Genomic DNA, 55,184 nt, shown 5'->3' with positions numbered 1-55,184 from the left:
TCCGGGCGGGCGGCCCGGCCACGCTCGACGGCGGTGCGGACCAGTGCGCCGACCCCGTCGACGTCGATGGTCTCGAACGGGGAGGCGGCGAATATGCCGAGGTCCTGGTAGCGGCCGAAGAACGCGCCCTCGACGTCGTCGCGGGAGAATCCCCAGGTCATCTGAGTCAGGTCGTTGGTGCCGAAGGAGAAGAACTCGGCGGCGCCGGCGATCTCGCCGGCGGTGAGCGCGGCCCTCGGCACCTCGATCATGGTGCCGATCCGGATCGGCGGCGCGCCCGGCACGGAAGCCAGGATCGACTCGGCTTCCGCCCGTACGGTCTCCAATTCCTGAACGGCGCCGACCAGCGGAACCATGATCTCCGGCCGCGGGTCGCCGCCGGCGGCGACCCGCGCGGCCGCGGCCTGCGCGACCGCCTTGACCTGCATCGCGAAAAGGCCGGGGATGACCAGGCCGAGGCGTACGCCGCGCAGGCCGAGCATCGGGTTCTGCTCGTGCATGCGCCGGACGGCGGCCAGCAGCACCCCGTCCCGTCCCGGCTCCTCGCCGAGCGCCTCGGCGCGCGCGACCCGTGCGGTCAGCTCCTCCAGCGGGGGCAGGAACTCGTGCAGCGGCGGATCGATCAGCCGCACCGTGACCGGCTGGCCGTCCATCGCCTGGAAGAGCTCCTCGAAGTCGGCCCGCTGCAGTGGCAGCAGGGCGTCGAGAGCCGCTGCCCGCTCGATGTCGCTGTCCGCGAGGATGAGCCGTTCGACCAGAACCCGGCGGTCGCCGAGGAACATGTGCTCGGTGCGGCACAGACCGATGCCGGTGGCACCGAAGCGGCGGGCCCGGGCAGCGTCGGGTGCGGTGTCGGCGTTCGCGTGCACGCCGAGACGGGCGGTGTGGTCGGCGTGGATCATCAGGCGTTCGACCGCGGAGAGCAGCGGGTCGCCGTGCGCGGTCAGGTCACCCTCGAAATAGCGAACCACCTTCGACGGGTGCACCGGAACGGCACCCGGGTAGACGTGGCCGGTGGTCCCGTCGATCGAGATGATGTCGCCGGCGTGCAGGCTGCGGCCCGCGACCACCACCTCGTTGTCGCGGATGTCCAGCTGCTCGGCGCCGCAGACACACGTCTTGCCCATGCCCCGGGCCACCACGGCGGCGTGCGAGGTCTTGCCCCCGCGTGCGGTCAGGATGCCCTGAGCGGCGATCATGCCGGGCAGGTCGTCCGGGTTGGTCTCGCGCCGGACCAGGATGACGGGCCCGGTGGCGGCTGCGGCCGAGGCGGAGTCGAAGACGATCCCGCCGACGGCGGCTCCGGGCGAGGCCGGTATGCCGGTGACCAGCGGCGGCGGAGCCGCGGACTTGTCGAAGCTGGGGAACATCAGCTGGGCGAGCTGTTCGCCGCTGACCCGCTGCAGGGCTTCGTCGAGAGTGATGGTGCCCTCGTCGACGAGCTGGGCGGCGATGACGAAGGCGGCGGCGGGGGTGCGCTTGCCGACCCGGGTCTGCAGCATCCACAGCTTGCCGTTCTCGATGGTGAACTCGATGTCGCACAGGTCGCGGTAGTGCTGCTCGAGACGCTGCATGATCGAAAGCAACTGAACGTAGCTCTGCGGATCGATGCCGGCCAGCTCGGCCAGGCTGACGGTGTTGCGGATGCCGGCGACCACGTCCTCGCCCTGAGCATTCTGCAGGTAGTCGCCGTAGACGCCGCGCCGGCCGGTGGCCGGGTCGCGGGTGAACGCCACGCCGGTGCCGGAATCGGCACCGCGGTTGCCGAACACCATCGCCATCACGTTGACGGCAGTCCCGAGATCCTGCGGGATGCGTTCCTGCCGGCGGTAGAGCACGGCCCGCGTGGCGTTCCACGACCGGAACACCGCGCCGATCGAAAGGTACAGCTGTTCATGGACGGCCTGCGGGAATTCCCGGCCGGTGTGCGCGTGAAAGACCTTCTTGTAGGACTCCACGAGATCCATCAGGTGGGCGGTGTCCAGTTCCGCGTCGCTCGTGACCCCGGCCGCCGTCCGGGCCATGGTCAGCTCCACCTCGAAGTCCTCGCCGGGCACGTCGAACACGGTCTTGCCGAGCATCTGGATCAGCCGGCGGTAGGAATCCCAGGCGAACCGGCCGTCGCCGCTCTGATGGGCCAGCCCGGCTACGGTCGTGTCGTTGAGGCCGATGTCGAGGATGGTCTCCATCATTCCGGGCATGGAGAACTTCGCGCCCGAGCGCACCGACAGCAGCAGCGGGTCATGCGGGTCGCCGAGATTCCGGCCCGCACTGGCCTGAAGCTGGCGGAGGTGATGCTCGACCTCGCCGAGCAGCCCGGTCGGCATCGCCCCGGTGTGCAGGTATTCCTTGCAGGCATCGGTGGTGATGGTGAAGCCCGGTGGAACCGGCAGGCCCATCCTGGTCATCTCGGCGAGGTTCGCACCCTTGCCACCGAGCAGATCCTTCAGGTCCTTGTTTCCGTCGATGAAGTCGTAGACGTACCTGGACATCCGAACCTCCTGCGTCGTCGCACCCTTTCGTCGTTCTGGTCCTCCCTTCTTGCTATGCCGCGGCGATCCGGCCGAGTAGTGCCGGAGGTCCCTGTCGGACGGGCCGAAGCGCGCTGCGTGCCACGCTCAGGGCGGTACGCCCCCGGAACCGGATGGGCGCCGGAAGGGCGATGCCGGCGGCCCCGGCCACCGGCATCGCGTCCGTTCGGTGCGCTCATGAAGCGACCGTTGCGGAGCGGCCGCCGTCCGGTTCCGGTTCCGGTTCCGGTTCCGGTTCGGATCCGCCCTGGTCGAGCCGGAACGGCGGGTAGCGTCCGGTGATGAGGGTCAGGTAGGCGGCGACCCGCAGGTTCCAGCGGGCGACGCCGACGAGCAGGTCGTGCAGGCCGGCCGGGTAGCGTCCGCTGAAGAGCAACGCCACCGCGGCCACCAGGACGGCGGCACCGACCAGGCTCAGCGGTGCGTCCGCACGGGCGTCGCCGTCGCCGAACGACCAGGTGGCACCGGTCAGAGCGCCCAGCAGAATCAGATGCGGCACGGCGAACAGCCACGCCACCAAGGGCAGCCACCGAGGCGGCGGCGGGCCCGGCTCGGCCTGGAACCGGGCCGGATAGTCCGGCACGGCAGCCAGCGTGAACGGTGGGTACCGGTCGGTGCCGAGCACCTGGTACCCGTAGTAGCCGACCCGCCAGGTCCAGCGCAGCACGCCGATGTTGTAGGCCCGGATCGACTCCGGGTAGCGGCCGGTGAACAGCAGGGCGACGTAGGCGACGAGGGTGAGCACCACCAGGCCGATCCACAGTACGGCCAGAACGATGTAGTGCGGGATGAGAATGATCCACTTGACGAGCCAGAGCCACCGGCTGAGTGACTCGTCGCGATGTCCCTCGACCCGCACGGGATAGCGATCCATGACACCTCCCCAGATTTTCTCCAGCACACCGCGGCCGTACCGGGGACGGTCAGGGCCGGAGTTCTTCGGATGCGGAGCAGACCGGCGCCATCCGGGGGCCGCACGAGGGACCAACGGCTCTGGAAGGTCACGGGCGCGCCGGGGTCTGGTAGAGGTAGCGCGGGAGTCCCGGAGGTGCGAAATGACCATGCTGCGAGTGATGGCGGGCTACGACGGCTCGATCGCCGCCGGTGAGGCCATCGGGGTGGCCGCACGGCTGCTGCCCCGGGCACACGCCTGGATCTCCTATCTGTGGGTGCCGCCGTTCGCCGATGAGGCGATGCGCCGCCGACTCTGGCACGGGACGAGCCGGGTCGACGAGTTCGTCGCAGCGGTGGAGCGGGAAGGCTCCGCCGAGGCCGCACGCATCGCCGGCATGGGAGCCGCTCTCGCCGGCGCGGCCGGGTGGGAGGCCGAAACGCTGGTCGAGCGCGGCTACGGCGGGGAGGGCGCACAACTGGCCGAACTCGCCGAGAAGCTCGAACCCGATCTGCTCGTGCTGGGTTCGCGCGGTCTCGGTGGCGCGCACGCCGTACTCGGCAGTGTCTCCGACATGGCCGTGCACTACGCGCCGAGGCCCGCCCTCGTAGTGCCGCACCCGTTGCTGGTCGACGAGCACGCGACCGTGGCGGACGGCCCCGTCCTGGTCGGCTGGGACGGCTCAGCCGGGGCGCGGCAGGCGCTGACCGTGGCGCAGTCGTTGTTCGACGGGCGGCGCATTCTGCTCGCCGCCGTCCACGACGGCGTGCCCACGGAGCCGCCACCCGCCGACTGCGAACTGCTCACCGTGGACCGGCCGGCCGGCCGCCCGGCCGGTCGGGGGGTAGCGGAGGCACTCGCCCGGCTGGCCGCCGACCAGCAAGCGGCCGTGGTCGTCGTCGGATCCCGGGGATGCTCGGCGATCAGGGAGATCCTGCTCGGCAGCGTCGCCATGGCCACCCTGCACCACGTTTCGCGTCCCGTCCTCGTGGTGCCGCATCACCTCCAGCCAGGTGCGCCCGGCGCCACCGATCGGATCGAGATCACCTTCGTGCCCGCGCAAGTGGTCGCCGGGATCCGGGAGCGGGTCGCTCCGGCCGACCTCGAAGCGTTCTTCGCCCGGACGATCCCGGTCGTCGCCGCCGCACTCACCCGGGTCGGCGCGGCACCGGCGGGGCCACCCACGGCCGTCTACTCGCACGAGGAGCGCCAGGCCTTCGACGTGACCGTCGGATTCCCGGTCGAGAGCGAGCCGCCGGACGCCGCCGGGCTGAGCATCGAGCACCTCCCGGCCGGCCGGGTGGTCCGTGCCGAGCACAACGGACCGTACTCGTCGCTGCCGGCCACCTATGCGGCCCTCGCCTCCTGGTTCGCCGGCCACGCCCGGACTCCACCCCGCGTCATGTGGGAGGAGTACCTCATCGGACCGCAGGAAGCCGAGGAGTCCCGATACCGCACCAGGATCGTCTACCCGCTCCTGTGATCGGGCGATGACGGACACCCTTGGTCGGCACAGGTCCGTTCGCCGGAGGTCTCCCGCCCGTTCCGGCGGCGACCGGCATGGAGTCACGCTGGAGGCATGACCGGCGGAATGGCAAAAAACGGAGCTTTCGAGATTGCGTACGAGGTGGAAGGCGCCCCGGAGGGCGAGCCACTGTTGCTGATCATGGGTCTCGGCCTGTCGATGGACTTCTGGCCGCCGGGATTCCGCCGCCTGCTCGTCGAGCGCGGCTTCCGGGTCGCCCGGCTGGACAATCGGGACGTGGGCCGGTCCACCCACCTGTCCGGCGTCGGCCCGCCGTCGATGCTGTCGCTTCTGGCCCGGCGCCGGTCCGGCTACCGCCTGTCGGACATGGCGGGCGACGCGGTCGCCGTGCTCGACGCGCTGGGCTGGGACAGCGCACACGTGGTCGGCGTCTCGCTGGGCGGCATGATCGCGCAGACGCTCGCCGGCGGTCACCCCGAGCGGGTACGCAGCCTGACATCGATCTCGTCATCCCCGTCGCCACGGATCGGCCGGCCCGCGCCGCAGACCCTGCCGGTGCTGCTGGCCGGGCGGGCCCGGGACCGGGCCACGGCGGGCGCCCAGATGGTCCGGGTCTTCCGGGTGATCGGCTCGCCGGGCTACCCGCATGACGAAGCGGAGATCCGCGAGGCCGCGGCCCGCCTGTTCGACGTCGCGCACGACCCGGACGGCCTTCGCCGGCAGCTGGCCGCGATCGTCTCCGCCGAGGACCGCCGGCCGATGCTGCGCCGGTTGCGCCTGCCCGCCCTGGTCGTGCACGGCGACGCCGATCCGCTTGTCCGGCCGTCCGGCGGTCGTGCCACGGCACGTGCCCTTGCCGGGTCGAAGCTGGTCATCTACCCCGGTATGGGCCATGACCTGCCCGCCGCGCTCCAGCCGGACCTGGCCGACGAGATCCTGGCGCTCGCCGGGCGGTGGTCGCCGGCCCGCTGAGCGTGGCACCATGCGGGTATGTCGAGGGTCAAGCGGATAGGCCTGGTCTTGGGCGCGGGTGGCACGCTCGGTGCGGCGTGGACCATCGGCGGTCTGTCCGCCGTGCAGGACCGGATCGGACGTCCGTTGAACGAGGTCGACGTGATCGTCGGCACGAGCGCGGGCAGCATCGTGGCGGCCGCGATCCGGCACGGGTTCACCCCGGAGGACCTGGTCGCCCACCAGCTCGGCGGGGGTGCCGACCACCTCCCGGGGGCGCACGAGTTCGAACACGACTCCGGCCGGTTGCCGCCCCCTCCGCGCCTGCGGGTCGGCTCGGTCCGGCTGCTGGCCACCGCGGCCCTCGCCCCGCACAGCGTGCATCCCGCCGTCTGGGCCAGCGCGCTGCTGCCGCAGGGTCGCTCCGAGCACCACACGCTGCGTAGATATGTTCAGACTCTGGTCCGCGACGATCCCGATCACTGGCCGGTGCGGGACACGTGGATCGTGGGCGTGGACTACGAATGCGGCCGCCGGACCGTGTTCGGCCGTCCCGGCAGCCCGCCCGCCTCCTTGCCGGACGCGGTGGTGGCATCCTGTTCCATCCCGGGCTGGCATCGGCCCACCCGGATCGGCGACCGCCGCTACGTCGACGGGGGAGTCCGCTCGTCGGCGTCCCTTGACCTGCTGCACGCCGGCGGGCTCGACGAGGTTTACGTTCTGGCGCCGATGGCGAGCCGGGAGAGCGACTGCCGGTGGCATCCGGCCTGGCATGCCGAGCGGGCGGCGCGCCAGGTCTTCAACGCGCAACTGGAGCGGGAGCGGCGCAAAGTGGAGCGCGGAGGCGCCCGGGTCACGCTGCTCACGCCCGGCCGGGCGGACCTGTCCGCGATCGGGATCAACCTGATGGACGGGCGCCGGCGGCGCGAGGTGCTGCAGACGGCGCAGGTCACGGTCGAGGCGGCGCTGCGCCGCGTCGCAACGCGGGCGGCCTGAGGTTGACCCCGGTCCTGCCGCCCGGCCTAGGTGAGATCATCCGCCGCCGGCGGGAACTGGCGGAGCTGCCGATCCGGCGGTTCGCGGCGATGGTCGGCATCTCCGGGCCGTACCTGTCGCAGATCGAGCGGGGCCTGCGAGCTCCGTCGGATCGGGTGTTGCGGGCGATCGCGGCCTCGCTCCGCACCACTGCCGACGCACTGCGCAGCGAGGCGGGCCCGCAGTGGGACCCGCCGCCGGCCGTGCTCGTCGCGATCGCCGCCGACCCGCGGCTGACCGCCCGGCAACGCCAGGCACTCACCGAGGTCTACCGGGCGTTCGTCGCCATGGACGCCGAAAACTAGGCGACCGGCACCGACCATTCCAAGCAGGTGCCCGAAGGCGTGCCGGCGCTGAGGGCGAAGGTGCCGCCGCGTCGTTCGGCACGGCGCCGGAGGTTGGCCGTGCCGCTGCTGCGGGCGGTTTCGCCGACACCGATGCCGTTGTCGCTCACCTTGACGGAGAGCAGGACGCCGTCCGGCCCGGCGTCGACGGCGACATCGACGTCGACCCGGGTGGCCCGAGCGTGCCGGGCGACATTGCTCAGGCCCTCACGCAGGGTTGCGGCGATGTCGTCGGCGAGAGCACCGGGGTCGGTGGAGTCGGCCATGAGGGTGTCGACAGGACCGCTGAATCGCAGCGCGGGCGTGAATCCGAGCGTCTGACCGGACTCGGTGACGAGGCCCAGGACGCGTGCGCGGAGTCCCTCCGGCGTCGGGGTCGTGGCCTGCTGGATGGCGAAGATGGTGGTCCGGATCTGAGCGATCGTGTCGTCGAGCTCATCTATCACGCCGGTGATGCGCGGGCCGGCCGGATGGTTGCCCATGCGGGCGGTCGCGCCCTGCAGCGCCAGCCCGGCGGCGAACAGGCGCTGGATGATGTGGTCGTGCAGGTCGGCAGCGATGCGGTCGCGTTCATCCATGATCGTGATGCGTTCGCGTTCCATGCGGGACTCGGACAGTTCGAGCGCGACCGAGGCGTGGTTGGCGAACGCGGCCGCCATCTGCAGGTCCTCCGGCATGAACGGCGGGCGCCCGGGGAGGCGGGCGACGGTCAGCACGCCGCCGGTCCGCTCCGACCCGGTCAGCGGGGCGACCAGGACGGGGCCGACGTCGATACTGTCTGCCAGGACGGTGGGCGGAAGCCCGGGCCGGCCGCTCGCATCGTCGAGGCGTACCGGCGTGCCGGTGCCGAAGACGTGACCGCACAGCGTGTCGCCGATCTGGCTGCGGGAACCGATCAGGCTCTTGGCGGCTTCCTCGGTGGCCGGTCCACCGACAGCGGTTTCGACGAGCAGTTGCTCGCGGCCGGGGCCGGTGGGCAGAAGGACGGCGACCAGGTCGGCGTCCGCCAGCCGGTAGGCGTGCGCGGCGATGGACTCCAGCACGGAGGACTCCGCGGCGGCGCTGAGCATGTCACGGGTGATCGCAGCGGTAGCGGCCAGCCAGTCGCCGCGCCGTCGGCTGGTCTCGTAGTGCCGAGCGTTGTTGATCACCACGGCGGCGGTCGCGGCCAGCGCGACGGCCAGCTCCTCGTCGTCGCTGCTGAAGCTGCCGTTGCAACTGTCGGTGAAATAGAGGTTGCCGAAGACCTCGTCCCGGATGCGGATGGGCACGCCCAGGAAGCTCTTCATGGGGGGATGCCCGGCCGGGAACCCGGCGGAACGGAGGTGTGTCGCGATGTCGTCGAGCCGGATCGGATGCGGATCGTCGGTGAGTGCGCCGAGAAGCCCCTTGCCCCGGGGCAACGGCCCGATGGCCTCGACCGAGCCGGCGGGCATGCCGGTGTGGATGAATTCGGCCAGCCCGCCTTGCCCGTCCAGGATTCCGAGCGCGGCATAGCGGGCGCCGACCAGCTCCCGGGCGGACATGGCGAGACGCTGCAGCAGCGGGCGTAGCTCAAGATCGGACAGCAGCGCCTGGTTGGCTCGGAGCAACCCGCGCAGCCGGCCTTGCGTGCTCATCACCTCGTGCGCACGCTCGACGAGCTGACCGAGGAGCTGATCGAGCTCCAGCCGGGGCAGATCGGGAAAGGTCAGCTCACCGTCGGAATCCATCACGCCTCGCAACGGGGGTTGCGTGCAATAGCCATTGCAGACTGCCATCAACGATGATGAGATCGCAAGACCCTCGCGGTCGCGATCTTGAGCGGTGGCCGGGATGCGGCCATCGGTCGGCCGGGCCGGCGACGAAAGGCCCTGCCCGATCGTGACCGCCCGGGCCGACGCTGGACGATATGACCGAGTCCCTCGACGGTCCCGCCGCAGTCGACGGGCGCCGCCCACCACAGCAGCTCTTCCGCGATCTGCGCACGTCGGCCGGCGGTCTCGGCGCCCGCGAGGCGGCGCGCCGGCTGACCGTTTACGGCCCCAACGAGTTGTCCCGGCGTCCGGGCAACTCCTGGCTCACCGAACTGCTCGCCCAGTTCACCCAGCCGCTCGCCGTGCTGCTCATGGTCGCCGCGGTGCTCGCCTGGCTCGGCGACGCGCCGCAGCTGGCGATCGCGGTCGTGGCGGTGATCCTGCTCAATGCGGGTTTCGCGTTCGTGCAGGAGCGGCAGGCCGAGCGTGCGGTCGAGGCGCTCGCCGCCTACCTGCCCGACACCGCACGAGCCCTGCGTGACGGAATGGCCTGTGAGGTCCCGGCTCGCGAGTTGGTCCCCGGCGACATCATCGAGATCACCGAGGGTGACCGGATCTGCGCCGACGCCCGGCTCATCGAGGGCGATCTGTCGGTGGATCTGTCCGCGCTCAACGGCGAGTCGGTGCCCGCCGGGCGCACCGCCGACGCCGACCTGGTGCCGGGACCGCTGATCGAGGCGCGCGAACTGGTCTTCAGCGGCACCGCCTGCGTCGCCGGGCAGGGCCGGGCCGTGGTGCTGCACACCGGGATGCACACCGAGATCGGTCGCATCGCCGCCCTGTCCCAGCGCGGGCGCACCGAGCCGAGCCCGCTCGAGCGGCAGGTACGCCGGGCCACGTGGGTCATTGCGATCGCCGCGGTGCTGGCCGGCGCGGCGTTCCTGCCGATCGGGGTGGTTGCCGGGCTCGGCTGGTCGGCGGCGATCAGCTTCACGATCGGTCTCATCGTCGCGAACGTGCCGGAAGGCCTGCTGCCCACGATCACCCTCGCCCTCGCGGTGGGCGTCCGGGAACTGGCGCGCCGGGGTGCCGTCGTCAAGCGGCTGTCCGCGGTGGAGACGCTCGGCTCCACGACGGTCATCTGCACCGACAAGACCGGCACCCTGACCGAGAACCGGATGCGGGTCACCCGGATGTGGCGGTCCGGGGCGGAGCTCGACGCCGGGGAGGCCGGTGGCCGGCCGCTGGCCCGGGCCGCAGCCTTGTGCACGACGGCGCGCGAGGACGGCCGCGGCGATCCCACCGAGATCGCGCTGTTGCGGCTGGCGGCCGATCTGGACGTGCCCGCCACCGGCCGCGACCGCGAGCGCGTGGCCCTGTACGCCTTCGACGCCCGGCTCAAGCGGATGTCCACCGTTGACGGCGATCGGGTGCATACCAAGGGCGCCCTCGAGTCGGTGCTGCCACTCTGCACCGGCGTTCTCGCCGCCGACGACACCGTCGGCGACGTGTCCGACGCGGTGCGGACCGAGCTGTCCGCCGCCATGGACCGGTACGCCGCGGCCGGTCTGCGGGTGCTGGCCGTGGCCGGCCGGGACGTTGCCGGACATCCCCCGGCCGACCGGGCCGACGCCGAGCGTGACCTGGTGCTGCTCGGCCTGATCGCGATGGTCGACCCGCCGCGGCCGGGTGTCGCCGAGGCGGTCGCCGCCGCCCACCACGCCGGGATCCGGATCCACGTGATCACCGGGGATTACGGGCCGACCGCCGCCGAGATCGCCCGTCAGGTCGGCATCGGCCGGGGCGGGCGGCGAATCGTCACCGGCGACCAGCTGGACCGGATGACCGAGTCGGAGCTCGACGAGCTGCTGGCCGGGCCCGGTGAGATCGTCTTCGCACGGTCCTCGCCGGAGGGGAAGCTGCGCATCTGCGAGGCGCTGCGGGCGGGCGGGCAGATCGTGGCGATGACCGGCGACGGCGTCAACGATGCCCCGGCGCTGCGGCACGCGGACATCGGCGTGGCGATGGGCCGATCGGGCACCGACGTGGCCCGGGAGGCAGCCACGATGGTGCTGACCGACGACAATTTCGTCACCGTCGTGCGGGCCGTCGAGGCGGGGCGCCGCGTCTTCGACAACGTCCGCAAGTTCGTGCTCTACATCTTCGCCCACGCCGTACCCGAGATCGTCCCGTTCTTGATCTTCGCGTTGTCCGGCGGTTCCGTGCCGTTGCCCCTGACCGTGCTCCAGATCCTCGCCATCGACCTGGGGACCGAGACCCTGCCCGCCCTTGCCCTTGGCCGGGAGGCCGCGGAGCCGGGCCTGATGGACCGGCCGCCGCGCTCGTCGCGGCAGGGCGTCATCGACCGGCGACTCCTGCTGCGGGCCTGGGGACTGCTCGGGACGGTCTCCGCGGCACTCGTCACGGCGGGCTACTTCTGGACGCTGTGGTGGGGTGGTGGTTCCCCTGCGCAGGCCGCCACGATGACCTTCGCGGGCATCGTGGCCTGCCAGATCGGCACCGCGTTCGCGGCCCGCACCGACCACGCCTCGCTGCGGTCGATCGGTGTGTTCAGCAACCGGTTGCTGCTGGCCGGCATCGCTTTCGAGCTGGTCGTCGCGGCCGTGATCATCTATCTGCCGCCGCTGCAGCCGATCTTCGGTACGGCCGCGCTGGGACCGGCCCAGCTGGCCTTCCTGCTGCCGTTTCCGGTGATCGTCTGGCTGGCGGACGAGATCTTCCGGTGGCACGGCAGATCGGCCCGGCCGGGTGGGACCTTCGACTCTCCTCCGGAGAGTGCCATGGGGAAACGCTGAAGGGAGAGGACGATATTCGGAGGCTCCCATGATCTACCGCATCGCTATCAACGGTTTCGGCCGGATCGGCCGGAACTACCTGCGCCGCCTGCTGGCCAAGGACATGGCCAACGCGGGACTTCAAGTGGTCGCCATCAATGACCTCTACGATGCCGAGACCCTTGCCCACCTGCTCCAGTACGACACCACGTTCGGCCGGCTCGAGGCCGAGGTAGGCGTGGACGGTGGCATGCTCAACGTCGGCTGGCACAGCATCCCGACCTTCTCCGAACGGTCACCGGACGCACTGCCGTGGGGTGCCATGGGCGTCGATCTGGTCATCGAGGCCACCGGCAAGCTACGTTCCCGCGACACCGCCGCCCTGCATCTCAAGGCGGGCGCCGGCCGGGTGCTCATCTCGGCGCCCGGCAAGGATGTCGACGCGACCCTGGTGCCGGGCGTCAACGCGGATTCGTACGACCCGGTGAAGCACCAGATCATCTCGGCGGCGTCGTGCACCACCAACTGTGTCGCGCCGCTGTTGAAGGTGCTGCACGAGGCGTTCGGCGTCGAGCACGGTTATCTGACCACCGTGCACGCCTACACCAACGACCAGAACGTGCTCGACGCGCCGCACAAGGATCCGCGCCGGGCCCGGGCGGCCGGGGTCAACATCATCCCGACCGGCACCGGCGCGGCGAAGGCCGTCGGTCTGGTGCTGCCCGAGCTGGCCGGCCGGCTCGACGGCGTGGCGTTGCGGGTGCCGGTGGTCGACGGCTCGATCAGCGACCTGACGCTCCAGCTTCACGACCCCTTCAACGTCACCGAGATCAACGCAGCCGTGGCGGCCGCGGTCGCCGCCGGCCAGCCGATGCACGGCATCATCCGGTACACCGACGCGCCGCTGGTCTCCACCGACATCATCGGCGATCCGGCCTCGTGCGTGTTCGACGCCCGCCTGACCCAGGCCTGCGGCCCGCTGGCGAAGGTGTTCGGCTGGTACGACAACGAGTGGGGCTACACCAACCGGCTCGTCGACCTGACCACACTGATGGCACGGAGGTGAAGTCATGCGCGTCAAGGACATCATGAGCAGCCCGGTGTACACCGTGCTGCAGACCGCCTCGGTGGAAAGCGCCGCGAAGGTGCTGACCGCCAGGTCGGTGACCGCACTGCCGGTCCTCGACACCACCGGCCGCCTGGTCGGCATGGTCGGCGAGGGCGACCTGCTGTGGCACCGGGTGCCCGCGGATCCGACCGCGCACATCCAGCGGCTGCTCGACACCGATCCGGAGAGCCGGCCCGGCATGGTCGTGGAGGTCATGTCGGCGTACCCGATCACGACTCGTCCGGAGGCCGATGTCGCCGACGTGGCGGGGGCGATGCTGGACAACGACATACGCAGCATCCCGGTGCTGGAGGACGGCACCGTGGTCGGCATCATCAGTCGCCGCGACATCCTGCGTGCCATGGTGCGCGGCGACGACGTGCTGACCGCCGAGGTGCAGCACCGGCTGGACGAGTACGGCGACGGCCACCGCTGGACGGTGATCGTCGAAGGCGGCGTCGCGCATGTCAGCGGCACCTTCGACGACGAGACCGAGCAGGGGATCGTCGTGGTGCTGGCGCGGACGGTGCCCGGCGTGGCGGCCGTTGACGTCGGCGCCGCCGGGCCGGTCGGCGGATGACATGTCCGCGCCTGTCCTCGCCGGCATTCTTGCCATGACCGGCGCCGGGGACGTGCTGCGCCTCGCGTTCGGCGAGGCGCAGCGCCGTCGTGTGGCGCTTCGCATCGTGGCCGCCGGAATGGTCGCCGACGATGAGCCGCTCCTCACCGATCTGGTCGAGCGCTGGGTGGAGAAGTTCCCGGAGGTGCCGGCCGGCATCGAGTTCCGCGACTCGCTCGACCCGGCGATAACCCTGACCGCGGCGACCCGCACGTGTTGTCTGGCCGTGCTGAACGCTCCGGACGACCCGCGAGACATCGCGGTGGTGCGCGCGGTGCAGCGGCGTGCCGCCTGTCCGCTCGCCGTCGTCTGAGGAACTCGCCGTCCTCTGAGGAACTCGCCGCCGTCTGAGGAATGAGAAGGCCCGGGGGACGCCCCCGGGCCTCATGATCTGTCAGGCAGCCGTGTCGTGCACGACCGCGATGCTGCACTCGGAGTTTCGGAGCAGGTGCTGGCTCACCGATCCGAGCAGCATTCCCTTCAGTGGCCCGCGGCCACGGGAACCGACCACCAGCAGTTGCGCCGTGCTGCCGGCCTTCGTCAGGGCGATCGCGGGGTGTTCCGCGACCGCCTCGGCGCGGAGGGCGAGCTGCGGGAACTTGGCCTGCCACCGAGCCGCCAGCTCCTCCAGCCGCCGGGAGTCCTCGACCTGCACCGCACCGGTGGCTCCGGCGGGCTTGAACGCCTGGACCACCCGCAGCGCGACGCCCCGGGCGGTGGCCTGCTCCGCGGCGAACGCCAGCGCCGCCTCGGCCGCCGGTGAGCCGTCGAAGCCGACGGCCACGGATGCGTCGGCGGCGGGCCGGCCGCGTACGACGACCACCGGGCAGTGGGCGTGCGCGGTGACCGCGACCCCGACATTGCCGAGCATGTTGAGGACGGCGCTGTGCCCGCGGCTGCCGAGCACGACGAGGCCGGCGTCGGCCGAGCGCTGGACGAGCATGAGGGCGGCGTTGCCGTCGGCGGTCTGCAGGGTGCACGGCACGGCCGGGTGGGTCCGCCGGATCTCGGCGAGGGCTTCCTGCAGGCCTTCTTGGATGACCCGCTCCGTCTCGCCGTCCGGCCAGACCGCACCGGCCGGGATGAACGGCGCGGACGGGGTCCACACCGGCCATTCGAAGGCGTAGAAGAGTTCGACCGGCGCGCCGGTGCGTTCGGCCTCGTCCAGTGCCCACCGCGCGGCGTTCATCGCGTCGGCGGAGCGGTCGTATCCGACGATGATTTTGCGGGTTGTCATGATGGCTCCTTTCCGGGCGGCTCGGCCGCGCTCAGGCGGCGGAGCAGGGAATCCGGCTCGGCGCCGACCGGCGCGAGCCGCAGTTTGGCGTCCACCGCGACGACCCCGTCCGGCCCGGCCAGGACCGGGTTGAGGTCGAGCTCGGCGATCTGCGGAAGATCTTCGGCGAGCCGGCCGAGCCGCAGCAGGAGGTCCTCGAGTGCCACGGTGTCGACGGGCGGTGCTCCGCGGTAGCCGGTCAGCAGCGGGGCCGCGCGCAGGCCACGCCACATCCGCCCGGCGTCGAGGTCGGTCATCGGCACCAGGCGCAGCACGCGGTCGCCGAGCAACTCGGTCCGCACGCCGCCGAGCCCGAGCAGGACCACGGAGCCGAACCGGGGGTCGTGAGCGATGCCGGCGACGAGTTCGACCGGCTCGGTCATCTGCTTCTGCACGAGCACGCCGCTGCCCGGCCGCCCGGCGGCGGCCACCGGTCGGTACGCGTGCCGGACGGCCGCCGGGCCGTTGAGATCGACGCGCACGCCGCCGCTGTCGGTCTTGTGCACCAGTTCCGGGTCGGCGGACTTGACGACCACCGGGTAGCCGAGCCGGTCGGCGGCGACGGCGGCCTCGGTGGCCGAGGTGGCGGTCACGGCGGGGAGGATGGTGATGCCGTACGCACCCAGGATCGCGGCCGTCCGGTCGTAGTCCTGCCAGCCGCACCCGACGGCCAGATCACGGGCCAGACCGGTGTCCACCCCGGGCAGATCGGCCCGGCCGCCGAGCGGCCGGCGGCGCCACTCGGCGTACTCGGCGGCGGCGGCCAGCGCGGTGACCGCCCGCTCCGGCAGGTCGTAGACGGGCACCCCGCGCGCGCCCAGCCGGGGGCCCGCCTCGGCGCCGACCAGCACCACCGCCGTCGCGAGGCCGGGATGCTCGTCCACCACGGACGCGAGCGCCGCGATGATCTCGGCGGCCCGGTTCGTACGGGTGGCGATCACGATCAGCAGCAGCATGTCCGTGCCGTCGCTTGCGGCGACCTCGGCGGCTGCGGCCGCGAGGTCGGCGGGCGAGACACCGGCTCCGAGGTCGAGCGGATTCCCGGCACCGCCGGGCGGCACGGTCAGCCCGGCCGCCTCGGCGGCGTCGGCTGCCAGCACACCCAGCCCGCCGGCATTGCCCACGATCGCGAGGCGCCGCCCGGTCGGCAGGGGCTGGTCGGTGAGCATGCGCGCCTCGTCGAGCAACTCCCCGAGGTTCTCCGGCCGGACGACGCCGGCCTGGGCGAACAGGGCGTCGACGGTGGCGGTGGGGGCGGCGGCCGCGGCCGTGTGCGAGGCGCCGGCCCGCTGCCCCGCGTCGGAGCGGCCGCTCTTGAGGGCGAGCACCGGCTTCCGGCGGGCGAGAGCGCGGACGGTGCGGGCGAACTTTCGCGGGTTGCCGAACGACTCGACGTACAAGGCCACCGCGCGGGTGGCCGGGTCGTCGTACCAGTAGGCGATGAGATCGTTGACGCTGACATCGGCCTTGTTGCCGAGCGACACGAAGGTGGAGATGCCGTGCCCGGCCCGCAGCGCGTCGTCGAGCAGGGCGATGCCGACCGCGCCGGACTGGGCCGCGACCGCGAGCCCGCCGGCCGGTGGCGGGGCGGACGGGGCGAACGAGGCGTCGAGGCGCACCGCGGGGTCGGTGTTGATCAGGCCGAGACAGTTCGGGCCGACCAGGCGGATTCCGTGGTCGCGGGCGAATCGGACCAGCTCGTACTGGCGCTGCCGGCCGCGCTCGCCGGCCTCGCCGAAGCCGGCGCTCAGGACGACCGCGGCGCGTACGCCCACCGCTGCACCGTCAGCCAGCACCCCGGCGACCTGGTCGGCGGGTACGGCGATCACCAACAGGTCGATCGGCGGTGGAAGCTGTCGTACCGATCGGTGGGCGGTCGTCCCGGCAACCGGCCGGCCGCTGTGGTTGACCGCGTACACCGTGCCGTGGTAGCCGTACTCGCGCAGGCCGCGGAGCGTTTCGTGGCCGACACCGCCCGGCCGGTGCCCGGCTCCGACGACCGCGACCGAGGCGGGCGAGAGCAGGGCGCGCAGCGAGGCCCGCTCGGCGGTCCGGTCCCGCAGGTCGACGGCGTCCTGCGCGTCCGGGTCGAGAGTGTCCAGGCCGACGTCGATGATGCCGTCGTCGAAGCGCGACCAGGAGTGACCGCCCAGGTCCCGCGCGGTCCGGAGCATCGCGATGTTGTCCGGCAGCACCTCACCCACGAGTTCGGCGATGCCGTAGCGGTGGGCGCGGGCGGCGAGGTGCTCCAGCAACAGCGTGCCGATCCCGCGTCCGCGGTCCCGCTCGGCGACGAAAAGGGACAGCTCTGCGCGGTGCCCGGTGTCGTCGGTGCGCTCGGCGGCGGCGACCCCGACGAGTCGCTCGCCCTCGACCGCGAGCACGGCGAGATGCGCTGCGGATTCCGGCCGGCAGAGCCGGCCCACCTCGGTGGCCAGCGCGGCGCTGCCCGGCCGGGTGAAGAAGCGCATCCGCAGACTGTCCGGCGTGGCATCCTCATACAGCCCGGCGAGCGCCCGCTGATCGGCCGGCCGGGTGGGGCGGATCGTGATGATTCCGCCGTCCAGGGCCAGGGCGTCGGCGCTGTCGTTGATGGTCATGGCTCTCCGATCACGGCGTCGGGTATTTGGCGAGGACCTGCCGCAGTTGATCGACCAGGCGCAGCGACTCGTCGTGCTCGCGCTGCCAGACGTTGCGTCCGAAGATCAGCCCGGTGGCACCGGCCGACATCGACTCCTGAGCCTTCTCGAGCATCACCTCGTCGCCGGCCCGGCCGCCACCCGAGATGAGCACCATCGTCCGGTTCGCCGCCCGGACCACCGCGTCGATGGCCTCCTGGCTGCTGAATTCCTCGGCGTACGCGGTGGGGACGGCGGTGCGCTTCTCGGGATGCGGGAAGTTCACCTTGACCACATCGGCACCGAGCTCACTGGCGACCCGGGCGGCGTAGTGCACCGCGTAGAACGAGTCCTTCCCCCCTTTGTGCTCGATCGCCTCACCGCGCGGGTAGGCCCACACGATCAGCGGCATGCCGAGTCGTTGGGCGTCCTGGCGGACGCTGCGGTACTGGGCGAAGTCGGCCTCCTGAGCCGGCGACCCGACGTACAGGGTGTAGCCGACCGCGTCCGCCCCGAGCCGCACCGCGTCCTCGACGGAGGCATGCAACGGCGACAGCGGACTGACGTCGCTCGGGATGTCGGTCTTGCCGTTCAGTTTCAGGATCAGGGGGACCTCGCCCGCGTAGTCCCAATAGAACTTCTCGGCCAGCCCGATCTGAATCGCGATGCCGTTGAACCCGCCTTCGAGGGCGAGCCGGATGATGTATTTCGGATCGGCCGCGATCGGATCGGCGAAGAAGTCCCGGGGGCCGTGCTCGAGACCTTGGTCGTACGGCAGGAACAGCGCGGTCCCGTTGCCCAGGCCGTGCTTGTACAGGATGCGGTGCAGGCGGGCCTTCTTACCGGCGCTCAGACCGCATTGTGCGAGTCGTAGCCGCGTACTCATGGCTGTCTCCTTTCCTTTCCTTTCCTCCTCACCGTGCGCACGAGCTCGCGGTACCGGTCAGAGGCACCGGACCGGTCAGGCCAGGACGTCCGGCACGTCGCGGCGCGGGGTGGGGTGCCCCGGGGTACCGAAGCCGAACCTGATGGCGATCTGCGGGAAACCGGCCCGGCGCAGCGAGCGGCGTAGCTGTTCGCGGGCGGCCGGCACCTCGATCGGCTGGCTGATCATCGAGGTGTCCAGGCCGGCCGCGGTCGCCGTGAGCAACACCTTCTGCATCGCCTGCCCGGCGGCGACCTGATCGGCGGGCCGGTCGCCCGAGACCCCGAGAATGCCGACGAGAGGCTCCGGCTCGTAGTCGTGCCACTGGCCGCGCCGGCGATCGTTGAACAACCGCTGAGGCAGCAGGTCGTGCGGCTCGGCGAGCGGCGCCCCGGCGCTGACGGGCACACCGTCGGGTGCCTGGTCCGCGTGTGACCAGGTCGCGATCTCGGCCTGATAGCGCGCGTCGCGCCGCAGGACCCGATCGGCGCTGTGGGCGATCTCGCTGAACCCGGCGATCGCGGTCGCGCCGACCAGCAGATCCAGCCAGGCCGCCTGGCTGCGCGCCGCATCGATGAGCCGCCGGCGGACATCGGCGGGGACCGGGGCCGGCCAGAACGGGCCGCGGTTGCTGTATCGGCGCGGAACAGCGGCGTACAGCTCCACCTCGGCGTACGTCGGCGGCCGCGGTGCTCCGGCCCGGAGCCGGGCCACCAGGCTGCGGTCGGTGAGAATCGGGTAGATGTCCGTCACGGCGGGCACACCCGCGCCGGCCAGTGCCAGCCGTGCGTTGTAGGTGGCGGCGCCGCAGGCGATCCTGGCCGCCCAGCCGGCCCGATCGGCGGCCAGGAGGCGCTCGGCGTCAACCCGGACTTCGATGGCACCGTCCCGCAGGCCGAATCTCCATGGCTGGCTGTTCACGAGCGACGGGGCCCGGATGCCCGCTTCGGCGGCGCGGCGCAGGTCGGCCTCTCCGTATGCGATGGCGGCGCCCGCCGGCGTCGGGTCGGGAGATGTCATGGCAGCAAACCTCCTCACCACCACGGTGATGGTGACCGGGCACACTCGGTCAGGGCAGAAAGACCTCGAACGGCCGTCGACCGGAACCTGTGGCCGTACCGGTGTGCCGATCCCGCATCTGTCCCGCCGAGTAGTGCCGGAAGTCCCTGTCCGGCGGGCCATACCGGGGCGAGCGTAGGGAGAGGGAATCGATCGAAGGGGAGGTCATCATGAAAGGACTCGTGTACGGCGGACCCGGCGCCAGATCATGGACCGAGATCCCCGATCCGGCGATCCGGGACCCGCGCGACGCGATCATCCGGGTCGACGCGGTCACTATCTGCGGCACCGACCTGCACATTCTCGCCGGTGACGTGCCCGAGGTGAAGCCGGGCCGGGTGCTCGGTCATGAGGCGGTCGGCACGGTCGTCGAGACCGGCAGCGGCGTCGGCGGGCTCACCACGGGCGATCGTGTGCTGGCCTCCTGCATCTCGGCGTGCGGGATCTGCCGTTTCTGCCGGGACGGTGCCTACGGACAGTGCCGGGGCGGCGGGGGCTGGATCCTGGGTCACCTCATCGATGGGGTTCAGTCCGAGTTCGCCCGGATCCCGTTCGCCGACCTGTCCACGTACAAACTGCCGGAACGGGTGAGCAACGAGGCGGCGGTTCTGCTGGCCGACATTCTGCCGACCTCGTACGAGGTCGGCGTGCTCAACGGCCGGGTGCGTCCCGGTGACACGGTGGTGATCGTCGGTGCCGGTCCGATCGGGCTGGCCGCCGTGGTCACCGCCCGGCTCTTCTCGCCGGCCCACATCGTGGTGATCGACAAGGCGGAGAACCGGCTGCAGGCGGCCAAGATGTTCGGCGCGGACACCACCGTGCTGGCCGGCACGGACGATCCGCTGAGCGCGGTCCGGTCGCTGACCGCCGATCTCGGTGCGGACGTGGTCATCGAAGCGGTCGGCACCCCGCAGACGTTCGAGCTGTGCACGGCGCTGGTGCGGCCGGGCGGCCGGGTCGCCAATGTGGGCGTGCACGGCAAGCCGGCCACCCTGCACCTGGAAGACCTGTGGATCCGCAACCTCACCATCACCACCGGCCTGGTCGACACCTACTCGACGCCGAAACTGCTCGACATGCTGGTCGCCGGGCAGCTCGACCTCGGGCACATGGTCACCCACCGGTTCGGCCTCGGCGAGTTCATGCGGGCGTACGACGTCTTCGCCGATCCGGCGCGTAGCGGCGCCCTCAAAGTAGTCCTGGCCGGCTGAACGGAACGGAGGCGACCACGATGAGGACCTGGAAGGTTGGCGACGTGATGACGCGGACCGTGATCTCGGTGGACCGCGACGCGTCCTATCGCAACATGGTGGATCTGCTGATCCATCGGCGGATCAGCGCCCTCCCGGTGATCGACGACGCCGGCCGGGTGCTCGGTATCGTCTCCGAGGCGGACCTGCTGCGAAAGATCGAGTTCGCCGGCGAGGAGGAGCCACGGATCTTCGAAGGGCGACGCCGCCGCGACGAACGTCGCAAGTCGGCCGGCCGCACCGCCGCGGACCTGATGAGCACCCCGTGCGTGGCGGTCACCAGCGACACGTCGATCGCCCTGGCCGCCCGCACGATGCACGCCAGCGGCGTCCGGCGGCTGCCGATCATCGACCAGGCCGGCATGCTGGTCGGCATCGTGTCGCGCAGTGATCTGCTCCGGGTGCACACGCGGCCGGACGAGGAGATCCGCGCCGACATCGAGCACGACGTCCTGGGTGTCTTTCTCATCGAGGAGGCGGATGGCGTCTCGGTGGCGGTGGCCGACGGCATGGTCACGCTGACCGGCAAGGTCGACCGCAGATCCTCGGCGGAGATGGCGGAACGGCTGACCCGCGAGGTGGCCGGCGTCGTCGGCGTCACGTCGACGCTCGACTACAGCTTCGACGACCGCCGTGTGCGCTGAGAACGCCTGTCCCGCCCGGCCCGATCCGGGCGGGAACTCCGCCATCGGCGGCTCGCTGGACCCGGGCGCGCCGCGGTACGGATGTCGTGGTGGTCACGAGAGGTGGGCGGCGTCGAGGGCGGCCTGCAGTGACCCCAGGTAGCCGTTGCTGGTGACGGTCGCACCGGAGACGGTGTCGATGTTCGCGCTCTGCGCGGCCAGGGTCTCCTGTCGCAGAATCGGCAGGGCGTACGCGTTGATCTCCTGGTCCTTGCCGTTCTCGGACGGGTAGATCGGCACCGCCACGTCGGTGATCTTGCCGTCGACGACGGTGATGGCAACCTGCACGTCACCCCAGCGGGTGGACACGACCGAGCCGGTGTAGGTCTTGGCCGCCGAGGAACTGCTGGAGGTGCTGGAGGTGCTGGAGCCAGGGGATGGACTCGTGCCGGTAGGGGTGGGCGTTGTCGCTTGCCGGCTGATGGTGGTCTGCGCGGAACCGGCCGCGGTCGTGCTGTTCGTGCTGGTGCGGTAGCTGAACAGCAGGACCACGGCGGCCACCGTGGAGAACAGCCACAGGCTGATGCGTCGCATCGTTGTCCTTCCGGATTACCAGGAGAAGAGTTCGGTGTGCAGTTGTCCGGGCTTGACCCCGGCGTCGGCCGCGGCTTTCCGGGCGGCGTCCGTCCAGGCGTCCGGGCCGCACACGTAGACATGCGAATCGGCGATCAGCGGCGCCATCTGTCGCAGCGCGGCCGCGTCGCCGTAGCCGGCGAACTTCGCCGGCAGCCAGGACGGACGCTCGGCACGCGGACCGAACAGGTAGATGATCCGGACCCCTCGACGGGTGGCGAACCAGTCCAGCTCGGCGCGGAACGCCACCTCGGCCTCGTTGCGGGCGCGATAGACGAGGGTCGCTTCCCCCGGCCCGTACGGCAGCTCCCCGAGCAGCGCCAGCAGCGGGGTGACGCCGATCCCGCACGCCAGCAGCACCACCGGTCCGCCGGCGTACGTCGCGCCGGTCATGGTTCCGTACGGGCCCTCGATGAGCGCCTTCGTCCCCGGCCGCAGCGACGCGACACGAGAGCTCCCGTCGCCGAGGTCCTTCACGGTGATGCGAAGCATCTGCCCGTTCGGTGTGGCCGACAGGGAGTAGGGGTGCGCCCGCGACCAGCCCGGCCCGTCGAGGAACCGCCACTGGAAGAACTGGCCCGCGCGGGCCGGAAGCCGGTCCAGTGCCCGACCGGTCAGGTAGACCGAGGTCAGCCCGGGACCCTCCGGCGTCACGTGCGAGACGACCAGGCGGTGCCGCCAGTTGCGCCAGGCCGGCAACCCGAGGCGGTACACCACCACGCTGCCCGCCGACACCCCGTAGAGCGTCCACCAGTACGCGATCGAGGCCGGCGAGCCGATGAAGTCGGTGCCGGTCCACAGCTGGTGCGGTAGCGCGAGCCCGACGCCGAGATATGCGTACAGATGCAGGAGGTGCCACGACTCGTAGCGAAGCTTGCGCCGGGCGGCTCGGACCGAGGTGACCACCACCATGATCAGCGCGAGGGTGCCGGCCGTGGCGAGCAGCATCCCGGGGTAGGTCCAGATCATGGTCCAGAGCTCGGCGAACGCATTGGCGTGCGCCGCCCCGGCGTAGCCGACAGTGATCAGCACCACGTGGGCGACCATCAGCCAGAACGAGGTGAAACCGGTCCATCGGTGCCAGCGGGCCAGGCGGTCCTGACCGAAGGCGCGTTCGACCAGCGGGATCCGGGCCATCAGCAGCACCTGCAGCAACAGCAGGTCGGACGCCCAGAGGCCGGTCAGGCGGCCGGCGGCCGACACGGCGTCCGCGCCGCCGCCGGTGACCTGCTGAACGCCGCCGTTCCCGACCCACAGTGCGGTCACGATCAGCAGGCTCACCCCGGCGCCGAGGCCACCTGCGTCCGCCCACCAGCGCGGTGTGGTGCGGCGCACCGGTGCGGAGGCGCCGGAGGACGGTGAGTCTTGCGAGGAGGCGACGTGGGACGACGCGGCCGCTACGGTCATGTCGTAACCATCGGCCAGCAAGTTGAGAAAGGAAGGCCTGAACCTATGGGCCGGCTATGAGTTGGCCGTGAGAGTCCCCGGGCTGAATCCGAGGGACCTGGGTCACCCGGTTCAGCCGTCGCGCGGCCCGGGCTACGGTCGCCGGTGATCACCTGCGGGCAGGTGGATGGTAAAGGTGGCGCCCGCGCCGGGGCGGCCCGAAGCGACGATCGTGCCGCCGTGGCCGGTGATCACCTCGCGTGCCAGGGCGAGCCCGAGGCCGAAACGGCGGTGGTCGGCGTGGCCGCGCGCGAAACGGGCGAAGATCCGTTCGGAGTCGGCGGGGTCGAAGCCGGTGCCGTCGTCACGCACGATCAGCTCGACCCGCGGGGGAGCGTGGCTGAAGCCGAGCTCGACCGTCACGTTCCCGCCGCTGGGGGTGTGGCTCAGCGCATTGTCCACCAGGGCCGTGACGACCCGGCGCAGAGCTGCCTCGCGCCCCCGGACGACGGACGGCCCGGCGGCGTCGGGGACCAGGACGAGTTCCACCGCCTGATCCCGTGCCCGGCTCTCGAGCGCGGCCACCACGCTGGCGGCGACCACACCGAGGTCCACCTCGGCGCCGGTCTCGATGCCCGCCTGCAACTGGGTGGAAAGCAGCAGATCCTCGATCACCTCGCCGAGTTGTCTGGTGCCGGCCACCAACTGCTCGATGTCGGGCGTCATCTGCTCCGGTGCAGCCCCGGCCCGCAGATCGTGGTGCAGCAACTGGGCTCGGGTGTGCAGCTGGGTCAGCGGTGTTCGCAGTTCGTGGCTCGCATCGGCGACGAACCTTCGCTGCCGGGCGAGCGCGTCCCCCAGGGGCGCGGTGGCCCGCTGGGCCAGCAGCGCGGCGGCCAGGCAGGCGATCAACAGACCGGACGCCTCGGCCAGCCCGAGAGCCATGAGCAACCGGCGCCGCTCCGCGTCCTGCGCGGCGAGGCTGCCCACCACCTGAACGGCATAGGCCGGTCGCTGCCGGGTGACGACAAGGTAGTCGATGCCGTCGATCTCCGTCGCGTTCGACTCGGCCGGACCGCCCGCCCGGACCCGATCGAGCGCTGCCCGGTCGGGGAAACCGTCCGGGGCGTCCTCGGTTGCGGTGAGCCGGCCGCCGGCGTCCAGCCGGAAGATCCAGCTGCCGGCGGGCGGGTCGATGACGTCCTCCTCGGTGGCCGCGGTCTGCTTCAGCGAGCGCTCCAGGCTCGAGCGTTGCTCGCGGGTCACGGCGATGAACGCGACGATGCCGACCACCAGCAGCACCAGGGTGATCGCCACGGTGTTCTGCACCGCCAGGGTCCGGCGCGCCCGGCGCAGCAGCAGCAGGTCCGGGTCGGGGCGGGTCACAACGTGCCCAGCCGGTACCCGCTTCCACGGACCGTGGTCACCACGGAGGTCCCGAGTTTGCGACGGAGGTAATGCACGTAGGTGTCCACCAGGGCGCCGTTCGCCGCCTCCGGAAAGACCTTGGCGACGATCTCCGCACGGCTGAAGACACGAGCGGGGTTCTCGGCCAGGAGCCGCAACAGGTCGCTCTCCCGGCCGGACAGGGTCGCCCGAACCCCGTCACCGGTGACGGTGCGGGTGATGAGGTCGAACTCGGCCGTCCCGATCGGGAGCTTCGGTGACGGATCGTGCGGTCGTCGCAGCAGGGCGCGGACCCGGGCGAGCAACTCGTCGACCTCGAACGGCTTGACCACGTAGTCAGCGGCGCCGCTGTCGAGGCCGTTCACCCGATCGGCGACCGTCCCGAGCGCGGTGAGGATGAGAGCCGGGGCCTGAACCGAGCGGCGCCGTAGCCGAGCGAGCAGATCGAGTCCTTCGATCGCGGGCAGACCGCGGTCGATGATCAGCAGGTCGTAGTCCCGGGTGAGCGCGAGGTGCAGTCCGGCCTGGCCGTCGCGGGCGAGTTCAGCGACATGACCGGCACCGTGGAACAGGCGCACCAGCAGGTCGCCGAGCTCCCGGTCGTCCTCGACCACCAATACGCGCGTTTCCCTCACCGCCCCACTCTCGCAGCTCTCAGCCGTCATCCGACGTGCGCCGCGTCGAGGGCGGCCTGCAGCGACTCGACGTAGCCACCACTGGTCACGGTGGCGCCGCTGACCGCGTCGATCCGCGCACTCTGGGCGGCGAGCGCTTCGGCGCGCAGCCGCGGCAACGCGTACCCGTTGATCTCGTCGTCACGGTCGTTGCCCGAGGGGCGCAGCAACGTGCGTACCTCAGTGATTCTGCCGTTGTTGATGGTGACCTGGACCTGGACCGGGCCCCACCGGGTCTGGGCGACGGTGCCGTTGACGGTCGATCCGGTCGATCGGGTCGATCCGGTCGATCGGGTGGAGCGCGGCTCCGCCGGCGGAGAAGGGACGATGCCGGGCGCCGCGGCTCCGGCGACGGGCGAGGGCGCCTGGCCGCCGAGGCTCGTACGGTAGCTGAACAGCAACACGACGGCGGCGATCGTGGAGACGATCCACAGCGTTATCCGGCGCATGCGGGCCGCACCATGCCGTTCGCCATCCACGACGCCACCACGACGACCACGCTCAGGACGGCGGCCGACCCCGCCGGCCCCCGCCGCCGGCGACGCGGCGGCGGTGCCGCGATCAGGCCCGCCGTATCGGTGCTTGTCATCCTCACCACGCCAGCGTGACGCCCGGAAATGGGAAAGCTCGAAGAATCGTCCCGGGGCTTGATGATCAACCGCTGGGATGACTGCCCCGGCGTGCGATCAGGACCGGGCAGTGCGCGTGATGCAGAAGCTGCAGCCCGGTCGATCCGAGCAGGGTGCCGCGAACGATGCCGTGACCACGGTTGCCCACCACGACCAGCCGGGCGTGGGCGGACGCGGCCGCCAGCGCGGTGGCCGCGCTGCCGTGCGCGATCGTCACCCCGACGGGTACGCCGGGATACTTGTCGCGCCAGGGTGCGAGCAGCTCTTCGACTCGCGCCCGCTCCGCGTCGTCCTCCTCGGGAATCGGGACACCGTGGGCACGTATGCCACCGGTCCACGGTGGTGCGGTGGGAACCAGCGAGCGGAGTGCGACCAGGTTGCACTCCCGGCTGTTCGCGGCGGCGAACGCGGCCTCGGCGACCTGCTCGGCGTACGGGGAGTCGTCGATGCCGGCGAGCACCGCTCCCCGCCCGTCCGCCCGGCCGCGCGTGACCACCACCGAGCAGGTCGCGTGCACGGCCACGCGGTGACCGACGGAGCCGGGCGACAGCCAGGAGATGCCCCTTCGATCGTGGCCGCCGAGCACGATGAGCTCGGCTGATTTCCCGGCCTCGAGCAGTTGCTCGGCCGGGCGGTCGATGAAGGTGTGCTGCTCGATGCGGAGGTCCGGCGCGATCTTCCCGGCGTGGCGCGCGGCCGTGTCGGTCACGGCCCGCGCGGACGACCACACCTGCTCGGCGTACTCGCCGGCGAAGGAGGCGTCGGAGTCCCGCCAGTTCCAGTCGATGGAGTGCACGATCCGCAGCGTCGCGTCGCGCCGCTGCGCCTCGCGTGCGGCCCAGGCGACCGCGACCATGCCGGGATCGGCACCGTCCGTGCCGACGACGACGGTTCGGGTTCTCATGGGGGCCTCCGTTCCATCTCAGCTGTGCGGTTCGTGGACGACGGCCACCGAGCAGGCGGCATGGCGCAGCAGATGCTGGCTCACCGAGCCGAGCAGCAGGCCCCGGATCGGACCACGGCCGCGGGTGCCGACCACCAGGAGCTGCGCGACGGCGCTGAGCTCGGTGAGGGCTGCGGCCGGGTGCTGCATCACGGCCTCGGCGACGATCTCGATCTCGGGGTGCTTCTGCCGCCACTCGTCGACGAGGTCGCCGAACGATCGCCGCTCGGCCTCGCCGACCTCCGGCGTGCCGATCCGCGGGTCGGTCACCGGCGACCACGCACGGACCACCCGCAACGGGACGTGCCGCGCGGCGGCTTCCTCGGTCGCGAACGCGAGGGCCGCCTGCCCCCAGGCCGATCCGTCGACCCCCACCACGATCGGGGTGTCGGCGGCCTGCACGCCGCGAACCACGATGACCGGGCAGCGTGCGGATGCACTGACCGCGGCGCTGACCGAACCGAGCAGGCCGTTGACGACGCTGTGGCCCTGACTGCCCAGGACGATGAGGCCTGCCTCGTGCGAGCGTTCGATGAGGGTGCGTGCGGCGCCGTCGTAGACGATCGAGACGGCGGTGCGGACGGTGGGGTGGCTGTGCCGTGCGTCGGTCACCGCCTCGTCGAGCATTCCCCGGGTGGCGCGATCGATCTCACCGTCGGGCTGGACCGCGGCGGCGGGCCCGGTGACGGCCGCCGGCGCCCAGGCCGGCCATTCGTGGGCATAGAAGAACTCGACGACCGCACCGGAGCGGGCGGCCTCATCGAGTGCCCACCTGGCCGCGGCCTTCGAGGGCGATGAGCGGTCGTAGCCGAGGACTATCTTCCGAGCGTTCATGTCAAGCTCCTGTCCGGACGGCGTGCCTGGCGATGAGGACGGGGCAATACGCGTGATGGAGCAGCTGAAGCCCGGTCGAGCCGAGCAGCGCGCCGGCCACTGCGCCGCGGTCGCGGCTGCCGACGACGACCAGCTGAGCGTGCCGGGACCTCTCGACCAGCGCCGCCGCGATGCTCTCGTGGGTCATGACGACCTCGGCCGGGACGTTCGGGTACTTGTCGCGCCACGGAGCGAGTCGCTCCTCGAGCCGGTTCCGTTCGTAGGCGTCGAAGTCCGGCGTCGCGACGTCTCTCGGGTTGACGCTCGGCTGCAGCCACAGCGGGACCGGCGGCAGGAAGGAGTGGACGACCTCGACCGGCCCACCACGTGTCGAGGCCATCTCGAAGGCGATCTGGAGAACGTCCTCGGCGGACGGCGAGTCGTCCACGCCTGCGGTGATCGGGCCGCTGTCGGGAGCGGACTCGTCATGCACGACGACTACCGGGCAGGTGGCGTGAACGGCCAGCCGCTGGCTCACCGAGCCGAGGAGCAGTCCGGCAAAGCCGCCCCGGCCGCGCCTGCCCAGCACGAGCAGCTCGGCGCCGTCCGAGACCTCCAGCAGCTTCGGTACCGCATGCCCGACCAGCAGGTCGGTCTGGATCGTGATCCGCGGCGCCACCGTGTGGGCGCGGCGGCCGGCCTGAGCCACGATCCCCTCCGCGACCTCGCGGGCGATGTCGATGTAGTCGTTGCCGATGTCGAGGCGTGACTCGCGCCAGTCCCAGTCGTAGGCGTGCACGATGCGCAACGGCACCGCGCGGCGTTCGGCCTCGCGGGCGGCCCAGGCGACGGCGTGCAGGCTGGTGTCGGTGCCGTCGGTCGCGACGATGACGGTCTTGGTGGTCATTTCTCCTCCCTCAGATGGTCGTCCCTTCGATCGTCGAGCTCATCGATGCCGGACAGGAGAGCGCGAGGTCCCGGTGAACAGGGCCGAAGGTCCCGTCGAACGACTGTCCGGGGTGGATGTGCGTGCGCCGGAGTGCCGGCCCCGACCGGCTTTCCGGAGAGGTCGATCGGCCCTGACCGGTATGCCGAAGTCCCTCTAGCCTCGACATGGGGGAGAGGAGAGCGACTGTGATGGACGGTCAACCATGAGCACCGTCGGCAGGAATCTTCTGACGCGATGTGTGCAGGCGGCGACGCTGGCACCGTCGCTGCACAACAGTCAGCCGTGGCGCTTCCGGATCGTCGGCGAATCGGTCGAGGTGTACGCCGACCCCGATCGCCGGCTCGAAGCACTGGACTCGTCCGGCCGGGAACTCATGATCAGCGTCGGGGCGGCGCTGTTCACACTACGGCTGGCACTGCAGGCCGAGGGCTGGGCGCCGGCCTGCACCCTCTTCCCGGATCGGAGGTCCCCGGACCTGGTGGCCACCGTCGAACCGGGCAGTCGAGCCCCGGCGTCCGACAGCGTGGCGACTCTGGCCGCCGAGATCTCGCGCCGGCACACCAACCGGTTCCCCTTCACGGCTGCGGTGGTGACCGCCGAGGCGATCGAGGAGCTCGCCGCGGCGGCCGCGGAGGAGGGCGCCACCCTCACGATCGCCGGCACGGCCGGGCGCGATGCGATCCTCGGGCTCGGCCAGGCGGCGGAGCGCCGGCTCCGCGCCCACGGCGGCTACCGGGCCGAGTTGAGCCCCTGGATTCGGCCCGCGCCAGGCCGGCGCGATGGTATCCCGTTGATCTCGGCCGGGCCGTGGGACGCGCTGGAGCGGCTGCCGATCCGGGATTTCGGTTTGATGCATCCCCAGCCGTGGCGCACGAGTGAGCGGTCCGGGACGTTCCCCGCGATGGTCGTCCTCACTACCGTCGGCGATGGCCCGGCGCAATGGATTCGTGCGGGCCAGGCATTGCAGCGCGTTCTGTTGGTGGCCACCCGTCTGCGCCTGGCCACCACGCCGATCAGCCAGCCGGTGGAGATCCCCGCGATCCGGGAGATGCTGGCGAATACGGCCACCGGCCATTGGCCGCAGATGATCGTCCGCATCGGCTACGGACCACCGGCCACGGCGACGGCTCGCCGGCCCATGGCCGAGATCCTGGAGGTCGACGGGCAGTGATCGTTCCACCGTCGAGACGAATCGATCTGTGAAGGGAATCGCCGTGACCACGGTCCTGACCGCGAACCGCAAGCTCGCCGACCTCGACGAGACCGACCTCGCACGGGTGGACGCCTGGTGGCGCGCCGCCAACTACCTGACCATCGGGCAGATCTACCTGCAGGGCAATCCGTTGTTGCGTGAGCCGCTGACCCCCGAGCACATCAAGCCGCGGCTGCTGGGCCACTGGGGCACCAGCCCCGGGCTGTCGTTGATCTATGCGCACGTGTCCCGGCTGATCCGCCTTACCGGCCAGCAGGCGATCTACCTGGCCGGGCCGGGGCACGGCGGCCCCGCGCTGGTCGCAGCCGGCTATCTGGAGGGCACGTACAGCGAGATCTATCCGCGGGTCAGTCAGGACGAGGCCGGCATGCTCCGGCTGTTCCGGCAGTTCTCCAGTCCGGGCGGGATCCCCAGCCACGTGTCGGTGACCACGCCCGGTTCCATTCACGAGGGTGGTGAGCTCGGTTACGTCCTGGTGCATGCGTTCGGTGCGGTGATGGACAATCCCGACCTGCTCGCGATCGCCGTGGTGGGTGACGGTGAGGCCGAGACCGGCCCGCTGGAGGGCTCGTGGAAGGGCATCTCGTTCATCAACCCGGAGCGCGATGGCGCGGTGCTGCCGATCCTGCACCTCAACGACGGCAAGATCTCCGGCCCGACCGTGCTCGGCCGTAAGCACGCCAACGAAGTGCAGGAACTCCTGCGTGGGCACGGCTACGACGTGATCGAGGTGTGCGGGGATGATCTGCCCGGTATGCACCTCCGGTTCGCCGCTGCCCTCGGCGGGGCGTGGGAACGCATCCGTGCGATACAGACCGCTGCCCGCGATGGCTCGTGGGACGGCACACGCCCGGTCTGGCCCATGATCGTGTTGCGTTCCCCGAAAGGCTGGACCGGGCCGGCCAAGGTCGACGGCATTCAGGTCACCGGCACCTGGCGGTCGCATCAGGTGCCCCTCTCCGGCGTCCGGGACAACCCGGAGCACCTGGCGATCTTGGAGAGCTGGCTCAGGTCGTACCGCCCGGAAGAGCTCTTCGACGCGGACGGCGCGCCGGTCGGTCTGGTCCGTGCGCAGGCGCCGGACGGCGACCTGCGGATGAGCGCCAGCCCGCACGCCAACGGTGGCCTCCTGACTCGGGACCTCGACATACCCGACTTCCGCGAGTACGCCGTCGAGGTGCGCGGGCCGGGCACCACCCACGCCGAATCGACCCGCAAGCTCGGCGAGTTGATGCGCGACATCTACCTTCGTAACCCCCGAAGTTTCCGGCTCTTCTGTCCCGATGAGACCAACTCCAACCGCCTCGGCGCGGTCTTCGAGGTCTCCGACCGGGCGTTCATGGAGCGCACGATCCCCGGCGACGTGAAGCTCAGCGCCGACGGCCGCGTGATGGAGGTGCTCAGCGAGCACAACTGTCACGGCTGGCTGGAGGGCTACAACCTGACCGGCCGGCACGGCATGTTCGCCACCTACGAGGCGTTCGCCATGGTCAGCGCGTCGCAGACGGTCCAGCACGGGAAGTGGCTGCAGGAGGCCCGCAATCTGGCCTGGCGGGCCAAGGTGCCCAGCCTCAATGTGCTGCTCACCTCGACGGCGTGGCGCAACGACCACAACGGCTTCTCACATCAGGGTCCCGGTCTCATCCAGGTGGTGCTGACCCAGCGCGGCGACGTGGCCCGGGTCTACCTTCCACCGGACGCGAACTGCCTGCTCTCGGTGGCCGACCACTGTTTCCGGTCACGGTCCTACATCAACCTGATCGTCCAGGACAAGCAGCCCCAGCTGCAATATCTGACCATGGACGAGGCCATCGCGCACTGCGCGCGAGGTGCGGGCGTCTGGGAGTGGGCCGGTACCGACGACGGTGCCGGTGATCCCGACATCATCCTGGCCTGCGCCGGCGACGTGGTGACGATGGAGACGGTCGCGGCCGCCCGGATTCTCCAGGAACGCCTGCCCAACCTCCGGGTCCGGGTCGTCAACGTGGTCGACCTGATGACCCTGATCCGCCCGAAGGATCATCCGCACGGCATGAGCGAGACCCTGTTCACCGAGCTGTTCACCGACACGGTCGACGTGGTCTTCGCCTTTCACGGCTACCCGGGCGCCATCCACCAGCTGGTGCACGGCCGGCCGGACGCCGACCGGTTCCGGGTGCGCGGTTTCATCGAGCAGGGCACCACCACGACGCCGTTCGACATGACGGTCCGTAACCGCGCATCCCGTTACCACCTGGTCATGGACGCCATCAACAACGCCGGGCGGCTGACGCGCGGCGCCGCCGACCTGAAGGCCTGGTGCGAGTCACAGCTGGCCCGGCACGAGGCCTACATCGTCGAGCACCTGGAGGACATGCCGGAGGTCCGGGACTGGTCTCTGGCCGGCCGAGCCTGAGCGGAACGAACAGAGCGGCACGGCGCCGCCGGCCGACCGGCCGGCGGCGCCGCATCACGCGATCAGCTGGACCGTGGCCTCGGACGGCAGGCGCGGCGTGCGGGGCCACTTGCCGGCGGTGGGGTCCGCGGTGGCGAACCGCAGCACCAGATACGGCAGCTCGTAGCCGCCCAGCATCCGCTGGATCATGTCCCGGCTGCCGGCGACCTCGACGACGAGGCTCAGCGGCAGGACCGAGACGGCCAGTTCGGTGGCGGTCAGCCAACCGGCGGACAACGCTTCGCCGGCGGTCAGCCAGTTCGGTCGCTCATCTCCGGCGCCATGAAGGACGGCGAAGACGGACGCGTGGTGGTGCGATTCCCCGATGAGTGCGGATCCTGGCCGCCGTAACGGCCGTCCGGCCAGCGCGGGGGCATGGACACCGCTGTCGGGTGCCGCCTCGTCACCGACCCATGCCGCCAGTTCCACCCTCCACTCGGGATCGTCCTCCTCCGCGCCGCGGGCCCAGTCGGATGCTTTTGCCAGGATGAACATCTGCTGCGGGCGCAGCAGTTTGAGATCGGCGCCCTCGCGGCGGATCGCGACCCCGATGGACCTCAGCTTGTCGTGGTCGAGGGGCCGGCTCGGCGCGCTGCGGCGGTCGGTGTGGCGGCGGCCGGCGGCCTGAGCGAGACGCGTCCAGACCGGTTCGATCGGCATCCGTCCGCCGGACCGCAGCCGCGCCAGATGGTCGATGTCAGCCGGGTCCGGAAATCGGTGCACGACGGGCCGCCAGCCGCCGGCCGCGAGCGACACGCGCGCATGGTGCAGGGCCGTGCCGCAGCTCAGGACGGCGAGCCGGGCGTCCGGGTCGGTGGTCCGGAGCACTCGCCGGGGTTCGAGTCGCAGATCGAGGTGGTCGCCGTCGACGACCCATCGCCATGGCTGGCTGTTGTGCAGCGACGGCGCCTGACCGGCGAAGACGGCAGCGTGCATGAGTGGATCCGGGGCGCGGATGGGTCGGGACATCACGGCTCTCCTTCCCGGCGTGCGGTCGGCCGCCCGGGTTGGTCCGGGCCGCGAACCGGTACACCTCGACCGTGCGCCCGCGCCGTGGTGCGGGCGAGGGCCGTAAGGCTCGGCGTTGCTTGTCCTCCGGCCCGGCCGGTGACGATGCCGGCGGCGTCGTTGACGCTCTGCCCGTGTCGCAGAAGCAGCAGTGCGCCGCCGCCATCGGTCCGCGTCATCGCGGCTTACTTCCGAAGGACCGGTTCCGTGTCGGCCTGCTCCGGCACGGGCACCGGAATGACGACGACCGGGCAGGTCGCGGCGCGGATGCAGGCTTCGCTGACCGAGCCGAGCACGGTGCGCCGGATCCGGCTGTGCCCATGGCTGCCGAGGACGAGCAGGTCCGCTCCGTGGCCGGCGCGGGCCAGGGCCTCTCCGGGGCTTCCCTCGATGACCTGAGCGGCGATCGGGACGTGCGAGCCGTGCCGTACGGCCAGCGTCCGGATCTCGTCGTCGAGCAGGCCGGCGGCCTTCTTCTCGGCCTCCTCCGGATTGGTGGCGGTGGCCGGACCGAACTCCAGTCCGTCCCACGACCAGGCGATGACGGCCTCGACGGCGCCGCCGCGGGCGCCGGCCTCCTGGACGGCCCAGTCGAGCGCTCGCCGCCCACCGTCGGAACCGTCCACTCCCACCACGATCAGATACCGCGTAGTCATGACGAACTCCTCTCGACACCGCCCGCAACGGGACCGAGCGGGCTCCGTCCCTACCGTGCGCAGCCTCGGTGCGGCAACGGCAGGGTCGAAGGTCGCGAGGATGCAGGAACAGGGTCCCCTCGCCGCGCACACCGGGTGAGGTGTGGCCCATCTCGGGGCACCTGCGGGACCAACGGCTCTGGAAGGTCCGGTTCCGACCGAGGTGTGGTGGAGCTACCACCGCGAGGTGAGGAGGAGCGATGGACACGACTACGGTTCCGCCGTCGCGGAAGGTCCTCGCCGGCTGTGTCGGCACCGCGACCGCCGCACCGTCGCTGCACAACAGCCAGCCGTGGCGGTTCCGGATCGACGGGCCCAGCGTCGACGTGTACGCCGACCCGGCGCGCCGACTGCACGTCATCGATCCGGCCGGGCGTGAACTGCTGATCAGCGTCGGGGCGGCGGTGTTCACGCTGCGGCTCGCGATCACGCTCGCCGGCTACCGATGCGAGTGCGAGCCGTTTCCTTCGCCCGCCGACCCCGACCTGGTCGCGCGCGTTACCGCCGGCAAGCCCACCGCGCCCTCCGCGGCGGCGGAGGCGCTGTTCGCCGCGGTGCCGCACCGGCACACCAACCGGTGGCCGTTCGCACACACGGCCGTGCCGGCCGACGCGCTCGAACACCTCGTCAACGCCGCCCGCCTCGAAGGTGCCGCGCTCAGCGTGGCGTCGCCGCCGGCTCGCGAGGCGATCCTCGGGCTGGCCCTGGAGGCCGACCGCCGGCTCCGGGCCCGGCCCGGCTACCGCGACGAGCTTCGCCGCTGGGCCGGCCCGAGCGCCCGCCACGACGGCGTGCCGACCTGGGCGATCGGGCCGTGGGACGCGCTCGAGTCGATGCCGATCCGCGACCTCGGCGCCCTGTCCGATCTGCCCCGCCCGACCGCGAAGTTCGAGCCGTACCCGACGATCCTGGTGCTCGCCACCGACGGTGACGAACCGGCCGACTGGTTGCGCGCCGGGCAGGCGCTGCAACGGGTGCTGCTGACCGCGACGTGGGAGAACCTGGCCACCACCCCCATCAGCCAGCCGATCGAGGTGCCTGCCGTTCGGGAGGCCCTGGCCGCGCCGGACGGACGGCGGTTCGTGCAGAGCGTGCTCCGGATCGGCTACGGCAAGATCACCGGCCGCACGGGGCGACGACCGGTCGCGGACGTCCTGATGCCGGAGCGGCGAGGTGCGACATGACGACGGCATGAGCCGCGTCGACGACCATGTCGCCGCATCGAGCGGGACGGCGGCACCAGGCAAGGAACGGTGCGAGGAGGCCGGCCATGAGTCATCTCGAGAAGTCCCGCACACAGCGGGAGGCTCGTCGCGACCATGCCGATCGCGACCATGCTGCCAGGTACAGCGAGGCGGTCGGCCGATTTCTGGGCGTGGCCGGTCACCGCTCGGAGGAACCGGCCCGGCCGACCTTCGCCGCCGCGACGCCGGCCGCCGTCACCGCCGTCACCGCCGTCGGCGTGGTGCTGGCGGCGGTGGACGACAGCCCCGCCGGCTACACCACCGCGGATCATGCCGCCCTCGAAGCGGAGCTGCGCGGCTGGGGGCTGTTGCTGGTCCACGTCCAGCGGACGGGCGGCGTCCGTACACCCGCACGGGACGACGGCGCCCGCCTGCTGGACCGGCTGACCGAGCGAGTGCAGGCATACTCGCCGACCGTGGCCGTGACGAGCCGGCTCCTCGTCGGCTGGGCCGCGCCCCTGTTGCTGGCGGAGGCGCGGGACGCCGGGCTGGTCGTGGTCGGGCATCGGCACGGCGCCGCCGGTGCCATGTTCGGGGTGAGCGTCGGCGACCGGGTCGCCGCCGCGCATACCGGGGTGGTTCTGGTCGTGCGCGTTCCCGGCCGGCCGGCTGGTCCGGGCTTCAGCCCGCGCCCGATCGTCGTCGGCGCCGACCGTGACGACAGCCCGGCCGTCAGATTCGCTCGTCGCGAGGCCGAACTGCGCGGCACCGATCTGGTGATCCTGCGGGCCGGCACGACACCCCGCGCCGAGCGGGTGGAGACGGCCGGCCGCATCCGGGTGTATCGGCGGTTCGTCGTCGAGGAGCCGGGCCCTGCCCTGATCGCCGCCTCGACCGAAGCTGCCGCGCTGGTGGTCGGGCGGCATGGCCCGGGCCGGACCCCGGCCGGTCCGATCGGCTCGGTGACCCGGTCGGTGGTCCAGCACGCACAGGGCCCGGTGTTCCTGGTCGGCTGAGCGTGCTCGAGCCGACCAGGTCGCCTACGCCTTCCCGCGGCGTACGACCGGGGAAGTGCCGCTCACGGGAAATCGATCTGGATCGTCTCGCGGGCCTCCCTGCGCGGTGAGGCGGGCAGCGTCTCGCCGGAGACGGCATAGCCGAGCCGCACGATCAGGTAGGGCTCGTCGTGGGCGTCGGGCAGCAGCCGGCGGAGCAGTTCCCGTGGCCAGGCCACCTCGACCGCCTCGCTGATCGGTGCCGTCGACAGACCCTCGGCGGTCGCCTCGAGCAGCAGGGCCGACATCGCCTCCCCGGCGCGGAGAAGGTCGACAACATGGCAGCCGGAGCCGTGCACGATGACGTAGACCGCGCCCTCGTCCTCGCCGGCGCCGGCGAGCAGACCGGGCGACCCGCTGGGCAGAAGGTTGCGTGCGGGCACCCGCCGGTGAGCCGGTTGCACGGCCGTGGCGGGTGGTACCCCGTCGCCGGTCCAGGCCGGCCGGTGCGTCCATCGGGTGAGCTCACCGCGGTGGGCCGGGCTGAAGTATTCGACGTCGGCCGCCTCCTCCACCGCCACGGCAAGCTCGGGCACCCGGTCGTCGGGCACCTGACACAGCCGGGCGCCTTCGGTCTCGACGCACTCGGCCAGACGCGTCAGCGCCGACGGCGGAACCTCGCGATCTCCGAAGGCCCGGCGATCGGTACGCCGCCTGCTGATCGCACCGGCGAGCCTGGCCGCCACCGGATCGGCCGGCCCGTGCCCCACGACGCGGACCGCGGCCAGCAGGTCGGGTTGCCGGTCGTCAGGGAGGCGATCGATCTCGGTCCGCCAGCCCTGAGCGCCCAACGCCATCCGTGCGTGATGGAGCGCACCGCCGCAGCTGAGCAGGAGAAGCCGGCCTTCCGCGTCGGTGACCCCGAGCCGGCGCTCCGGATCGGACCTCAACCACATCATGTCCCCGTGGATGCGCCATTTCCACGGCTGGGTGTTGAACACCGACGGCGCGCGCAGGGAGACCCGGGCGGCCGACTCGAGTGCGGCGCTCGCCGCGGAGCGCGTAACGGGACTGTCAGGAGCGTTCATCGTAGTGCCCTCTCCTCGTCACATCCCCTCAAATTGCCACCCTCGCACCACCCGGGACAGGGTCGTTGGACCCGGCAAACCTGGCGCCGTGGTCCTCTTTGCACTCCCACCGGGACGAGCGGCATCTGCGGTCGGTTCCGCCGGAGAGCGGCCAGGCCGATGCCGGAAACGCGGAGGCGGCCGGCCCCCTCGAATGCGCGGGCCGGGCGCGCATGACTTTTCCCGGCCCGGAGTGCCCATCGGCACTTCCGGGACCGGGCCGCGCGCGATGTACTTGGCGTGTGACCGTCCCGTGCGGGTGCGCGGCGGCGGTCCCGACGGAGGTGCGTCATGGCGGTCGTGCGGCGGGAGCATGTGACGAAGACATTTCCCGGGGGCACCACGGCGGTCGACGACCTGAGCCCGACCATCGGTGATGCGCACGACACCGCAGTTGTTCCGGTAGCGAGCGCGGCGTGATGAGCAGGCGAACCGTATTCGCGGCTCTCGCGGCGCTGGCGCTGCTGCCGGCAGGATGCGCCGGTCCGGCCATGCCCCCGGCCGGGCCGGCGCCCACCAGCGCGGCCCCCACCGATTCACGTCCTGCGGCGCCGGTCACCGCCGGGCCGGCCTGGCGATCGGCGCCGGTCAGTGTGGTCCGCCACCCGCCGGTCCCGCCGGTTCCGGTGCTGACCGGTGTGCGGTCGGGAGCGCATCCGGCCGAGGGTTACGACCGGATCGTGTTCGACATCGACGGCGCGTTGCCCGGCTACACCATCCGATACGTGGACCAGGTGCGCGCGGATCCGTCCGATCGTCCGATCGCGGTGCCGGGCGAGCGTCACCTGCTCGTGGTGCTCGACCCCGCGCAGGCGCACCGTACCGACGGCTCGGGTACCGTCACCGGGATACACGCGCTGGGGCTGACGGCGCTCACGGCGTATGCGATCGTCGGTGACTTCGAGGGGCACGTGTCGATCGCGGTGGGCCTGCCCCGGACGGCCGGCTTCCGGGCCGGCGAGCTTCCGGGCCGCATCTTCCTGGATGTCGCCCGCTGAACCCCGGACGACATCCCGCGGGGAAAGCGTGCGCCGCGACGATCGAGAATTCCGGCGTGGCTCACCGCAACGCCTTGCGGGCCATCCGCACGTATGTGGCACCGACGCCCTCGCTGAGTTCGGCGCTCAACGTCAGCGCCTCCCTCAGCCACCGGAACGGCATGATCTTCGCGGCGTCCTTCTCGAACCCGGCAACGCCGCTGGCGTTGCGGTCGTACACGTTGATCGCCAGCCGGCCGGCCTCCCGGCCGAGACGGTGACGGCACGTCGGCGGTGCGGCCTTCGGGCCGGCTCCCGCCTTCTGCGTCTGCCACTCGGATCGGTGCCCCGGGCCTGGCCGGCGACCCGGATCCGGCACCTCGGAGCCGGTCGGGCCGGCGAAACGGTGATCGGTGGCCGTTCCCGCCGGACCTGCGCGGTCCGGTCGCCGGGCGGAGGTTCCGGGCGCAACCGGGAACTGTTCGGTGGACATCGCAGACATGGCAAACACCTCCATCTCGATCGTCCGCCGAGGATGGGTCCACGGTCAGGGCGCGACGTCCCGTATCGCTGTTACCAACGCCGCCGCCGCGGAGCCGTCGGACTCTGTACCGGCTCGCCGGCCCGGCCGACGATGGGATCGGAGGTGCGGCATGTTCGGATGGCAGGTCGACAGGCCCGGACCGGACGTCCGGAGTGCGCTCGTCCGGGTGCCGATGAAGGTCCCCCGCCCGGCGCCCGGGGAGTTGCTGGTGGCGGTCGACGCATGCGGTGTCTGCCGCACCGACCTGCACGTGATCTCCGGCGAGCTGTCACCGCACCGGCCCTCGGTGGTGCCCGGGGCGGCACGCTGGCGATCGCCGGCATCTACCTCACCGACGTCCCGGCCCTGAACTACGAGCGTGAGCTCTTCCAGGAGCGGACGGTTCGCAGCGTGACCGCCAATACCCGCCAGGACGGGCGAGACCTGCTCGCGTTCGCCGGGCGGCATCACCTTCAGGTGGCGGTCACGCCTTACCCGATGAGCCGGGCCACCGACGCCCTGGCCGATCTCGCGGCCGATCGGGTCCGCGGCGCAGCCGTCCTGTTGCCGTGACGGGCCGGCTCCGCGGTTTGGCGCCCACCACGACGACCGGGCTCGCATCCACCGATCAGCCCTCGATGACCGCCTCCACCCGGACCGTCGCACCGGGAGCCGCGAGCGGTGCCACCGTGCCGTCCACCCGTTCGCCGTCCACGATCAGGTGGTCCACCCGGCCGGTCGCCCCGGCCGCCTTGCGCACCGTGATCTCGTAGGTGGCCCCGCGGAAGGCCCGGGTGGCCCGGAAGCCGGGCCAATCGGCCGGCAGCACCGGATCCACGCGCAGGCCGGCCGCCTCCGGCCGGAGGCCGAGGATCCACTGCGTGATCGCGGCGAAGTTCCACGCCGCGGTGCCGGTGAGCCAGGAGTTCTTGGCCTCGCCGTGGGTGGGCGCGTCCCGGCCGGCGATCATCTGCGCGTAGACGTACGGCTCGCAGCGATGCACCTCGCTCAGCGTCTCCCGGACCGACGGGTTGATCCGCCGGTAGTAGTCGAAGGCGCGGTCGCCGTTACCCACCATCGCCTCGGCGATCATGATCCACGGGTTGGTGTGGCAGAAGATGCCGGCGTTCTCCTTGTAACCGGGCGGGTAGGAGGAGATCTCGCCGAGCTCGATCCGATAGCCGGAGTAGGCCGGTTGCTGCAGGATGATGCCGTGCGGGGTGGCCAGCCGCTCGGCCACGCTGCGCAGGGCCCGTACGGCCAGCCCGTCGTCGAGCCCGACCCCGGCGAGCACACACATGCCCTGCGGCTCGATGAAGATCTGCCCCTCGTCGTCCTCACCGGAGCCGATCGGCCGGCCGTGAAAGTCGTACGCCCGGCGGAACCAGGCGCCGTCCCAGCCGTGTTCGATGATGACGCCGGTCATCTTCTCGGCGGCGGACCGGTACTCGGCGGCTTCCGCGTCGAGCCCGCGCAGCTCGGCGATCGCGGCCATCTCCTTGGCGGCCAGCACGAACTGCCCGGCGATGAAGACCGACTCGGCCGCGCCACCGTGGGCGTTCTCGGTGGTCTGGAACGGCTCGCCCGGCGTGTCGGAGAAGCAATTGAGGTTGAGGCAGTCGTTCCAGTCGGCGCGGCCGATCAGCGGCAGGCCGTGCGGGCCGAGCCGATCCTGGGTGTAGCGCACCGAGCGGCGCAGGTGCTCGTACAGCGGCGCCTCGCTGCCGGGTGCGTTGTCGAACGGTACGGGCTCGTCCAGGATCGTCGCGTCGCCGGTCTCCTTGAGGTATGCGGCCACGCCGAGCACCAGCCACAACGGGTCGTCGTTGAAGCCCTCGCCGATCTCGTTGTTCCCCCGCTTGGTCAGTGGCTGGTATTGGTGGTAGGCCCCGCCGGTCGCCTTCTGGGTGGCCGCGATGTCGAGGATTCGTTCCCGGGCGCGTTCCGGGATCATGTGGACGAAGCCCAGCAGATCCTGGTTGGAATCGCGGAAGCCCATGCCGCGACCGATCCCGGACTCGTAGAAGGACGCCGACCGGCTCATGTTGAAGGTCACCATGCACTGGTACGCGTTCCAGATGTTGACCATCCGGTCGGTGTCCGGATCCGGGGTCGTCACGCGCAGACCGCCGAGCAGCACGTCCCAGTGACGGCCTAGCTCCGCGAAGCCCTCGGCGACCGTCTCCGGCCGCAGCCAGTGCTCGATGACCGGGCGCACGGTGCGCTTGTCGAGCGTCTGCGACCCGGGCGGGTCGAACTTCGCATCCTGCGGATTCTCCGCGTAACCGAGCACGAAGACGACCTCGCGGCTCTCGCCCGGCGCGAGGCTCAGGCGTACGTGGTGGCTGCCGATCGGCGCCCAGCCGTGCGCGATCGAGTCGAAGGCCGCGCCCCGCTCGACCGCCGCCGGCTGGTCCCAGCCGCGGTAGGCACCGAGGAAGGTGTCCCGCTGCGTGTCGAACCCGGCGAGCGGCTCCGAGCAGGCGAAGTACGCGAAGTGGTCGCGACGCTCCCGGTACTCGGTCTTGTGATAGATCACCCCGTCGGCCACCTCGACCTGGCCGGTGGAGAAGTTGCGCTGGAAGTTGGTCGCGTCGTCCTGGGCGTCCCAGAGGCAGAACTCGATCGACGAGAAGAGCGACAGCTCGGCCGCCGTGTCGCGCTCGTTGGTGACGCGGGCCCGCCAGATCTCGAGGGTCTCGCCGAGCGGCACGAAGTAGAGCGTCTCGACCCGGATTCCGCTGCGTGCGGAGGCGATCCGGGTGTACGACAGGCCGTGCCGGCATTCGTACTCGTCCAGCCGGCTTCGCGTCGGCTGCCACGACGGTGACCAGTAGTCACCGGTGGCGTCGTCGCGCACGTACAGATACCGGCCCCCGACGTCGAACGGCGCGTTGTTGTAGCGGTACCGGGTGAGACGGCGCAGCCGGGCGTCGCGGTAGAACGAATACCCACCCGCGGTGTTGGAGACGATGCCGAAGTACGCCTCGGTGCCCAGGTAGTTGATCCAGGGCAGTGGCGTGTCGGGCCGGTCGATGACGTATTCACGCCGTACGTCGTCGAAGTGTCCGAAGCGCACTGGTTCCTCCTCGCGCCGGATCGGTCCGCACTCTGCCGACCGTGGATGGGAGCGCTCCCACAATGCCCGCTGCCGCGTCGATGCGCCAGGGGCCTTCGGTCCTGTTCGGAGGCCGGCACCGGATGCAACGACCACCCGGAAGCATCATGGGTCAGAGGGCTCTGTCGATCGGGACCTCCGCGGACGACCATGGTCTCAGGAGGTGAAGACCATGTTGTTCTTGTTGCTGTTCTGGTCGGTGGTCCTGTTGATCGTCGCGTTTGCCGTTTGGCCGATCATCGACAAGTCCCTGGTAGATACCGGAGCGTCCGGAAAAGCCGCGCCCGACAAGGCGCCGGCCGGTGAGGCGGAACCGGGGAGCCTCGAAGGCGTCCTGGTGTCCCAGCTCGGTGCCGGGGTGATCACCCGTGGTCAGTACATGCGGGCCATGGAAGGCATCGCGGCCCGAGATGACGAGCGTCACCCGCTGACCGTCCCGCCGGACACCGGGTCACCGGCCTGAGCACCGACGGGAGGTCGGCGATGCGCAAAACTGTGGAGCGGCCGCTCCGGCGGGTTCTGACCGATTGCGTACGCCTGGCAACCGCGGCCCCCTCGTTGCACAACAGCCAGCCGTGGCGGTTCGGCATTCGCGGCATGGAGGTCGACGTGTACGCCGACCCCGGCCGCCGGCTGCGCGTGCTGGATCCGACCGGCCGGGAACAGCTGATCAGCGTCGGCGCGGCCCTTCTCAACCTGCGCCTGGCCATCCGGCGGGCCGGATATCGGTGCGACTTCGACCTCTTCCCGGAACCGGAGCAGGGAGATCTGGTGGCGCGCGTGACCGTCGGCCATCCGGCGCGGCCGAGCCCGATCGTCACCACGCTTGCCGGGGCGATCGAACGACGGCACACCAATCGGTTCCCGTTCGCCGGTGCCCCGGTGCCGGACGATGTCCTCGACGAACTGAGGGTGGCCGCCCGCCGGGAGGGCGCTTTCCTGGCAGTGGCCCACCCGGCGGCCCGCAAGGCGATCCTCACGATGGCCCGGTCGGCGGATCGCTTACTGCGTCATCACCCCGGCTACCAGCCCGAACTGGCGCGATGGACCGGTCCCGGCGACGACGGCGTCCCGCCCTGGGCGGCCGGCCCGGCGGACCCGCTCGCTACCGTGCCGCTCCGTGACTTCGCCGAGCGGGCGGCGGGGCCGCGGCAACGGGTGAAGTTCGAGCCGAACCCGAGCATCCTGCTCCTGGCGACCCGCAGCGATCACTGGCCCGACTGGGTCCGGTCCGGGCAGGCCCTCCAGCGGGTGTTGCTGACCGCGACGTCGCACTATCTCGCCACCATGCCGATCAGTCAGCCGGTCGAGATCCCCGACCTGCGGCGCAGGCTGCTCGCGCCCTCGTCGGGGTTGCACGTCCAGATGCTCCTGCGGATCGGCTACGCGGATCCGGCCTTCGCCACGCCACGCCGGCCCGTCGCCGACGTCCTGCTGTCGCGGGCCGGCCGCTGAGGCCATTCGTAAGGTGCAGCTCCGACATCCGGCTCTTCCCGCGGATGGGTGGGCCGTGGACGGTGGAGATGGGCCGCCGTTTCCACGGCCTCGAGGAGGTGTGTCATGTCCGAACGACCCACCGAGCAGTTCCCGCCCGTACGTGAACCGCCCGTGAACCACCGACGTGCCTGGCGATATGTTCTGGTCGCCGCGGTGACCGTTCTGGTGCTTCTCCTGCCGGTCGCCGCCTATCTGATTCTGCGCGACGACGACGGAGGGGCACCGGCTCCGGGGGATGCGGCGCCGTCCGCCGTGCCCGTTCCGTCCGTCTCGACCTCATCATCGGTACCCTCGTCTCCCGCCACCACGGTTCCCGACGGGCGGATCTCGCTGGAGACGCTGAAGAACTCCACGCTGACCATTCCGGCGTGGCCCGCCGACAACGTGCAGGGGCCGTCGGGGCGGCTGCGCTTCCGTGACGGAGTGGTGCGAATCTCCGCGCCCGGGCCGGCGGAACAGGGCAGACCGCCGACCGGAACGGAGATCGTCCTGTTAGGAGCGGTCTACGGTGACGTCGACCGGGACGGCGCGACGGAGACGGTCGCCGAGTTCGTCTGTGCGATCGAGGGCGGAAGCAAGCAGCTCGTCGCGTTCGACCGGGACTCCGCCGGCCACATCGTCACCGTCGGCCGGGTGGTCGCCACGACCGGGGAGATCCGCGACCTCCAGGACGGCAGTGTCCGGGTCGGTGCCGGCGGCGTGATCACCGTGCGGCTCGGCGATTACCAGCGTTGCTGCGACGACCAGACGCCCCAGCTCTGGCAGGAGCGCGGATACCAGCGTTCCGGCGACCGGTTCGTGCAGGTGAGCGGTCCCACGCGGATGGGCGCGAACCCGCACGTCACGGAGACGTCGGTCACCGCGGGGGAGCTGGTGCTCGGCCCGGTGACGGGCGGCTACCGGTACGGCACCACGACCGTCACCGTCCGGCATGGCTGGGGTACGCCACCCCGGCAGATCCTGCTGCACTTCTACCCGGGCGCCGGCCTCGAGCCGGCCGGTTCGGCGTGGCCACCGATCATCACCTCGCGATCGGAGACCGGTTTCCAGGTGAGTGTCGCCCCGCCGTCGGCGAGCGGCGTCGCCCGGTACACGTTCGCGTTCCGCCTTCCCCCGGCGGTTTCCCGCAGCACCCTGGAGGTCGAGGTCAGTGGCGCCACCGCGGTCGGCACCGCGTTGAGCGAGGCGAACCCGTTCAACAACGGCACTGCCGTGACCGTACGGACCGCGGATTGATCGACTGACGTGCGGCTGCCGTCCGGACCGGCCGCCGGCGGCCGCACGCTTCCGCCGAGGAAACATCACGAGGTGCGGCGAAACGATGGCCTCATCCGGTCCGGTACGGCGTCACCACTTCGGTACTCCAGTTGACCGGCGCCGGTTGCGCGCCGGGGTTCGTGTAGTAGACCTCCCAGTGCGGCTCCGCGGCTTCGAGATTCTTCTCCTTCAACCAGTCGGCGACGGCCTGACGGGCGAGACCGAGATCGTCGTGATTGCCGAAATGGATGGTGACCGCCGCCGGTCCGCCGGGGAGCCGCGACGGGGTGACCCGCCCGCTGCCGGGAACCGGCGTCAGGACCGGGTAACCGGCCTCCACCGTGACGGCGTCCGCGTGGACGGCGAACCGAGCGAACGGCGGTCCCTCCGCCCGGATGCCGTGGTCGGTCAGGAAGCGCTGGACCTGGTCGTAGGTTCCGGCGAGCCATGCGGGAAGCTGAGCGGCCGGAATGCTGGCCCGGATGACCACGGTGGCCTGGGCCGTCAGGGTACGACTTTCGATCTGGTAGGACATGCTTCACCTCCGCCTCGCTGACGACGATGGTCCGTCCACCAGGGACGTGCCAGGGTCTTTCGGTCCTGTCCGGAGCGGGAGCGGGTAGCGGCGGGATGCCCGCCGGACTTGGTCCCCACCGGCGAGGACATTCGCCTCTGGCTGCCCTGGTGGCCGGTGACTCACCGTGGAGTCAGGACTCCGTACCGAGGAGGGCACATGGATCAGCTCAGCGTCGCGGTTCTGTCGCACTCACGCAAGGAGCATGAGCGGCGGCTGCCGATCCATCCCCGGCACCTCGAGCGCATCGATGCCGACCTGCGCGGGAGCGTCTTTCTGGAACGCGGCTACGGGGAAGATTTCGGCATGTCCGACGAGCAGCTCGCGCCGCACGTCGGCGGTCTGCTTTCCCGTTCGCGGCTGATCGCCCGGTGCGACGTCGTGCTGCTGCCCAAGCCGGTACCGCAGGATCTCGCCGAGCTGCGGGAGGGGCAGATCCTGTGGGGCTGGCCGCATTGTGTGCAGGGCACGGAGATCACGCAGTTGGCCATCGACCGTCGCTTGACGCTGATCGCCTTCGAAGCGATGAACCACTGGTCGCACGACGGCGAGTTCAATCTGCACGTCTTCCACAAGAACAACGAACTCGCCGGCTACTGCTCGGTGCTGCACGCGCTCGAACTCGTCGGGACCACCGGCGACTACGGGCGCCATCTGCGGGCCGCTGTCATCGGGTTCGGCGCCACCGGCCGCGGCGCGGTCACCGCCCTCAACGCGCACGGAGTGCTCGACGTCGACGTGGTCACCCACCGCGGCATCGCCGCCGTGGCCTCGCCGATCCACTCGACGCGGATCGTGCACTTCGAGCCCGGGTTCGGCCGTCCCGGCCGGTGCACGGTGCTCACCGACACCGGTCCGGTGCCGATGGCGACCTTCCTGGCCGCCCACGACATCGTCGTGAACTGCGTGCTGCAGAACGTCGACCGGCCGCTGACCTTCCTCACCCACGACGACCTTGCCGCGTTCTCGCCCGGCGACCTCATCGTCGACGTCTCCTGCGACGAAGGGATGGGGTTCGGCTGGGCACGGCCGACGTCGTTCGCCCGGCCGATGCTGACCGTGGGTCGCGGCGTCCACTACTACGCCGTCGATCACAGCCCGTCCTACCTCTGGAACTCGGCGACCTGGGAGATCAGCGAGGCTCTGTTGCCCTACCTGCGGCCGGTGCTCGGCGGTCCAAAGGCGTGGGGTGCCGATGAGACCCTCCGGCGGGCCGTCGAGATCCAGGACGGGATGGTCCGGAATCCGAGCATCCTCGCGCACCAATGCCGCTCGCCCGAGTACCCGCACCCGATCCGCCCGGCGTCGGGCAACGGCCGGGACGTGGCAGCGGCCTGACCGCGGGTGCCGGCCTACACCAGGCCCCGGCGACGTCGGGGCAACGACAACTGTGCGGGAGGCAACCGCCATGGCGCAGATCAACGGTGAGGTACTCATTCGCCGCCCGGCCGAGGAGGTCTTCGATTTTGTCGCCGACGAGCGCAACGAGTCCATGTACAACCCGGCCATGGTCGACGTCGAGAAGATCACCGAGGGGCCGATCGGTCTCGGCACCCGTTTCGCCGCGACCATGATCACCAATCGTCGGCCGCTGCGCATCGAGATCGAGTACACCGGGTTCGACCGGCCGCGAAGCCTCACATCCATGAGTTGCATGGCGGCGGCCGACTTTGCCGGCACGCTGACCGTCACCCCCGAGGCGGACGGCACACATCTGCGATGGTCCTGGCAGATGCGTCCGAAGGGAGCACTGCGGCTTTTGGCCCCGCTGCTCGAACCGGTCGGGGCTCGCCGGGAACGAGCGGTGTGGGCACGCCTGCGGGACTTCCTGGAGGCCGGCGGAGCCGAGCTCCGATGACTGCCGCCACCAGGATGGGCATCGGGTCGGCCATGGCCACGGCGCTGGCCGGTCTCGTGGCCGCGATCGTCAGCGTGACCACGCCGCCCCGATCGGGGCCGTTCTGCACCGCCGGCTGTGTGACCTACCCGTATACCGACGTGGTCGCCTTCGCGCCTCGCGACTACTGGTGGCTCTACCCGCAATCGTTGTTCGTGCTTCTCGGCCTTGCGCTGATCGTGTGCGTGCACACGGCGGCGGCGCCTTCGGTGCGGACGTTCAGTGGTATCGCGGTCGCCCTCGCCGGTGTGTCAGCGACGGCATTGCTGGCGGACTACGTCACCCAGCTGACGGTGGTGCTTCCCAGCCTGCACCGCGGCGAGACCGCCGGCCTGTCGCTCCTCTCGCAATACAATCCGCACGGCATTTTCGTCGGTCTGGAGAACCTGGGCTATCTGCTGCTCGGCCTTGCCCTGCTGGTTGTCGCGGCGGCGTTCACCGCGCCGAACCGGCTCGAACGCGGACTGCGCCGGGTGCTCCTCGCCGGTGGCACGCTGACCGTGGTGGCGCTGCCGTCCCTCGCCCTGCGCTACGGCAGCGATCTGGAGTACCGCTTCGAGGTCGCCGCCATCACGCTCACGTGGATCACGCTCATTGCCGCCGGCGTGCTGCTCACCCGGTGGTTCGGCAGCGGAACCGACAAGTAGCCCGGCGGGCAGCGGCGTGCCCGGAGATTCACCGTCGGGGTTCGCGGTCTGCAGCCCGACGGTGAGAACGCCACCACCGTGGCCCACCCACGAGCCGGCACTGAATCCACGGGCAAGGCGAAGCATGGCGATGTTGCCGTGCAGGACGCTGCCGTTCAATTCGGCGATGCCCTGCTGCCAGGCTCGATTCGCCAGCTCGCGCAGCAGCAGTGTGCCGATGCCGCGGCGCCGGTTGGCCTCGTCGACGTAGACCGCGAATTCGGCCCTGGTCCCGGAACGGCCGCGACATTCGTACGATGCGGCACCGCGGACGCACCCGGCCTCTATCGCGATGACGGCCACGTGTCGATCGGTCCGCGGGCGGCACAGCCGGTCGACCTCGGCGGCGAGCACGACGGCGCTCGGCTGGTCGAAGAATCGCAGCCGCAGACTCTCCGGGGACGCCGTGGCGTACATCGCCGCCAGCGCCTGCTCGTCGGCCGGCTGCACCGCCCGTACAAAAACCGTGGTTGCCTTTGCTGTTTCCACCGGATGCCTCCGCTGTCCGTTCACCCGGAATGCGCGCTGAAGGTGGTTGAGCCCGGGCGGCTCGGGGGAAGGCCCCGACCCGGGCGAACAGGTCTCCGACGGTCGCCTTACGCCCGGTAGGTGATGCGGAACACCGGATAGTGGTCCGCTATCGCGCGGATGTCGTCGAGGGACGGCCGGGGGCCCAGTCCGAAGTAATAGCGTGCCTGGTCGGTGGCGGCCTGTTCGCCGCTTCGGTACCGACCGGCCCGCAGGTATACCAGGCGGCCGGCGGCCGGTAGGCCGTGCGAGCGGAATAGTCCTGCGGTTTCATGCCACATCTCCATTCCGTGGGCGTAGCCGCAGGCGCACGATCAGCAGCCCGAGGAGCGCCCACGCGGTGAGGACGGCCAGGTGGCCCCAGGCGAACCCGGTGCCGGACGCGCCGGGTTCGGTGGCGAACAGGAGAGCCTGCAGGAGATGGCGCGGCGGGAACAACGCGGCGACCGTGGTCAGCGGAACCGGCAACGGGCCATCGCCGACCACGAAGATCTCCGAGGCGAAACACAGCGGCATCAGCGTGCCGAGCGTGATCGCCACCAGTGTGCGCGCGGACGGCAGCAGGGCGGCGACCGCCAGCCCCACGGCGGTGAAACACAGGACGCCCGTGGTCAAGGTGACCAGCACCGCCGGCAGGTGCCCGAGGGGCACACGGACATCGAGGAAACCGACGGCGGCCGTGGTCAGGACGGTGGCCGCGGCCAGCGCGGTCAGCAGCGCGGCGGAGATCCGGCCGGTGAGGTACCAGCGCATCCGCAGAGGCGTGCCGCGCAGGCGCTTGAGCACACCGGCCGAGCGGGCGGCCACCACCTGCTCGGGCAGGTTGACATAGCCGGCCACGCCGGCCGTGTACGCCAGCATTCCGGCGAACAGATACTGGGCCATGGCGAGGCCGTGGACCCGCGCGTCGCCGAACACCGCCGGGAACAGCACCAGCAGCAGCCCGGGGAAGACGACGGTGAAGAAGACCGCGAGGGGCTCGCGCCGCAGGCCCAGCAGCGCGTACCGAATCTGACCCCACACCTGCACGAACGCCGTCGGGGCGGAACCATCGGACGGCGCCGACAGGTGCGCCGGCGCCGGCGCCGGTGCCGCCCCGGTCGAGGCCGGATTTGACGTCGCCCGCGGTTCCCAGCCGAAGCGCCGTCCGGCGATGACGATGCCGGCCGCCGTCCACGCCACGAGGACGGCAAGATGGCCAGGCCGGAAGCCGCTGCCCGCACCGGGTTCGAAGGTGGCGGACATGGCTCGGGCGAAATGCTTGAGGGGGAGGACCGATCCGGTCACGTCCAGCCAGCGGGGCAGGTCGGCGCCGACGATGAAGACGTCCGAGATGAACGCCAGCGGGATCAGGACGGCCTGGGCGACCGCCTGCACGGTGCGTGCTGTCCGGACGCAGGCGGCCAGAGCAAGCCCCAGCGACGCGCAGCAGCAGATGCCGAGAGTGAGCGTGACCAACAGAGCAGGCACCTTGGACCAGAAGACCTGAACGTCGTAGGCGAGCACACCGACCGCCGTCAGCAGAGCGACCGCCATCCCGGAGATGACCACCGAGGCACCGACCCGGGCACCGACGACGGTCCATGCCGGCAGCGGAGCGGCGCGCTGCCGCAGCAGGACGCCGTTCTCCCGCAGCGCGGCGGTATCCGCGGCCAGGATGGTGAACGAGGCCGACGCCACCCCGAAGACCGCAAACGGTGAAACCAGGTACTGCACGACGCGTACCCCGTTCTCCGCCTCCTGATTTCCGACGATCGTGGACACGATGACCAGAAAAGCGAGCGGGAATGCGAGCGTGAAGAAGACGGCGGCCGGATTCCGCACGAACGCCTGCAACGCGTGACGGGTCAGCAGCGGAAGCGTCCGGATCCGGGCGCTCGCGGGCGGGTGCACCACGGCCGGAACCTCAATGGCCATCGCCGCGCTCCTCGGTGAGGGCGAGGTAGACGTCCTCCAGGCTGGGCGGGGTGACCGCGAAGCGCTCCAGGGTGACGTCGCGGGCGGCGGCCCAGGCGGTCAGTCGCCAGACGTCCGGCACCGTCGCGTGTGTTTCGAGACGCAGGCCGTCATCGGCCGGCCGCAGTTGCGTGCTCATCGGGGGCAGATCGCCGAGGACGTACCCCGCCGGAAGCCGGAAGGTGACCACCGTCGGCAGGTCGCTCGCGGTGCGCAGGGCCCCGGGCGTGCCGGTGATCAGCAACCGGCCGGCGCGCAGGACGCCGACCCGGTCGGCCAGGCGTTCGGCCTCCTCGAGGTAGTGCGTGGTCAACAGGATCGTCGTGCCGAGGTCGCGCAGGCCGGCCACGAGGTCCCAGGCATGGTGGCGGGCGGAGGGGTCGAAGCCGGTGGTCGGTTCGTCCAGGAACAGCAGGTCGGGCGCGCCGGCCAGGCCGAGGGCCAGGTCGAGCCGGCGGCGCTGGCCGCCGGAGAGGGCCTTCACCCGGGCGTTCCGCTTGTCCGCGAGGCCGACCAGGTCGATCAGCTCGTCCGGGTCGTGCCGGCGTGGGTACAGAGCGGCCTGCAGCCGGACGAGCTCGCGGACGGTGAACTCCTCCTCGAAACCGGCCGACTGCAGCACCACCCCGATCCGGGCACGATAGGCCGCTCCGCCGCTTGCCGGGTCGAAGCCCAGAACCTGCACGGTGCCCGCATCCCGCCGGCGGTACCCCTCCAGTATCTCGACGATGGTGGTCTTGCCGGCCCCGTTCGGGCCGAGGAGCGCGAAGACCTCGCCGTCGCCGACCGAGAAGGTGACGCCGTCGACGGCCCGCACCGAACCGTAGGAACGGGTGAGGTCGCGCACCGCGATGGTGTCCATACCCGCAGTTTCGGTCGTCGCGCCCGTGGGACCACAGAACCGTCCGGATGCCGCGCGTGGGACCAATGGCCCACGAGGCCGGCGGTGCGGTTCCGGCGTACCGCCGCGTGGGAAGCCCGGCTTGCGGCGAGCGCGACGGCGCCGCCCGGCCGATGGTGGCAGGGCGGCGCGGTTTGGCTGGGTCTCAGATGAGCCAGCGGTTCTTCTGCACGAAGGGGAGCGTGGCCCACCAGCGGCCGAGGCCCCAGGTGTGCCCGGCGTAGGTCAGGGCCAGGACGACTCCGGCGGCGGCGTAGATGAAGTGGTAGTCGGTGACCGGGTTCGTCGAGCCGCTGGGCTCGCCGGCGCCGGTGGTCTTGGCCAGCGGCCATTCGGCGATCCACATGAGGGCCATCATCGCGACACCGGCGCCGGCGGCGATGCGCATGCCGATACCGAGCACGAAGGCGAGGCCGATGCCGAGCAGGCCGAGCATGAACAGCCAGTTGGTCAAGCCGTCACCGGCGATGTTGTGGAAGAACGTCTGCAGCCAGCTCGGGCCGACGTCGACGCCGGAGAGGAAGCCCTTGGTGGGGGAGCCACCGTTGATCCAGGCACGGGCCGAGGGGGTGGCGTAACCCCAGCCGAAGGTCTTGTCGAAGAACGCCCACAGGAAGACGAATCCGGTGGCGATACGCAGGACGGCGAGCGCCCGGGCAGCGGTGTGGGTGAGCATGGAGCCGGGCGCCTCGACCTTTTCAAGGTGGGTGGCGGTGCCCCGGCCGGTGGTTGTCATGGTGTCCTCCTCATCGATGTCTATACCTGTGACGGTGCCTGTTCGGCGGCTGCCGCACCGCAGCCGGACTCCCCTAATAGCCGGGACCTAAGTCCCTTCCTCGTTGCGGCCGGGCGAGCAGCACCGGGCAGTCCGCGTGCTGCAGCAGCTGGTTTCCCGTCGACCCGAGCGAGGCGCCACGAAGGAATCCCGGTCCGTGACTGCCCACGACCACGAGTTGTGCCTCGGATGATGCGGCGATCAGCGCCGCGGCACTGCTCTCGCCGGTCACCAGGCACTCCGCCGGTACCTGCGGGAACTTCTCGCGCCACGGTGCGATCAGGTGTTCCAGCCGCTCGAGCCGGGGCTCGTCGGTCTCGGGCGCCGGAATGCCGCCCGCGTGGATGGCCGACACCCAGATCTGGACCGACCGGCCGAACGCCCGGAGCACGATCAGGCGGGCCGCCCGCGCGGCCGCAGCGGCGAACGCGACGCCGAGCACCTGGCCGGCGGCCTCGGAGCCGTCGACACCGGCGACCACCGGTCCGTCCGCTTGTGCCCGGCCACGGACGACCGCCACCGGGCCGGGCGCATGCTTGGCGACTCGGCCGCTGACCGAGCCGAGCCGGAGGCCGGCGAACTGGCCGCTGCCGCGGTGACCGACGACCACCAGCTCCGCATCCCGCGCCAGATCGAGCAGACGGTCGGCCGGATGCCCGACCAGAGTGTCCGCCCTGATGTCGAGATCCGGGGCGATGGCCCGGGCCCGTTCGGCAGCCAGTCCGAGCATCGCCACCGACGCCGACCAGACCCGTTCCACGTGGGTGCCCGCACCCGGTCCGTGGTCCGGCCGGGAGTGCCACTCGAGGACGTGCACGATGCGCAGCGGGCGCCGGCGGTGCCGAGCCTCCGCGGCCGCCCACTCGACGACGACGGTTCCGGACACGTCGCCGGCAGTGCCGGCGACGACAGCAGGGACGTTCATGGCCGGCTCCCTTCACACGCCGATCACTCCGGTCCGGCGGGATGCTCGACGTGTGTTTCCGGGCCGGGGAAGATGAGTCCGGTGTGTCCGTCCTCCAGCCACCGGACCTCGTAGGGCGGGGTGCCGTCGGCATGGCGCAGCGAAACCACGACACCGACCCGGGCCGGAATTCCCACCTGCGTTCCCTTGACGACGATGCGATCACCGACGTTCGCGATCATCTCTACCTCCGGTCGCTCGGCCGGCCGGTAGGCCGGCGGTTCTCGCCAGCAGCCTCGCACCGGCCACCGCAGGGGAACAGGGCCGATGTGCTCGGATCCGGGCCCGAGCAGTCGCCGCTGGGCGTGCCGGTCAGAGGGGCTCCGTGTGATGCTGCGCGAGTGGCACCACGGCGACCGGGCAGGGCGCCGCGGTGGCCAGGGTGAGCGGCACATCGCCGATCCGGGCACGATCGCCGGCGCCCCGGCGTTTGTCACCGACGACGAGCAGGCGAGCGCCGGCCGCCGAGCGGATGAGCGCGTCGTCCACCGAGCCGGTGATCACGGAACACCGGGTTCGTACGCCGGGGTGAATTCTCTTCCATGGCCGGACGGCGTCGGTGAGGAGTTGGGCATCGTCACCGGGCGGGCGTTCCGATACATGGATCGCCGCGAGAGGCAGGTGGTTCTGCTCGGCGTAGCCGAATGCCATCTCCAAGGCGCCCCGGCTTGCCGTGCTCGCGTCCACACCCGCCACGACGTACCCGGCATACAGGCTTCCGGCCGTCCCGTTGCCGGGGTGAACGACGACGACCGGGCAGTGCGCCCGCTGGACCACCTGCCGTATCGTCCGTCCGCCCCCACCGTCGCCGATGACCAGCAGTCGCACGCCCTCCGACGCGTCGACGAGCCGGTCGGACGGCGGACCCGTACAAATCTTGAGGGTCGTGCGCTCCCGGCCGAGGCGGGCTCCGACGGTCGCGTACGCGCGGGCGAGGGCCGGCTCGACGACTTCGACCTCGGCCGGTGCCGGATCGCCGGCGAAGCGGTCCAGCGGTGAACCCGGGGCGCAGACCTGCAGCAGTACGAGACGTTCACCGGTGTGCGCGGCCAGTTCGGCAGCCCAGGCCAGAGCCTGCCAGCCGCCGGCCCCGCCGACACCGGCCGCTATCGGATGTCGCATGCGGCCTACCTCCGAGGGCCTCCTGAGGGGGCGCCGTCGCGCCCCCGTGGTGTCCGTCGCGTCCACATTGCTCGCCGTCGATCGGCTCGATCAGGGCCGGACGGCCCGGGACTGCGGGCCGAGTTCAGACGAGTGCCTTCTTGACGACCTTGCCGGCGGCGGTCAGCGGCAGCGTGTCGCGGAATTCGACGAGCCGCGGGCATTTGTACGCCGCGAGCCGCTCACGGGTGTACGCGATGATCTGCCGGGCGGTCGGGAAGCAGCCGGGCCGGGGCACCACGAACGCCTTGACCTCCTGGCCCAGCCGCTCGTCCGGGATGCCGACCACGGCCGCCTCGGCGACGTCCGGATGGCGGTAGAGGACCTCCTCGACCTCGCGGGGATAGACGTTGTAACCGCCACGGATGATCAGATCCTTCTGCCGGTCCACGATGTAGAGGAAACCGTCCGTGTCCTGGTAGCCGAGGTCTCCGGTGTGGAACCAGCCACCGCGGAAGGCGTCGGCGGTCGCCGCCGCGTGCCCGCGATAGCCGTGCATCGTGTGGTAGCCGCGGGTGACCAGCTCGCCGATGTGGGCCCGGCCGGGCGGCAGCCGCCGCCCATCGGCATCCCACACCTGGACCTCCACACCCCAGACCGGTCGTCCGACGCTGTACACGCGCCGGTCCTGGGCGCTGCTGTTGAAGGTGATCGTGGCCGCTGTCTCGGTCATGCCGTAGCCCTCGAGGATGGGCACCCCGAACTGCCGCTCGAACGCATCGAGCACGTGGGCCGGGATGGCGTCCCCGCCGGAGACGCAGACTCGCAGCGACGACGTGTCATGATCACTGGTCCCGGCTGCGGCCAGCAGCGCGATGAACATGGTCGGCACGCCGTCGAACACGGTGGCGTGATCCCGCTCGATCGCGGCCAGCACCCGCTCCGCGCTGAAGCGGGGCACCAGCGACATCGCGGCGCCGAACCGCAACGCGACATTCATCGCGCTGGACATGCCGAACACATGGAAGAGGGGCAGGGCGGTGAGAACCACGTCGTCCGGCCGCACCTCGAAGAGGCGCCCGGGGATGTCCG

General features: G+C 71.2%; 52 protein-coding genes and 1 pseudogene (2 of these 53 running past the window's edge). 23 read left to right on the top strand and 30 right to left on the bottom strand.

All coding sequences use genetic code 11. The features are described 5' to 3' along the window. Window positions 1-2,492: the 5' portion of a pyruvate, phosphate dikinase gene (gene ppdK / locus Adu01nite_RS08000; RefSeq protein WP_203725884.1), read on the bottom strand. 169 nt of this gene lie to the left of the window's left edge; only the first 2,492 of its 2,661 coding nucleotides appear in the window; it begins with the start codon at window positions 2,490-2,492; its stop codon lies beyond the left edge, outside the window. A gap of 214 nt (window positions 2,493-2,706) precedes the next feature. Next, complete coding sequence (locus Adu01nite_RS07995; protein ID WP_203725883.1) at window positions 2,707-3,405, bottom strand: DUF4389 domain-containing protein; 699 nt, start codon at window positions 3,403-3,405, stop codon at window positions 2,707-2,709. Between the two features lie 181 nt (window positions 3,406-3,586). Between Adu01nite_RS07995 and Adu01nite_RS07990 the strand changes: the two genes are divergently transcribed. From Adu01nite_RS07990 to Adu01nite_RS07975, 4 genes are all read left to right on the top strand, one after another. After that, window positions 3,587-4,906: a universal stress protein gene (locus Adu01nite_RS07990; protein WP_203725882.1), complete on the top strand. Its 1,320-nt coding sequence runs from the start codon at window positions 3,587-3,589 to the stop codon at window positions 4,904-4,906. Between the two features lie 96 nt (window positions 4,907-5,002). Then, window positions 5,003-5,881 (top strand): alpha/beta fold hydrolase, encoded by an 879-nt coding sequence (locus Adu01nite_RS07985; protein WP_239132220.1) that lies wholly within the window; start codon window positions 5,003-5,005, stop codon window positions 5,879-5,881. Between the two features lie 18 nt (window positions 5,882-5,899). Then, on the top strand, window positions 5,900-6,856 hold the full coding sequence (locus Adu01nite_RS07980) for a patatin-like phospholipase family protein (protein WP_203725881.1): 957 nt from the start codon (window positions 5,900-5,902) through the stop codon (window positions 6,854-6,856). Window positions 6,857-6,858: 2 nt separating this feature from the next. Beyond that, window positions 6,859-7,200: a helix-turn-helix domain-containing protein gene (locus Adu01nite_RS07975; RefSeq protein ID WP_203725880.1), complete on the top strand. Its 342-nt coding sequence runs from the start codon at window positions 6,859-6,861 to the stop codon at window positions 7,198-7,200. Here Adu01nite_RS07975 and Adu01nite_RS07970 read toward each other — a convergent pair. Next, on the bottom strand, window positions 7,197-8,951 hold the full coding sequence (locus Adu01nite_RS07970; protein WP_203725879.1) for a sensor histidine kinase: 1,755 nt from the start codon (window positions 8,949-8,951) through the stop codon (window positions 7,197-7,199). The genes Adu01nite_RS07975 and Adu01nite_RS07970 overlap by 4 nt on opposite strands. Window positions 8,952-9,130: 179 nt before the next feature. Between Adu01nite_RS07970 and Adu01nite_RS07965 the strand changes: the two genes are divergently transcribed. Genes Adu01nite_RS07965 through Adu01nite_RS07950 form a run of 4 tightly spaced genes read left to right on the top strand, consistent with a single transcriptional unit; the run spans window position 9,131 to window position 13,810 of the window. Further along, window positions 9,131-11,791: a cation-translocating P-type ATPase gene (locus Adu01nite_RS07965; RefSeq protein ID WP_203725878.1), complete on the top strand. Its 2,661-nt coding sequence runs from the start codon at window positions 9,131-9,133 to the stop codon at window positions 11,789-11,791. A 28-nt stretch (window positions 11,792-11,819) separates the two neighbouring features. After that, window positions 11,820-12,836 carry a type I glyceraldehyde-3-phosphate dehydrogenase gene (gene gap, locus Adu01nite_RS07960; RefSeq protein ID WP_203725877.1) on the top strand — a complete coding sequence of 339 codons (1,017 nt, stop codon included), beginning with the start codon at window positions 11,820-11,822 and terminating at the stop codon, window positions 12,834-12,836. Between the two features lie 4 nt (window positions 12,837-12,840). Next, window positions 12,841-13,458 carry a CBS domain-containing protein gene (locus tag Adu01nite_RS07955; RefSeq protein WP_203725876.1) on the top strand — a complete coding sequence of 206 codons (618 nt, stop codon included), beginning with the start codon at window positions 12,841-12,843 and terminating at the stop codon, window positions 13,456-13,458. Window position 13,459: 1 nt separating this feature from the next. Beyond that, window positions 13,460-13,810 (top strand): hypothetical protein, encoded by a 351-nt coding sequence (locus Adu01nite_RS07950; protein WP_203725875.1) that lies wholly within the window; start codon window positions 13,460-13,462, stop codon window positions 13,808-13,810. A gap of 81 nt (window positions 13,811-13,891) precedes the next feature. Here the strand turns inward: Adu01nite_RS07950 and Adu01nite_RS07945 are convergent, their stop codons facing one another. From Adu01nite_RS07945 to Adu01nite_RS07930, 4 genes are all read right to left on the bottom strand, one after another. Next, entirely contained in the window at window positions 13,892-14,734 is an 843-nt protein-coding gene (locus Adu01nite_RS07945) for a universal stress protein (protein ID WP_203725874.1), read from the bottom strand. After that, the gene (locus tag Adu01nite_RS07940; protein ID WP_203725873.1) at window positions 14,731-17,373 is read right to left on the bottom strand and encodes a bifunctional acetate--CoA ligase family protein/GNAT family N-acetyltransferase; all 2,643 of its coding nucleotides are present in this window, start codon (window positions 17,371-17,373) and stop codon (window positions 14,731-14,733) included. Before Adu01nite_RS07940 ends, Adu01nite_RS07945 begins: the two co-directional genes overlap by 4 nt. A gap of 10 nt (window positions 17,374-17,383) precedes the next feature. Continuing rightward, window positions 17,384-18,277, bottom strand: a complete 894-nt coding sequence (locus tag Adu01nite_RS07935) for a class I fructose-bisphosphate aldolase (protein ID WP_203725872.1) — start codon at window positions 18,275-18,277, stop codon at window positions 17,384-17,386. 75 nt (window positions 18,278-18,352) lie between these two features. After that, complete coding sequence (locus Adu01nite_RS07930; protein ID WP_203725871.1) at window positions 18,353-19,336, bottom strand: Acg family FMN-binding oxidoreductase; 984 nt, start codon at window positions 19,334-19,336, stop codon at window positions 18,353-18,355. 209 nt (window positions 19,337-19,545) lie between these two features. Here Adu01nite_RS07930 and Adu01nite_RS07925 point away from each other — a divergent pair, with 209 nt between their 5' ends. Next, complete coding sequence (locus Adu01nite_RS07925) at window positions 19,546-20,586, top strand: zinc-dependent alcohol dehydrogenase family protein (protein WP_203725870.1); 1,041 nt, start codon at window positions 19,546-19,548, stop codon at window positions 20,584-20,586. A 47-nt stretch (window positions 20,587-20,633) separates the two neighbouring features. Further along, entirely contained in the window at window positions 20,634-21,269 is a 636-nt protein-coding gene (locus tag Adu01nite_RS07920; RefSeq protein ID WP_239132236.1) for a CBS domain-containing protein, read from the top strand. Window positions 21,270-21,362: 93 nt separating this feature from the next. Here the strand turns inward: Adu01nite_RS07920 and Adu01nite_RS07915 are convergent, their stop codons facing one another. From Adu01nite_RS07915 to Adu01nite_RS07875, 9 genes are all read right to left on the bottom strand, one after another. Beyond that, window positions 21,363-21,842 (bottom strand): FMN-binding protein, encoded by a 480-nt coding sequence (locus Adu01nite_RS07915; RefSeq protein ID WP_203725868.1) that lies wholly within the window; start codon window positions 21,840-21,842, stop codon window positions 21,363-21,365. A 15-nt stretch (window positions 21,843-21,857) separates the two neighbouring features. Beyond that, window positions 21,858-23,288 carry a ferredoxin reductase family protein gene (locus tag Adu01nite_RS07910; protein WP_203725867.1) on the bottom strand — a complete coding sequence of 477 codons (1,431 nt, stop codon included), beginning with the start codon at window positions 23,286-23,288 and terminating at the stop codon, window positions 21,858-21,860. A gap of 132 nt (window positions 23,289-23,420) precedes the next feature. Beyond that, on the bottom strand, window positions 23,421-24,653 hold the full coding sequence (locus Adu01nite_RS07905; RefSeq protein ID WP_203725866.1) for a sensor histidine kinase: 1,233 nt from the start codon (window positions 24,651-24,653) through the stop codon (window positions 23,421-23,423). Further along, a complete protein-coding gene (locus Adu01nite_RS07900) occupies window positions 24,650-25,309 on the bottom strand; it encodes a response regulator transcription factor (RefSeq protein WP_239132219.1) in 660 nt (219 codons plus the stop codon). Before Adu01nite_RS07900 ends, Adu01nite_RS07905 begins: the two co-directional genes overlap by 4 nt. Window positions 25,310-25,335: 26 nt before the next feature. Beyond that, window positions 25,336-25,797 (bottom strand): FMN-binding protein, encoded by a 462-nt coding sequence (locus tag Adu01nite_RS07895; RefSeq protein WP_203725864.1) that lies wholly within the window; start codon window positions 25,795-25,797, stop codon window positions 25,336-25,338. Then, complete coding sequence (locus tag Adu01nite_RS07890; protein ID WP_203725863.1) at window positions 25,785-25,937, bottom strand: hypothetical protein; 153 nt, start codon at window positions 25,935-25,937, stop codon at window positions 25,785-25,787. Before Adu01nite_RS07890 ends, Adu01nite_RS07895 begins: the two co-directional genes overlap by 13 nt. A gap of 65 nt (window positions 25,938-26,002) precedes the next feature. Further along, the gene (locus Adu01nite_RS07885; RefSeq protein WP_203725862.1) at window positions 26,003-26,881 is read right to left on the bottom strand and encodes a universal stress protein; all 879 of its coding nucleotides are present in this window, start codon (window positions 26,879-26,881) and stop codon (window positions 26,003-26,005) included. Window positions 26,882-26,899: 18 nt separating this feature from the next. Next, complete coding sequence (locus Adu01nite_RS07880; RefSeq protein ID WP_203725861.1) at window positions 26,900-27,754, bottom strand: universal stress protein; 855 nt, start codon at window positions 27,752-27,754, stop codon at window positions 26,900-26,902. Window position 27,755: 1 nt separating this feature from the next. Continuing rightward, complete coding sequence (locus Adu01nite_RS07875) at window positions 27,756-28,640, bottom strand: universal stress protein (protein ID WP_203725860.1); 885 nt, start codon at window positions 28,638-28,640, stop codon at window positions 27,756-27,758. Window positions 28,641-28,884: 244 nt separating this feature from the next. On the opposite strand from Adu01nite_RS07875, the gene Adu01nite_RS07870 reads away from it, so the two are divergent. Next, on the top strand, window positions 28,885-29,853 hold the full coding sequence (locus Adu01nite_RS07870; protein ID WP_203725859.1) for an Acg family FMN-binding oxidoreductase: 969 nt from the start codon (window positions 28,885-28,887) through the stop codon (window positions 29,851-29,853). 43 nt (window positions 29,854-29,896) lie between these two features. Beyond that, a complete protein-coding gene (locus Adu01nite_RS07865; RefSeq protein WP_203725858.1) occupies window positions 29,897-32,290 on the top strand; it encodes a phosphoketolase family protein in 2,394 nt (797 codons plus the stop codon). Between the two features lie 54 nt (window positions 32,291-32,344). Here Adu01nite_RS07865 and Adu01nite_RS07860 read toward each other — a convergent pair whose 3' ends face one another. Then, complete coding sequence (locus Adu01nite_RS07860; protein WP_203725857.1) at window positions 32,345-33,298, bottom strand: Acg family FMN-binding oxidoreductase; 954 nt, start codon at window positions 33,296-33,298, stop codon at window positions 32,345-32,347. Between the two features lie 224 nt (window positions 33,299-33,522). After that, entirely contained in the window at window positions 33,523-33,993 is a 471-nt protein-coding gene (locus Adu01nite_RS07855; RefSeq protein ID WP_203725856.1) for a universal stress protein, read from the bottom strand. 239 nt (window positions 33,994-34,232) lie between these two features. On the opposite strand from Adu01nite_RS07855, the gene Adu01nite_RS07850 reads away from it, so the two are divergent. Together Adu01nite_RS07850 and Adu01nite_RS07845 are read left to right on the top strand one after the other, a co-directional pair. After that, window positions 34,233-35,216, top strand: a complete 984-nt coding sequence (locus Adu01nite_RS07850) for an Acg family FMN-binding oxidoreductase (protein ID WP_203725855.1) — start codon at window positions 34,233-34,235, stop codon at window positions 35,214-35,216. Between the two features lie 86 nt (window positions 35,217-35,302). Beyond that, on the top strand, window positions 35,303-36,232 hold the full coding sequence (locus tag Adu01nite_RS07845) for a universal stress protein (RefSeq protein WP_203725854.1): 930 nt from the start codon (window positions 35,303-35,305) through the stop codon (window positions 36,230-36,232). A 62-nt stretch (window positions 36,233-36,294) separates the two neighbouring features. Here Adu01nite_RS07845 and Adu01nite_RS07840 read toward each other — a convergent pair whose 3' ends face one another. Further along, window positions 36,295-37,299: an Acg family FMN-binding oxidoreductase gene (locus Adu01nite_RS07840; RefSeq protein WP_203725853.1), complete on the bottom strand. Its 1,005-nt coding sequence runs from the start codon at window positions 37,297-37,299 to the stop codon at window positions 36,295-36,297. Between the two features lie 330 nt (window positions 37,300-37,629). Here Adu01nite_RS07840 and Adu01nite_RS48405 point away from each other — a divergent pair, with 330 nt between their 5' ends. Beyond that, complete coding sequence (locus Adu01nite_RS48405) at window positions 37,630-37,758, top strand: hypothetical protein (RefSeq protein WP_275414623.1); 129 nt, start codon at window positions 37,630-37,632, stop codon at window positions 37,756-37,758. After that, window positions 37,758-38,336 (top strand): AMIN-like domain-containing (lipo)protein, encoded by a 579-nt coding sequence (locus Adu01nite_RS07835; RefSeq protein WP_203725852.1) that lies wholly within the window; start codon window positions 37,758-37,760, stop codon window positions 38,334-38,336. Before Adu01nite_RS48405 ends, Adu01nite_RS07835 begins: the two co-directional genes overlap by 1 nt. A gap of 61 nt (window positions 38,337-38,397) precedes the next feature. Here Adu01nite_RS07835 and Adu01nite_RS07830 read toward each other — a convergent pair whose 3' ends face one another. Next, on the bottom strand, window positions 38,398-38,817 hold the full coding sequence (locus Adu01nite_RS07830; RefSeq protein WP_203725851.1) for a hypothetical protein: 420 nt from the start codon (window positions 38,815-38,817) through the stop codon (window positions 38,398-38,400). Between the two features lie 264 nt (window positions 38,818-39,081). Between Adu01nite_RS07830 and Adu01nite_RS49085 the strand changes: the two genes are divergently transcribed. Continuing rightward, entirely contained in the window at window positions 39,082-39,411 is a 330-nt protein-coding gene (locus Adu01nite_RS49085; RefSeq protein ID WP_239132218.1) for an MDR/zinc-dependent alcohol dehydrogenase-like family protein, read from the top strand. Window positions 39,412-39,466: 55 nt separating this feature from the next. Here Adu01nite_RS49085 and Adu01nite_RS07815 read toward each other — a convergent pair whose 3' ends face one another. Further along, complete coding sequence (locus tag Adu01nite_RS07815) at window positions 39,467-41,917, bottom strand: glycoside hydrolase family 94 protein (RefSeq protein WP_203725848.1); 2,451 nt, start codon at window positions 41,915-41,917, stop codon at window positions 39,467-39,469. Window positions 41,918-42,128: 211 nt separating this feature from the next. Between Adu01nite_RS07815 and Adu01nite_RS07810 the strand changes: the two genes are divergently transcribed. The 3 genes from Adu01nite_RS07810 to Adu01nite_RS07800 all read left to right on the top strand — a co-directional run bounded on the left by Adu01nite_RS07810 (window position 42,129) and on the right by Adu01nite_RS07800 (window position 44,689). Continuing rightward, entirely contained in the window at window positions 42,129-42,419 is a 291-nt protein-coding gene (locus Adu01nite_RS07810) for a hypothetical protein (RefSeq protein WP_203725847.1), read from the top strand. Between the two features lie 20 nt (window positions 42,420-42,439). Further along, complete coding sequence (locus Adu01nite_RS07805; RefSeq protein WP_203725846.1) at window positions 42,440-43,411, top strand: Acg family FMN-binding oxidoreductase; 972 nt, start codon at window positions 42,440-42,442, stop codon at window positions 43,409-43,411. A 105-nt stretch (window positions 43,412-43,516) separates the two neighbouring features. Then, window positions 43,517-44,689, top strand: a complete 1,173-nt coding sequence (locus Adu01nite_RS07800) for a hypothetical protein (RefSeq protein WP_203725845.1) — start codon at window positions 43,517-43,519, stop codon at window positions 44,687-44,689. Window positions 44,690-44,780: 91 nt separating this feature from the next. Here the strand turns inward: Adu01nite_RS07800 and Adu01nite_RS07795 are convergent, their stop codons facing one another. Continuing rightward, window positions 44,781-45,245 (bottom strand): GyrI-like domain-containing protein, encoded by a 465-nt coding sequence (locus Adu01nite_RS07795; protein WP_203725844.1) that lies wholly within the window; start codon window positions 45,243-45,245, stop codon window positions 44,781-44,783. Between the two features lie 198 nt (window positions 45,246-45,443). Between Adu01nite_RS07795 and Adu01nite_RS07790 the strand changes: the two genes are divergently transcribed. From Adu01nite_RS07790 to Adu01nite_RS47640, 3 genes are all read left to right on the top strand, one after another. Continuing rightward, window positions 45,444-46,622, top strand: a complete 1,179-nt coding sequence (locus tag Adu01nite_RS07790; protein ID WP_203725843.1) for a N(5)-(carboxyethyl)ornithine synthase — start codon at window positions 45,444-45,446, stop codon at window positions 46,620-46,622. 70 nt (window positions 46,623-46,692) lie between these two features. Next, complete coding sequence (locus Adu01nite_RS07785; protein WP_203725842.1) at window positions 46,693-47,142, top strand: SRPBCC family protein; 450 nt, start codon at window positions 46,693-46,695, stop codon at window positions 47,140-47,142. 32 nt (window positions 47,143-47,174) lie between these two features. After that, window positions 47,175-47,828 (top strand): hypothetical protein, encoded by a 654-nt coding sequence (locus tag Adu01nite_RS47640; protein WP_239132217.1) that lies wholly within the window; start codon window positions 47,175-47,177, stop codon window positions 47,826-47,828. A gap of 171 nt (window positions 47,829-47,999) precedes the next feature. On the opposite strand, the pseudogene Adu01nite_RS48845 reads toward Adu01nite_RS47640, so the two are convergent. The 8 genes and pseudogenes from Adu01nite_RS48845 to Adu01nite_RS07745 all read right to left on the bottom strand — a co-directional run. Next, a pseudogene (locus Adu01nite_RS48845) lies at window positions 48,000-48,284 on the bottom strand (GNAT family N-acetyltransferase); the annotation flags it as partial. A gap of 381 nt (window positions 48,285-48,665) precedes the next feature. Continuing rightward, entirely contained in the window at window positions 48,666-50,312 is a 1,647-nt protein-coding gene (locus Adu01nite_RS07775; RefSeq protein WP_203725840.1) for an ABC transporter permease, read from the bottom strand. Next, window positions 50,302-51,213, bottom strand: a complete 912-nt coding sequence (locus Adu01nite_RS07770; RefSeq protein WP_203725839.1) for an ABC transporter ATP-binding protein — start codon at window positions 51,211-51,213, stop codon at window positions 50,302-50,304. Before Adu01nite_RS07770 ends, Adu01nite_RS07775 begins: the two co-directional genes overlap by 11 nt. Before the next feature lie 184 nt (window positions 51,214-51,397). Then, on the bottom strand, window positions 51,398-51,988 hold the full coding sequence (locus tag Adu01nite_RS07765; protein WP_203725838.1) for a hypothetical protein: 591 nt from the start codon (window positions 51,986-51,988) through the stop codon (window positions 51,398-51,400). 73 nt (window positions 51,989-52,061) lie between these two features. Further along, complete coding sequence (locus tag Adu01nite_RS07760) at window positions 52,062-52,952, bottom strand: universal stress protein (protein WP_203725837.1); 891 nt, start codon at window positions 52,950-52,952, stop codon at window positions 52,062-52,064. A 23-nt stretch (window positions 52,953-52,975) separates the two neighbouring features. Further along, entirely contained in the window at window positions 52,976-53,173 is a 198-nt protein-coding gene (locus Adu01nite_RS07755; protein WP_203725836.1) for a DUF1918 domain-containing protein, read from the bottom strand. A 130-nt stretch (window positions 53,174-53,303) separates the two neighbouring features. Then, on the bottom strand, window positions 53,304-54,113 hold the full coding sequence (locus Adu01nite_RS07750; protein WP_203725835.1) for a universal stress protein: 810 nt from the start codon (window positions 54,111-54,113) through the stop codon (window positions 53,304-53,306). Between the two features lie 124 nt (window positions 54,114-54,237). Then, window positions 54,238-55,184: the 3' portion of a long-chain-fatty-acid--CoA ligase gene (locus Adu01nite_RS07745; protein WP_203725834.1), read on the bottom strand. Its footprint extends 556 nt past the window's final position; the window shows 947 of its 1,503 coding nt (coding positions 557-1,503); its start codon lies off the right edge, out of view; its stop codon occupies window positions 54,238-54,240.

This window comes from Paractinoplanes durhamensis, from assembly GCF_016862175.1.
GTDB classification, from domain to species: Bacteria; Actinomycetota; Actinomycetes; order Mycobacteriales; family Micromonosporaceae; genus Actinoplanes; species Actinoplanes durhamensis.
Note: the sequence above shows the minus strand (reverse complement) of the source record. Positions and strands in the feature narration are given on the sequence as shown.

Coding starts and splice junctions, on each gene's coding strand:
- Adu01nite_RS07965 (WP_203725878.1), top strand. CDS start 9,131: ATGACCGAGTCCCTCGACGGTCCCGCCGCAGTCGACGGGCGCCGCCCA.
- Adu01nite_RS07800 (WP_203725845.1), top strand. CDS start 43,517: ATGTCCGAACGACCCACCGAGCAGTTCCCGCCCGTACGTGAACCGCCC.
- Adu01nite_RS07855 (WP_203725856.1), bottom strand. CDS start 33,993: ATGACTACGCGGTATCTGATCGTGGTGGGAGTGGACGGTTCCGACGGT.
- Adu01nite_RS07870 (WP_203725859.1), top strand. CDS start 28,885: ATGAGCACCGTCGGCAGGAATCTTCTGACGCGATGTGTGCAGGCGGCG.
- Adu01nite_RS07945 (WP_203725874.1), bottom strand. CDS start 14,734: ATGACAACCCGCAAAATCATCGTCGGATACGACCGCTCCGCCGACGCG.
- Adu01nite_RS07805 (WP_203725846.1), top strand. CDS start 42,440: ATGCGCAAAACTGTGGAGCGGCCGCTCCGGCGGGTTCTGACCGATTGC.
- Adu01nite_RS07750 (WP_203725835.1), bottom strand. CDS start 54,113: ATGCGACATCCGATAGCGGCCGGTGTCGGCGGGGCCGGCGGCTGGCAG.
- Adu01nite_RS07890 (WP_203725863.1), bottom strand. CDS start 25,937: ATGACAAGCACCGATACGGCGGGCCTGATCGCGGCACCGCCGCCGCGT.
- Adu01nite_RS48405 (WP_275414623.1), top strand. CDS start 37,630: ATGGCGGTCGTGCGGCGGGAGCATGTGACGAAGACATTTCCCGGGGGC.
- Adu01nite_RS07770 (WP_203725839.1), bottom strand. CDS start 51,213: ATGGACACCATCGCGGTGCGCGACCTCACCCGTTCCTACGGTTCGGTG.
- Adu01nite_RS07925 (WP_203725870.1), top strand. CDS start 19,546: ATGAAAGGACTCGTGTACGGCGGACCCGGCGCCAGATCATGGACCGAG.
- Adu01nite_RS07920 (WP_239132236.1), top strand. CDS start 20,634: ATGACGCGGACCGTGATCTCGGTGGACCGCGACGCGTCCTATCGCAAC.
- Adu01nite_RS07935 (WP_203725872.1), bottom strand. CDS start 18,277: ATGAGTACGCGGCTACGACTCGCACAATGCGGTCTGAGCGCCGGTAAG.
- Adu01nite_RS07985 (WP_239132220.1), top strand. CDS start 5,003: ATGACCGGCGGAATGGCAAAAAACGGAGCTTTCGAGATTGCGTACGAG.
- Adu01nite_RS49085 (WP_239132218.1), top strand. CDS start 39,082: ATGCGGTGTCTGCCGCACCGACCTGCACGTGATCTCCGGCGAGCTGTC.
- Adu01nite_RS07850 (WP_203725855.1), top strand. CDS start 34,233: ATGGACACGACTACGGTTCCGCCGTCGCGGAAGGTCCTCGCCGGCTGT.
- Adu01nite_RS07810 (WP_203725847.1), top strand. CDS start 42,129: ATGTTGTTCTTGTTGCTGTTCTGGTCGGTGGTCCTGTTGATCGTCGCG.
- Adu01nite_RS07980 (WP_203725881.1), top strand. CDS start 5,900: ATGTCGAGGGTCAAGCGGATAGGCCTGGTCTTGGGCGCGGGTGGCACG.
- Adu01nite_RS07895 (WP_203725864.1), bottom strand. CDS start 25,797: ATGCGCCGGATAACGCTGTGGATCGTCTCCACGATCGCCGCCGTCGTG.
- Adu01nite_RS07970 (WP_203725879.1), bottom strand. CDS start 8,951: ATGGATTCCGACGGTGAGCTGACCTTTCCCGATCTGCCCCGGCTGGAG.
- Adu01nite_RS07845 (WP_203725854.1), top strand. CDS start 35,303: ATGAGTCATCTCGAGAAGTCCCGCACACAGCGGGAGGCTCGTCGCGAC.
- Adu01nite_RS07885 (WP_203725862.1), bottom strand. CDS start 26,881: ATGAGAACCCGAACCGTCGTCGTCGGCACGGACGGTGCCGATCCCGGC.
- Adu01nite_RS07930 (WP_203725871.1), bottom strand. CDS start 19,336: ATGACATCTCCCGACCCGACGCCGGCGGGCGCCGCCATCGCATACGGA.
- Adu01nite_RS07840 (WP_203725853.1), bottom strand. CDS start 37,299: ATGAACGCTCCTGACAGTCCCGTTACGCGCTCCGCGGCGAGCGCCGCA.
- Adu01nite_RS07955 (WP_203725876.1), top strand. CDS start 12,841: ATGCGCGTCAAGGACATCATGAGCAGCCCGGTGTACACCGTGCTGCAG.
- Adu01nite_RS07790 (WP_203725843.1), top strand. CDS start 45,444: ATGGATCAGCTCAGCGTCGCGGTTCTGTCGCACTCACGCAAGGAGCAT.
- Adu01nite_RS07755 (WP_203725836.1), bottom strand. CDS start 53,173: ATGATCGCGAACGTCGGTGATCGCATCGTCGTCAAGGGAACGCAGGTG.
- gap (WP_203725877.1), top strand. CDS start 11,820: ATGATCTACCGCATCGCTATCAACGGTTTCGGCCGGATCGGCCGGAAC.
- Adu01nite_RS07785 (WP_203725842.1), top strand. CDS start 46,693: ATGGCGCAGATCAACGGTGAGGTACTCATTCGCCGCCCGGCCGAGGAG.
- Adu01nite_RS07795 (WP_203725844.1), bottom strand. CDS start 45,245: ATGTCCTACCAGATCGAAAGTCGTACCCTGACGGCCCAGGCCACCGTG.
- Adu01nite_RS07760 (WP_203725837.1), bottom strand. CDS start 52,952: ATGAACGTCCCTGCTGTCGTCGCCGGCACTGCCGGCGACGTGTCCGGA.
- Adu01nite_RS07995 (WP_203725883.1), bottom strand. CDS start 3,405: ATGGATCGCTATCCCGTGCGGGTCGAGGGACATCGCGACGAGTCACTC.
- Adu01nite_RS07765 (WP_203725838.1), bottom strand. CDS start 51,988: ATGACAACCACCGGCCGGGGCACCGCCACCCACCTTGAAAAGGTCGAG.
- Adu01nite_RS07915 (WP_203725868.1), bottom strand. CDS start 21,842: ATGCGACGCATCAGCCTGTGGCTGTTCTCCACGGTGGCCGCCGTGGTC.
- Adu01nite_RS07880 (WP_203725861.1), bottom strand. CDS start 27,754: ATGAACGCTCGGAAGATAGTCCTCGGCTACGACCGCTCATCGCCCTCG.
- Adu01nite_RS07830 (WP_203725851.1), bottom strand. CDS start 38,817: ATGTCTGCGATGTCCACCGAACAGTTCCCGGTTGCGCCCGGAACCTCC.
- Adu01nite_RS07940 (WP_203725873.1), bottom strand. CDS start 17,373: ATGACCATCAACGACAGCGCCGACGCCCTGGCCCTGGACGGCGGAATC.
- Adu01nite_RS47640 (WP_239132217.1), top strand. CDS start 47,175: ATGGCCACGGCGCTGGCCGGTCTCGTGGCCGCGATCGTCAGCGTGACC.
- Adu01nite_RS07860 (WP_203725857.1), bottom strand. CDS start 33,298: ATGTCCCGACCCATCCGCGCCCCGGATCCACTCATGCACGCTGCCGTC.
- Adu01nite_RS07990 (WP_203725882.1), top strand. CDS start 3,587: ATGACCATGCTGCGAGTGATGGCGGGCTACGACGGCTCGATCGCCGCC.
- Adu01nite_RS07950 (WP_203725875.1), top strand. CDS start 13,460: ATGTCCGCGCCTGTCCTCGCCGGCATTCTTGCCATGACCGGCGCCGGG.
- Adu01nite_RS07835 (WP_203725852.1), top strand. CDS start 37,758: ATGAGCAGGCGAACCGTATTCGCGGCTCTCGCGGCGCTGGCGCTGCTG.
- Adu01nite_RS07775 (WP_203725840.1), bottom strand. CDS start 50,312: ATGGCCATTGAGGTTCCGGCCGTGGTGCACCCGCCCGCGAGCGCCCGG.
- Adu01nite_RS07910 (WP_203725867.1), bottom strand. CDS start 23,288: ATGACCGTAGCGGCCGCGTCGTCCCACGTCGCCTCCTCGCAAGACTCA.
- Adu01nite_RS07875 (WP_203725860.1), bottom strand. CDS start 28,640: ATGACCACCAAGACCGTCATCGTCGCGACCGACGGCACCGACACCAGC.